Annotated in this window: 53 protein-coding genes (1 of these 53 running past the window's edge); 30 read left to right on the forward strand and 23 right to left on the reverse strand. The window is 73.7% G+C overall.

Annotated elements, in window-relative coordinates:
* Window positions 1-195 precede the first annotated feature (195 nt).
* The 3 genes from ABT160_RS15635 to ABT160_RS15645 all read right to left on the reverse strand — a co-directional run bounded on the left by ABT160_RS15635 (window position 196) and on the right by ABT160_RS15645 (window position 3664).
* Complete coding sequence (locus ABT160_RS15635) at window positions 196-1509, reverse strand: amidohydrolase (protein ID WP_351647751.1); 1314 nt, start codon at window positions 1507-1509, stop codon at window positions 196-198.
* A 47-nt stretch (window positions 1510-1556) separates the two neighbouring features.
* Window positions 1557-2828 carry an amidohydrolase family protein gene (locus ABT160_RS15640; protein ID WP_351647752.1) on the reverse strand — a complete coding sequence of 424 codons (1272 nt, stop codon included), beginning with the start codon at window positions 2826-2828 and terminating at the stop codon, window positions 1557-1559.
* Between the two features lie 122 nt (window positions 2829-2950).
* A complete protein-coding gene (locus ABT160_RS15645) occupies window positions 2951-3664 on the reverse strand; it encodes a GntR family transcriptional regulator (RefSeq protein WP_351647753.1) in 714 nt (237 codons plus the stop codon).
* 162 nt (window positions 3665-3826) lie between these two features.
* Here ABT160_RS15645 and ABT160_RS15650 point away from each other — a divergent pair, with 162 nt between their 5' ends.
* From ABT160_RS15650 to ABT160_RS15660, 3 genes are read left to right on the forward strand one after another with little or no spacing between them, the layout of a single operon-like run.
* Entirely contained in the window at window positions 3827-4687 is an 861-nt protein-coding gene (locus ABT160_RS15650) for an ABC transporter ATP-binding protein (protein ID WP_351647755.1), read from the forward strand.
* Window positions 4684-5667: an ABC transporter substrate-binding protein gene (locus ABT160_RS15655; RefSeq protein ID WP_351647757.1), complete on the forward strand. Its 984-nt coding sequence runs from the start codon at window positions 4684-4686 to the stop codon at window positions 5665-5667. Before ABT160_RS15650 ends, ABT160_RS15655 begins: the two co-directional genes overlap by 4 nt.
* A gap of 3 nt (window positions 5668-5670) precedes the next feature.
* Window positions 5671-7734, forward strand: coding sequence for an iron ABC transporter permease (locus ABT160_RS15660; RefSeq protein ID WP_351647758.1), 2064 nt, complete (start codon window positions 5671-5673; stop codon window positions 7732-7734).
* A 67-nt stretch (window positions 7735-7801) separates the two neighbouring features.
* Here ABT160_RS15660 and ABT160_RS15665 read toward each other — a convergent pair whose 3' ends face one another.
* The 4 genes from ABT160_RS15665 to ABT160_RS15680 form a co-directional block, all read right to left on the reverse strand.
* On the reverse strand, window positions 7802-11122 hold the full coding sequence (locus tag ABT160_RS15665; RefSeq protein WP_351647760.1) for a S8 family serine peptidase: 3321 nt from the start codon (window positions 11120-11122) through the stop codon (window positions 7802-7804).
* Between the two features lie 83 nt (window positions 11123-11205).
* Window positions 11206-12444 carry a PqqD family protein gene (locus tag ABT160_RS15670; protein WP_351647762.1) on the reverse strand — a complete coding sequence of 413 codons (1239 nt, stop codon included), beginning with the start codon at window positions 12442-12444 and terminating at the stop codon, window positions 11206-11208.
* Window positions 12441-13550 carry a HesA/MoeB/ThiF family protein gene (locus tag ABT160_RS15675; protein WP_351647764.1) on the reverse strand — a complete coding sequence of 370 codons (1110 nt, stop codon included), beginning with the start codon at window positions 13548-13550 and terminating at the stop codon, window positions 12441-12443. Before ABT160_RS15675 ends, ABT160_RS15670 begins: the two co-directional genes overlap by 4 nt.
* Before the next feature lie 414 nt (window positions 13551-13964).
* Entirely contained in the window at window positions 13965-14732 is a 768-nt protein-coding gene (locus tag ABT160_RS15680; protein WP_351647766.1) for an AfsR/SARP family transcriptional regulator, read from the reverse strand.
* A 541-nt stretch (window positions 14733-15273) separates the two neighbouring features.
* Here ABT160_RS15680 and ABT160_RS15685 point away from each other — a divergent pair.
* The 4 genes from ABT160_RS15685 (at window position 15274) to ABT160_RS15700 (ending at window position 18282) form a co-directional block, all read left to right on the forward strand.
* Window positions 15274-15528, forward strand: coding sequence for a hypothetical protein (locus ABT160_RS15685; RefSeq protein ID WP_351647768.1), 255 nt, complete (start codon window positions 15274-15276; stop codon window positions 15526-15528).
* Window positions 15518-16063: an RNA polymerase sigma factor gene (locus ABT160_RS15690; RefSeq protein WP_351647770.1), complete on the forward strand. Its 546-nt coding sequence runs from the start codon at window positions 15518-15520 to the stop codon at window positions 16061-16063. The genes ABT160_RS15685 and ABT160_RS15690 overlap by 11 nt, the downstream gene beginning before the upstream one ends.
* Window positions 16063-17547, forward strand: coding sequence for a PP2C family protein-serine/threonine phosphatase (locus ABT160_RS15695; RefSeq protein ID WP_351647772.1), 1485 nt, complete (start codon window positions 16063-16065; stop codon window positions 17545-17547). The genes ABT160_RS15690 and ABT160_RS15695 overlap by 1 nt, the downstream gene beginning before the upstream one ends.
* A gap of 120 nt (window positions 17548-17667) precedes the next feature.
* On the forward strand, window positions 17668-18282 hold the full coding sequence (locus ABT160_RS15700; protein WP_351647774.1) for a hypothetical protein: 615 nt from the start codon (window positions 17668-17670) through the stop codon (window positions 18280-18282).
* A 38-nt stretch (window positions 18283-18320) separates the two neighbouring features.
* On the opposite strand, the gene ABT160_RS15705 is transcribed toward ABT160_RS15700, so the two are convergent.
* Window positions 18321-19139, reverse strand: coding sequence for an MBL fold metallo-hydrolase (locus tag ABT160_RS15705; protein WP_351647776.1), 819 nt, complete (start codon window positions 19137-19139; stop codon window positions 18321-18323).
* Between the two features lie 358 nt (window positions 19140-19497).
* On the opposite strand from ABT160_RS15705, the gene ABT160_RS15710 reads away from it, so the two are divergent.
* Both ABT160_RS15710 and ABT160_RS15715 read left to right on the forward strand, forming a co-directional pair.
* Complete coding sequence (locus ABT160_RS15710) at window positions 19498-20373, forward strand: helix-turn-helix domain-containing protein (protein ID WP_351647778.1); 876 nt, start codon at window positions 19498-19500, stop codon at window positions 20371-20373.
* A gap of 112 nt (window positions 20374-20485) precedes the next feature.
* Complete coding sequence (locus tag ABT160_RS15715) at window positions 20486-21556, forward strand: tyrosine-protein phosphatase (protein ID WP_351647780.1); 1071 nt, start codon at window positions 20486-20488, stop codon at window positions 21554-21556.
* Window positions 21557-21654: 98 nt separating this feature from the next.
* Here ABT160_RS15715 and gyrB read toward each other — a convergent pair whose 3' ends face one another.
* The 3 genes from gyrB to ABT160_RS15730 all read right to left on the reverse strand — a co-directional run bounded on the left by gyrB (window position 21655) and on the right by ABT160_RS15730 (window position 25273).
* Window positions 21655-23754, reverse strand: a complete 2100-nt coding sequence (gyrB, locus tag ABT160_RS15720; RefSeq protein ID WP_502984233.1) for a DNA topoisomerase (ATP-hydrolyzing) subunit B — start codon at window positions 23752-23754, stop codon at window positions 21655-21657.
* 489 nt (window positions 23755-24243) lie between these two features.
* Window positions 24244-24705 (reverse strand): iron chaperone, encoded by a 462-nt coding sequence (locus tag ABT160_RS15725; protein ID WP_351647782.1) that lies wholly within the window; start codon window positions 24703-24705, stop codon window positions 24244-24246.
* A 112-nt stretch (window positions 24706-24817) separates the two neighbouring features.
* Window positions 24818-25273 (reverse strand): carboxymuconolactone decarboxylase family protein, encoded by a 456-nt coding sequence (locus tag ABT160_RS15730; RefSeq protein WP_351647784.1) that lies wholly within the window; start codon window positions 25271-25273, stop codon window positions 24818-24820.
* Window positions 25274-25509: 236 nt separating this feature from the next.
* Here ABT160_RS15730 and ABT160_RS15735 point away from each other — a divergent pair, with 236 nt between their 5' ends.
* The 4 genes from ABT160_RS15735 to ABT160_RS15750 all read left to right on the forward strand — a co-directional run bounded on the left by ABT160_RS15735 (window position 25510) and on the right by ABT160_RS15750 (window position 30974).
* Window positions 25510-27957 (forward strand): ATP-binding protein, encoded by a 2448-nt coding sequence (locus tag ABT160_RS15735; protein ID WP_351647786.1) that lies wholly within the window; start codon window positions 25510-25512, stop codon window positions 27955-27957.
* A gap of 32 nt (window positions 27958-27989) precedes the next feature.
* On the forward strand, window positions 27990-28910 hold the full coding sequence (locus ABT160_RS15740) for a YobF C-terminal domain-containing protein (RefSeq protein ID WP_351647788.1): 921 nt from the start codon (window positions 27990-27992) through the stop codon (window positions 28908-28910).
* Between the two features lie 132 nt (window positions 28911-29042).
* The gene (locus ABT160_RS15745; RefSeq protein ID WP_351647790.1) at window positions 29043-29642 is read left to right on the forward strand and encodes a winged helix-turn-helix domain-containing protein; all 600 of its coding nucleotides are present in this window, start codon (window positions 29043-29045) and stop codon (window positions 29640-29642) included.
* A 51-nt stretch (window positions 29643-29693) separates the two neighbouring features.
* Complete coding sequence (locus ABT160_RS15750; protein ID WP_502984234.1) at window positions 29694-30974, forward strand: MFS transporter; 1281 nt, start codon at window positions 29694-29696, stop codon at window positions 30972-30974.
* 24 nt (window positions 30975-30998) lie between these two features.
* Here ABT160_RS15750 and cynR read toward each other — a convergent pair whose 3' ends face one another.
* Window positions 30999-31904, reverse strand: coding sequence for a transcriptional regulator CynR (gene cynR, locus ABT160_RS15755; RefSeq protein WP_351647792.1), 906 nt, complete (start codon window positions 31902-31904; stop codon window positions 30999-31001).
* 124 nt (window positions 31905-32028) lie between these two features.
* Here cynR and ABT160_RS15760 point away from each other — a divergent pair, with 124 nt between their 5' ends.
* The 5 genes from ABT160_RS15760 to ABT160_RS15780 all read left to right on the forward strand — a co-directional run bounded on the left by ABT160_RS15760 (window position 32029) and on the right by ABT160_RS15780 (window position 35633).
* Complete coding sequence (locus ABT160_RS15760) at window positions 32029-32619, forward strand: carbonic anhydrase (protein WP_351647793.1); 591 nt, start codon at window positions 32029-32031, stop codon at window positions 32617-32619.
* Between the two features lie 132 nt (window positions 32620-32751).
* Window positions 32752-33222, forward strand: a complete 471-nt coding sequence (cynS, locus tag ABT160_RS15765; RefSeq protein WP_351647794.1) for a cyanase — start codon at window positions 32752-32754, stop codon at window positions 33220-33222.
* 182 nt (window positions 33223-33404) lie between these two features.
* Complete coding sequence (locus tag ABT160_RS15770) at window positions 33405-33905, forward strand: nucleoside deaminase (RefSeq protein WP_351647796.1); 501 nt, start codon at window positions 33405-33407, stop codon at window positions 33903-33905.
* Between the two features lie 46 nt (window positions 33906-33951).
* Window positions 33952-34614 carry a class I SAM-dependent methyltransferase gene (locus ABT160_RS15775; protein ID WP_351647798.1) on the forward strand — a complete coding sequence of 221 codons (663 nt, stop codon included), beginning with the start codon at window positions 33952-33954 and terminating at the stop codon, window positions 34612-34614.
* Window positions 34611-35633 (forward strand): HNH endonuclease, encoded by a 1023-nt coding sequence (locus ABT160_RS15780; protein WP_351647800.1) that lies wholly within the window; start codon window positions 34611-34613, stop codon window positions 35631-35633. The genes ABT160_RS15775 and ABT160_RS15780 overlap by 4 nt, the downstream gene beginning before the upstream one ends.
* An 85-nt stretch (window positions 35634-35718) precedes the next feature.
* Here ABT160_RS15780 and ABT160_RS15785 read toward each other — a convergent pair whose 3' ends face one another.
* The 4 genes from ABT160_RS15785 to ABT160_RS15800 form a co-directional block, all read right to left on the reverse strand.
* Window positions 35719-36396 carry a hypothetical protein gene (locus ABT160_RS15785; RefSeq protein WP_351647802.1) on the reverse strand — a complete coding sequence of 226 codons (678 nt, stop codon included), beginning with the start codon at window positions 36394-36396 and terminating at the stop codon, window positions 35719-35721.
* Entirely contained in the window at window positions 36380-36814 is a 435-nt protein-coding gene (locus ABT160_RS15790) for a hypothetical protein (RefSeq protein ID WP_351647804.1), read from the reverse strand. The genes ABT160_RS15785 and ABT160_RS15790 overlap by 17 nt, the downstream gene beginning before the upstream one ends.
* A gap of 97 nt (window positions 36815-36911) precedes the next feature.
* On the reverse strand, window positions 36912-39329 hold the full coding sequence (locus ABT160_RS15795) for a glycoside hydrolase domain-containing protein (protein WP_351647806.1): 2418 nt from the start codon (window positions 39327-39329) through the stop codon (window positions 36912-36914).
* 266 nt (window positions 39330-39595) lie between these two features.
* Window positions 39596-40180, reverse strand: a complete 585-nt coding sequence (locus ABT160_RS15800) for a TetR/AcrR family transcriptional regulator (protein ID WP_351647808.1) — start codon at window positions 40178-40180, stop codon at window positions 39596-39598.
* 144 nt (window positions 40181-40324) lie between these two features.
* Between ABT160_RS15800 and ABT160_RS15805 the strand changes: the two genes are divergently transcribed.
* The 4 genes from ABT160_RS15805 to ABT160_RS15820 all read left to right on the forward strand — a co-directional run bounded on the left by ABT160_RS15805 (window position 40325) and on the right by ABT160_RS15820 (window position 42884).
* Window positions 40325-41203: an SCO6745 family protein gene (locus ABT160_RS15805; RefSeq protein ID WP_351647810.1), complete on the forward strand. Its 879-nt coding sequence runs from the start codon at window positions 40325-40327 to the stop codon at window positions 41201-41203.
* A gap of 243 nt (window positions 41204-41446) precedes the next feature.
* Window positions 41447-42133 carry a DUF6232 family protein gene (locus ABT160_RS15810; protein ID WP_351647812.1) on the forward strand — a complete coding sequence of 229 codons (687 nt, stop codon included), beginning with the start codon at window positions 41447-41449 and terminating at the stop codon, window positions 42131-42133.
* Window positions 42130-42444: a hypothetical protein gene (locus ABT160_RS15815; protein ID WP_351647814.1), complete on the forward strand. Its 315-nt coding sequence runs from the start codon at window positions 42130-42132 to the stop codon at window positions 42442-42444. The genes ABT160_RS15810 and ABT160_RS15815 overlap by 4 nt, the downstream gene beginning before the upstream one ends.
* A gap of 200 nt (window positions 42445-42644) precedes the next feature.
* Window positions 42645-42884 (forward strand): hypothetical protein, encoded by a 240-nt coding sequence (locus tag ABT160_RS15820; protein WP_351647815.1) that lies wholly within the window; start codon window positions 42645-42647, stop codon window positions 42882-42884.
* 82 nt (window positions 42885-42966) lie between these two features.
* On the opposite strand, the gene ABT160_RS15825 is transcribed toward ABT160_RS15820, so the two are convergent.
* Window positions 42967-43734, reverse strand: coding sequence for a rhomboid family intramembrane serine protease (locus ABT160_RS15825; protein ID WP_351647817.1), 768 nt, complete (start codon window positions 43732-43734; stop codon window positions 42967-42969).
* Window positions 43735-43867: 133 nt separating this feature from the next.
* Window positions 43868-44440: a hypothetical protein gene (locus ABT160_RS15830; protein ID WP_351647819.1), complete on the reverse strand. Its 573-nt coding sequence runs from the start codon at window positions 44438-44440 to the stop codon at window positions 43868-43870.
* A 326-nt stretch (window positions 44441-44766) separates the two neighbouring features.
* Between ABT160_RS15830 and ABT160_RS15835 the strand changes: the two genes are divergently transcribed.
* On the forward strand, window positions 44767-45219 hold the full coding sequence (locus tag ABT160_RS15835) for an SRPBCC family protein (protein ID WP_351647821.1): 453 nt from the start codon (window positions 44767-44769) through the stop codon (window positions 45217-45219).
* A gap of 60 nt (window positions 45220-45279) precedes the next feature.
* A complete protein-coding gene (locus tag ABT160_RS15840; protein ID WP_351647823.1) occupies window positions 45280-45879 on the forward strand; it encodes an HD domain-containing protein in 600 nt (199 codons plus the stop codon).
* 62 nt (window positions 45880-45941) lie between these two features.
* On the opposite strand, the gene ABT160_RS15845 is transcribed toward ABT160_RS15840, so the two are convergent.
* Both ABT160_RS15845 and ABT160_RS15850 read right to left on the reverse strand, forming a co-directional pair.
* The gene (locus ABT160_RS15845; RefSeq protein ID WP_351647825.1) at window positions 45942-46649 is read right to left on the reverse strand and encodes a helix-turn-helix domain-containing protein; all 708 of its coding nucleotides are present in this window, start codon (window positions 46647-46649) and stop codon (window positions 45942-45944) included.
* Between the two features lie 206 nt (window positions 46650-46855).
* Window positions 46856-46984 carry a hypothetical protein gene (locus ABT160_RS15850; RefSeq protein WP_351647827.1) on the reverse strand — a complete coding sequence of 43 codons (129 nt, stop codon included), beginning with the start codon at window positions 46982-46984 and terminating at the stop codon, window positions 46856-46858.
* A 465-nt stretch (window positions 46985-47449) separates the two neighbouring features.
* Between ABT160_RS15850 and ABT160_RS15855 the strand changes: the two genes are divergently transcribed.
* Window positions 47450-48793, forward strand: a complete 1344-nt coding sequence (locus ABT160_RS15855; RefSeq protein ID WP_351647829.1) for an amidase — start codon at window positions 47450-47452, stop codon at window positions 48791-48793.
* A gap of 3 nt (window positions 48794-48796) precedes the next feature.
* Here ABT160_RS15855 and ABT160_RS15860 read toward each other — a convergent pair whose 3' ends face one another.
* Window positions 48797-48994, reverse strand: coding sequence for a DUF397 domain-containing protein (locus ABT160_RS15860; protein WP_351647831.1), 198 nt, complete (start codon window positions 48992-48994; stop codon window positions 48797-48799).
* Window positions 48991-49806 (reverse strand): helix-turn-helix domain-containing protein, encoded by an 816-nt coding sequence (locus ABT160_RS15865; RefSeq protein WP_351647832.1) that lies wholly within the window; start codon window positions 49804-49806, stop codon window positions 48991-48993. Before ABT160_RS15865 ends, ABT160_RS15860 begins: the two co-directional genes overlap by 4 nt.
* A 116-nt stretch (window positions 49807-49922) precedes the next feature.
* Between ABT160_RS15865 and ABT160_RS15870 the strand changes: the two genes are divergently transcribed.
* The 4 genes from ABT160_RS15870 to ABT160_RS15885 all read left to right on the forward strand — a co-directional run bounded on the left by ABT160_RS15870 (window position 49923) and on the right by ABT160_RS15885 (window position 55203).
* The gene (locus tag ABT160_RS15870; protein WP_351647834.1) at window positions 49923-50198 is read left to right on the forward strand and encodes a hypothetical protein; all 276 of its coding nucleotides are present in this window, start codon (window positions 49923-49925) and stop codon (window positions 50196-50198) included.
* Window positions 50199-50286: 88 nt separating this feature from the next.
* A complete protein-coding gene (locus ABT160_RS15875; RefSeq protein ID WP_351647836.1) occupies window positions 50287-51147 on the forward strand; it encodes an AraC family transcriptional regulator in 861 nt (286 codons plus the stop codon).
* A gap of 115 nt (window positions 51148-51262) precedes the next feature.
* Entirely contained in the window at window positions 51263-53425 is a 2163-nt protein-coding gene (locus tag ABT160_RS15880; protein ID WP_351647838.1) for a tetratricopeptide repeat protein, read from the forward strand.
* A 302-nt stretch (window positions 53426-53727) separates the two neighbouring features.
* Complete coding sequence (locus tag ABT160_RS15885; protein ID WP_351647841.1) at window positions 53728-55203, forward strand: N,N-dimethylformamidase beta subunit family domain-containing protein; 1476 nt, start codon at window positions 53728-53730, stop codon at window positions 55201-55203.
* 60 nt (window positions 55204-55263) lie between these two features.
* On the opposite strand, the gene ABT160_RS15890 is transcribed toward ABT160_RS15885, so the two are convergent.
* A complete protein-coding gene (locus ABT160_RS15890) occupies window positions 55264-56046 on the reverse strand; it encodes an ABC transporter ATP-binding protein (protein WP_351647843.1) in 783 nt (260 codons plus the stop codon).
* Window positions 56047-56170: 124 nt separating this feature from the next.
* Between ABT160_RS15890 and ABT160_RS15895 the strand changes: the two genes are divergently transcribed.
* Window positions 56171-56501, forward strand: partial view of an ABC transporter substrate-binding protein gene (locus ABT160_RS15895; RefSeq protein WP_351647845.1) — the start only. Its footprint extends 671 nt past the window's final position; the window shows 331 of its 1002 coding nt (coding positions 1-331); it begins with the start codon at window positions 56171-56173; the stop codon falls past the right edge of the window.

Below are 56501 nucleotides of genomic sequence, written 5' to 3' on the forward strand. Positions count from 1 at the left end.
CCCCGCGCCTAAAACCTCGTTGGCGTGCAACCCCCCGCCCGCGCGTTTGTCGCCGGCCCCGGGGCCCGCCCCCCCCCCGGGCCCCCCCGGGCCCGTATCCGTACGAACGGTCCTGTCCGCTGGTCCGGGGCCGTTCCCGTACGAACGCCCTGCCCGCTGGACGGGCGCCCGTTCTCGTACGAACGCCCTTGCCCGTCAGACCAGTTCGCCGTTGCGGGCCACGACCTGCCCGCCGTGGACGACCAGGTCGCGCTGCGGCATGTCGACCAGGACCTGGGGCACGTTCTCGCCGCGCACCAGGATGAAGTCGGCCGGGGAACCCGGCTCGAAGTCGGCGCGGGGCAGGCCCATCACGTCGGCGCCGCCGTGCGTGCCGACCGTGTAGCAGGCCGCCAGCTCCTCGTCGAGGCGCACGTCGGTGACCCAGCCCAGGATGTGCGCCCGGTGCAGCATGTCCGCGTTGCCGAACGGGCTCCAGGAGTCCCGCACCCCGTCCGAGCCCAGGCCCACCCGCACCCCGTGCTTCTTCAGCTCGGCGATCGGCAGCACCAGCGACTCGTTGGGGGCGACCGTGGTCAGCGCGATGTCCAGGTCCGCCAGGTCGGCCGCCGTGGCGGCCAGGTCCTTCGGGGACAGGAACGGCAGGCAGAAGACGTGACTGATCGTCACCTTGCCGCGCAGGGAAAGGGCCTTGGTGCGCTCGATGATGCCGCGCAGCACCCGGGTCCCCTTCTCGTCGCGGTCGTGCAGGTGGATGTCCACGCCCACGCCGTAGCGGTCCGCGAGCCGGAACACCAGGTCCAGCTGCTCGTCCAGCGCGTGGTCGAAGCTGATCGGGTCGATGCCGCCGACCATGTCGACCAGACCCGCGCGCGCCGCGTCCTCCAGGAGCTTGGCCGTGCCCGGCGTACGGATCACGCCGTGCTGCGGGAAGCCCACGATCTGCACGTCCAGCGCGTCCGCGAGCCGCTCGCGCGCCTCGGCGATGCCCTCGACACCGGCCAGGCCGTAGGCCGGGGCGACGTCGGCGTGGGCGCGCATCGCCCGGGTGCCGCGCGTCACCGCGTGCGCCATCAGTCCGTACGCGCGCTCGCCGACCGGGCGGCGCTGGGAGTGGAACAGCTCCACGTCCTGCGCGCAGTAGTCGGCGATGCCACTGGCCGGCTTGCGCGACACCCAGTCGCCGCCCCAACTGGTCTTGTCGGGGTGGATGTGCGCGTCCACCAGCGCGGGCAGCGCGACGCGCCCGCCGCCCTCCACGACCTTGGCGCCCTTGGGAGCGGGCCCGTCGTGGACCTTGCCGTCCACGACGACGAGGTCCACCGGCCGCTTGGCGCCCAGCGGGCGCACGTCGCGGAAGACCACGGCCTTCTTCGGGCGGTGGGCCGCGCCGGTCGCCCCGGCCTCGGCGGCCTCGGCGCTCTGGGCGGCGGTGGGGGCGAGGGCGGCCCCGCCGAGCGAGGCGGCACCGGCGAGGACGCCGCGGCGGGACAGGGGAGGGGGAGTCATGGCGGTTCTCCTGGGACGGGGAAGGGGGGTGGGGGGAGTGCGCGGCGTCAGAGCGCGATGCCCGAACGCACCACGCGGGAGGGGGACTTCAGTACGGAGACGTCGGCGAGCGGGTCCGAGGCGAGCAGCACCACGTCACCGGCGTGCCCGCGGGTGAGGCGGCCCGCCGTGCCGTCGAGGCCGAGCAGGCGCGCGGCGCCGGTGGTCGCGGTGCGGATCGCGTCCAGGGCGGAGAGGCCGGCGGCGCGCATCAGCTCCACCTCGCGCCCGATCGGCTTGACCGTGCCGCCGGAGGAGTCGGTGCCCGCGGCCAGCGGCACGCCCATGGAGTGGGCGGCCAGCACGGCGCGCTTGAGGACCGGGAGGTAGGCGCGCCCGCGCTCGGCGAGCACCGGGTCGGAGGACTCGGCGAGACCTGCGATGGCGGTGAGCGTGGGCGTGAAGTACGTACCCCTGCGGCGCATCTCGTGCAGGGTGCGCTCGGCGACGAACACCCCGTGCTCCAGGGAGCGGATGCCCGCGGTGACCGCGTCGTGGCAGCCGCGCTCGCTGTAGCTGTGGCAGAGCACGCCCTTGCCGCCGCGCCGGGCCGCGGCCACCACCTCGGAGAGCTGGTCGTACGAGTAGACCTGGGCGAGCGGGTCCTGCTCGGGCAGGCCCGCGCGCTCGTTGACCCGGGTCTTGACGACGTCGGCGCCGCGCGCCAGGTTCACCGCGACCGCGTGCCGCAGCGCCTGCGCCGAGCGCACGCCGTCCTTGAGCCGGGCGAGGGCGGTGAGGTCGGGGTCGGCCAGGACGGTGTCGCCGAGGTCGGGGGTGACGAAGATCCCGGCGGCCCGCAGGCGCGGGGCGAGTTCGGGGGCCTGGCGGGCCAACTCCCGTACCGCGATGTCCTGGTAGAAGTTCGTCGAGCCGCTGCGGGCGCTGGTGGCGCCCCGGCGCACCGCGTCGCGGGCCTCGGCGGCGGTGTTGAGGTGGATGTGCGCGTCGATCAGGCCGGGCAGCACCCACTGGCCGTGCGCGTCCAGGCGCGGCAGGTCCGCGGGGACCCGGACCCGTGGGCGGGGACCGGCGGCGGCGACCACCCCGTCCCGGATGACGACCACCGCGTCCTCGGTGACCTCGCCGGTCGCCGGGTCGAGCAGGGTGCCGCCCTCGACCACCAGGTCGCCGGTCCGGGCCGGACGGGGCCCGGACGCGGCGGCCGGTGCGGCGCCGGACGCGAGGACGATCGCGGTGCCGGCGAGTGCGGCGGAGGCGGCGAGCACACCGCGCCTGGTCAGCCGGGCGGACGGGGGCGGAGCGGGCTCGACGCACATGGAGACTCCTGGGGGAGGAGGGCCGGGTTCTCCATTTTGTATACCAAGCGCAAGTGCGAGGCAATGTTCCGCGAAGGAAGTGCCGAGAAGATTCTGCTATGTCAGGTATTCCGGCAGGATGCTCAGTCCGTGTTGGTATACAAACCCGAATCGCCGAACAGGGAGCGCAGCGCCACCGCCCGGCTGTCCCGCACGTGCAGCAGCGTGCAGGCCGCCGCGGCCTCCTCGTCGCCCGAGGCGATGTGCCGGTAGATGTCGGCGTGCTGCGCCCGCATGTGCTCCGGCTCCTCGCGCAGCCCGAACAGCAGCTGGAGCTGCCAGCTCAGCTGCTCCATCGTGCGCGCGAGCAGCGGGTTCCCGCCCAGCGCCACCACCTGCTCGTGGAAGGCGGTGTGCTCGGCCACCTCCCGCTCGCCCTCGTCCGCGGCGGCCGCCTGCTCGGCCCGCTCCAGCGAGGCGCGCAGCGCGGCGAGGCCCGGCGCGCTCGCCCCGCCGTCCGCCGCGACCGCGCGCGCCGCGAGCCGGGACGCCTGTACGGTCAGCGGCTCCCACACCTCGTACAAGTGGCGTACGTCGGCGCGCTCCAGGCTCCGTACGCGCACCCCGCTGTGCGGCAGCAGTTCGAGCAGGCCCTCGGCGACCAGTGAGCGCAGCGCCTCGCGCACCGGCACCCGCGACATCCGCAGTTCCTCGGCCACTTCGCGCTCGACCAGGCGCGAGCCCATCGGGTAGCGGCGGTCGACGATGCGCGTGCGCACCGCCTCGCGCGCCTGTGCGCTGAGCGAGGTGCGCGCGCCCCCCGGCCGTTCCGACGCCGCTCCGCCGCTGCCCGCCATCCGGTCCGCCCTTCGCTCGTGGTGCTCCGGGCGAGGATACGTGTGCGCGCGGTGAAGCCTCCGACGTGCGGGAGTACGCCTTTTCGTGGCCGGATCCCGTCATCCGCCGCTGCGCGGGCCCCGCCTTTTGTAACGTCGTAAGGTTAGGCTAACCTTCGCAACGTGCAGCCAGGAGAAGAGACCGGCGCGGCCACGCGTCCCCAGGGTCATGAACTGTCGGCCACGGACGTCACCGTGGCGTACGACGGCGTCGACGTCGTCCACGACGCCCGGATGACGCTGCGGCCCGGCGAGGTCACCGTCCTCGTCGGACCCAACGGCAGCGGCAAGTCCACGCTCCTGCGCACCCTCGCGCGCCTGCAGAAGCCCAGGACCGCCACCCTCCTCATCGGCGGCGACACCGACGGCCTGGCCCTGAGCCCGCGTCAGTTCTCCCGCCGGGTCGCCCTGCTGACCCAGGGCCGGCCCACCCCCAGCGGCCTGACCGTGCGCGACGTCGTCGAGTTCGGCCGCTACCCCTACCGGGGACGCTGGGGCAAGGCCGACCCCGAGGGCCCCGCCGCCGTCGACCGCGCCATGGCGATGACCGGGGTGTCCGACCTCGCCGACCGCGGCGCCGAGCACCTGTCCGGCGGCCAGCTCCAGCGCGTCTGGCTGGCCGGCTGCCTGGCCCAGGAGACCGGCGTGCTGCTCCTCGACGAGCCCACCAACCACCTGGACCTGCGCTACCAGGTCGAACTCCTCGACCTGGTGCGCGACCTGGCCGACGACCACGGCATCGCCGTGGGCGCCGTCCTGCACGACCTCGACCAGGCCGCCGCCGTCGCCGACCGCGTCGTCCTGCTGCACGAAGGACGCGTCGTCGCCGAGGGCACGCCCGAGGACGTCCTCACGTCCCGGCGGCTCACCGACGCCTACGGCATCCGCATCGAGGTCGACACCGACCCCCTCACCGGACGGCTGCGCACCCGCGCGATCGGCCGTCACCACTCGCGAAGCGAAAGGCTCAGTACTTCCCGATGAGACGCCTCGTCCTGACCGCGGCGGCCGCCACCGCCGCGGCGCTCGCCCTGTCCGCCTGCGGGACCACCGAGCCCGCCGCCGACGCCACCAAGAAGGCCGCCGAGCCGATCACCCTGACCGACGTCTCCGGCGCCAAGGTCACCCTCGACGGACCCGCGAAGAAGGTCGTCGCCACCGAGTGGAACGTCGTCGAGCACCTCGTCTCCCTCGGCGTCGAGCCGGCCGGCGTCGCCGACGTCAAGGGCTACACCGACTGGGACAAGGCCGCCCCGCTCACCAAGTCCCCCAAGGACATCGGCACCCGCGGCGAGCCCAGCATGGACACCGTCGCCGCCATCAAGCCCGACCTCGTCGTGGCCACCACCGACCTGCCCGCCGCCGCGATCGCGCAGCTGAAGAAGGTCGCCCCGGTCGTCACCCTGCGCGCCGCCGACGCCGCCGACCCGATCGGCCAGATGACCAAGGACCTCGACGTCCTCGCCAAGGCCACCGGCACCGAGAAGCGCGCCGACGAGCTCAAGAAGGGCTTCGAGGCGAAGCTCGCCGAGGGCAGGAAGGCCCTGGCCGACGCCGGTCACGCGGGCGCCCCGTACGCCTTCGCCGACGGCTACGTCGTCTCCAACCAGGTCTCCGTGCGCCCCTACACCAGCGGCTCCCTCATCGGCGCCGTCAGCGAGAAGCTCGGCCTGAAGAACGCCTGGACCGTCAAGGGCGACAAGGACTACGGCCTGGGCGCCACCGACGTCGAGGGCCTCACCAAGCTCCCCGCCGACACCCGGTTCGCGTACATCGCCAACGACCAGGACAAGGCCAGCTCCCCGTACAACACCGTCCTGACCAAGGACAAGGTGTGGACGAACCTGCCGTTCGTCAAGAAGGGCGCCGTGCACCGGCTGCCCGACGGCATCTGGATGTTCGGCGGCACCGCCTCCATGAACCAGTACGTCGACTCCGTCGTCACCGCGCTGAAGAAGAAGTAGCCGATGGCCGTCACCGCGACCACCTCCGCGCCCCGTTCGGCGGCCACGTCCCGGACCGGCGCGGCCGCGGTGACGGCCGTCCTGGTGCTCCTGGTCGCCGGGCTCGCGCTCGTCGACCTCACCCAGGGCACCGCCGCCGTCGGCGCCGCCGAGGTCTGGAAGGCCCTCACCGGGCAGGCCGACCCCGGCGACGCCTCCGTCGTCATCGCCTCCCGGCTGCCCCGGATGTGCGCCGGACTCCTCATCGGCACCGCCCTCGGCATCGCCGGCTTCGCCCTGCAAGCCGTCAGCCGCAACGTCCTGGCCGCACCCGACACCCTCGCCGTCAACGCCGGTGCCTACCTGGCGCTCGGCACGGCGGCCGCCTTCGGGATCTCGCTGCCCTTCCTCGCCTCCTCCGGCATCGCCTTCCTCGGCGGACTCGCCGCGGCGGCCGTCGTCCTCGGCCTGTCCGGCATGGGCGCGGGCACCGTACGGCTCGTCCTCGCGGGCAGCGCCCTCATGCTCGGCCTCACCGCCGTCACCGAAGGGCTCCTGCTGCTCTTCCCGCACGAGACCGAGGGCCTCTACAAGTGGAACCAGGGCAGCATCGCCCAGAGCGGCTTCGACGGCGTCGTGCAGATGCTGCCGTTCGCCGTCGTCGCCGTCACCGGACTGCTGCTCCTCTCCCGCCGCGTGGACGCCCTCGCACTCGGTGACGACGCGGCCCGCGGCCTCGGCGTGCCCGTGCGCTCCACCCGGATCACCGCCGTCGTGCTGGCCGCCCTGCTCTCCACCGCGGCCGTCACCCTGTCCGGGCCGATCGGCTTCATCGGCCTGTGCGCCCCCGCCCTGGTGCGCCCGCTGGCCCGCCGCTTCCGCGGCTTCACCAAGTCCCGCACCAGCCTGCCCGCCGCCGGACTCGTCGGCTCCGCGCTCGTCCTCGGCTCCGACGTCCTGCTGCGCGCCGTCATCCCCGCCGACACCGCCGTCATGGTGCCCACCGGCGTGGTGACCAGCCTCGTCGGCGCGGTCTTCCTGGTCGTCCTGGCGACCCGGGTGCGCGACACGGCCGGAGCGGCCGCCAACGACCGGCTGCGCATCCGCAGCCGCGCGGTGTTCCTCACCACCACGGCCGTCCTCGTCGTCGCGCTGATCGGCGTGGTCGTCGCGGCCGTCCTCGTCGGCGACGCCAAGCTGCTCCTCGGCGACGTCGCCAACTGGGCCCAGGGCAACGCCGGACGGACCATCACCTTCGTCCTCGACACCCGCGTCCCCCGGGTCACCGCCGCGCTCCTCGCGGGCGGCGCGCTCGCCCTCGCGGGCACCGTCGTCCAGGCCGTCACCCGCAACCCGCTCGCCGAACCCGGCGTGCTCGGCGTGTCCGGCGGCGCCGCCCTCGGCGCGGTCGTCCTGGTCACCTCCGTGCCCACGATCGGCTCCTGGGGCATCGCGGGCGGCGCGTTCGCCGGCGCCGCGGTCAGCTCGCTGCTCGTCTTCGGCCTCGCCGCGCGCGGCGGCTTCCAGCAGAACCGGCTCGTCCTCGTCGGCTTCGGCGTCGCCACCGCGACCACCGCCCTGATCAGCCTGCTGATCGTGCTCACCGACCCGTTCAACGCCGCCAAGGCCCTCACCTGGCTCTCCGGCTCCACCTACGGCCGCACCTTCGGCGACTCGCTGCCCCTGGCGATCGTGCTCGCCCTCGGCCTCGCGGTCGCCGTCGCCCGGCGCGCCGACCTGGACCTGGTCTCCCTCGACGAGGACACCCCGCGCCTGCTCGGCCTGGACCTCGGCCGGGGCCGCCTGGCCTTCCTGGTCCTGGGCGTCCTGCTCAGCGCCACCGCCGTGGCCGCCGCGGGCACCATCGGCTTCGTCGGCCTGGTCGCCCCGCACGCCGCCCGCGCCCTGGTCGGCCGGCGCCACGTGCGCGTCGTGCCCGTCGCGGTGCTCCTCGGCGCGCTCCTGGTGTGCGCGGCCGACCTGGTGGGCCGCACCGTCATCGCCCCCGCCCAGCTGGGCGCTGGCCTGATGACCGCCGTCATCGGCACGCCGTACTTCCTCTACCTGCTGGTGCGCGCCCGCCGCTGAGGCACCCGCGACGAGGAGCGGACACGAGGAGGGGCGGGACCCGCGCAGGTCCCGCCCCTCCCGTTCCTCACCGCACGGTGTACGCGTACGGCACCTGGCCGAGCCGCATCGCGAACCCCGTGCGGGGGTTCCAGGTACCCAGCCCCACGTAACCGCTCACGCGGGAACCCGGACGGGCGCCCGGAGTCAGCGTCACCGTCACCGAAGCCGTCGCCCCCGGCGCGACGGTGACCGGGCGGAACGTGCTCCCGGTGCGCCACGGGTCCCCGGTGGAGGACGCGGCCGCCGGGTCGAACGCCCGGGTCAGCGCGCTCGCCGCGCACGCCACCGACGCCTCGGTGCCCGTCCCGTCGAACGGTCCCGCCAGGTTCGCGTCGCACACCCACGTCGTCGGCGCGAGCACCGGCGCCGCCACGACCGTGCGCGCGGTGGTGCCCACCGTCCCCGGCACGTCCGGGTCGCCCACGTAGAAGCCGTTGACGTACGGCTGCGTGTCGAGCACCAGCGGCTGCGACGAGGTCGCGGTGACCGCGAGGCGCGTGGAGTCGGCGGGCACCAGGAACTGCGGGTAGCGGTCCGGCGTCGTCCCGGGCAGCCGGTACTCCACCGGCACCGTGCTGCGCAGCGCCACCTCCTGGAGCCGGTCGAGCCGCGCGTCGGCGAACACCTCCAGCGGCACGGGACCGTTGTTGGTCACCGCCACGGTCGCGGTCACCGGACGCCCCGCGGGCAGCCGCGTCGCCGCGGACACCGGCAGCCCCTTGGCCCGTACCGGAACGGGCTCGAAGCCGATCGTCCCGGACAGCAGCGCCCGCGTCCGCCCCGACATGACCTTCCCGTTCACCACCACGAGGAGCGTCCAACGACCGCTCACCGGAGGCCCGTTGACGACCCGGACCGTACCGTCACCGCCCGGCGCGTCCTGGAGCGTGACCGGCATCCCGTCGGGGGAGACCAGGACCGCCCGCAGGTCGTAGCCGGGCGCGGAGGTGCGCAGCGTCGCGGTGAGCGCGGGCCTGCCGGGCGCCACGTCGAACTGGTAGGCCAGGGTCTGGCCGCCCAGCAGCGCGTTCACCAGCAGGCCGTTGCCGCCCGCGAGGACCCCGGTGAAGGAGCCGCCGCGCGGGGTCAGCGGGACGAGCGCGCGCAGTCCGACCGGCACGGCCGCGCGCACCGACCCGCCCGCCGACAGCAGCAGCGACGCGTCACCGTCTCCCGCGCGCTCCGGCAGCCGCAGCACCGCCCCGACGTCCGCCGACTGCCCGGGGCGCAGGGTCAGGGCCGGACCGGCGGAGTGGGTGACGGACGTCGAGGCCGAGACGGCGTAGCGCACCGGCTCCCGCGGCAGCGCGTCCTCGCGCGCCCACGCGTACGCCGTCCACGCCCCGGCGAGCGGGCGGCTGACGGTCGCCCGGCCGTAGCCGGAGGAGCCGAACGGCAGCGAGTAGGCGGCGAACCTCCCCCGGGGGTCGACCAGGGTGAGCGCCGTGACCGCGCCCGCACCGGGCCGCCAGGCCACGTCCGCCACCAGCCGGTCGGTGCCGGGCGCCACGGAGAACGGCACGGCGACCGCCCGGGCCGGGGAGCCGTCCGCGTCGGTGAACACCCGGCCCGCGGCCAGTGACGCCTCGCCGTCCGCCAGGGCGCGCGCCACGCCGGGCGTGCGGACGGCGGGGCTGACGGTGACCGGCGCGGCGCCGGTGTTGGTCACGCGCACGGAGGTGCGGCGCTGCTCGCCGGGACGGCCGGTCAGATCGAGGCCGTCGCTGTGCACGAGCAGCGAAGGGGCGCCCGCCTCCTTCGCGCCGCCGTACGCCCGCGCCAGCCGGACCGCCGCGTACGCGTCGAGCAGCCCGGCGCCCTGGTCGGCCGCCGGGGCGCCCAGGTCACGTGCCGTGCTCATCAGGATGTGCTTGACCGACTCCGGTGCGGGCGTGCGGCCCTGGTGGGTGTCGCGGTACGCCTGGATGACCAGCGCCGCCGCGCCCGAGACGAACGGCGCCGCCTCGCTGGTGCCGTTGAACAGCACGAACGGGCTGGGCTCGAAACCCCGGTAGGGCGTACGGCAGCTGAGGAAGCGCGTGACGTCCGGCGAGCACACGGTCCAGCCCGTGTCGCCCGGCGCCACCAGGTCCACCGTGCGAGGCCGCTCCTGCGCGGTGCCGCCCGAACTCAGCGCCGACACCTGGTCGTTGGCCCAGCCCCCGGCGGCCAGCGGATAGCCGCCCGCGCCCGTCTGGGCGTACGTACGGCCCTGGGTCGAGGCCCCGACGCCGATCACCTCGGGGTCGGTGGCGGGGGAGGAGAACGTGCCGTGCGGGCCCGCGTTCCCGGACGCCACCACGACCGTGACCCCGGCCCGTACCGCCGCCGCGTTGAACGTCCGGATCGCGTCGGCGGCCGTGTCGGGCAGCGTGTAGGCGGCCAGCGACTCGTTCAGCACGTCCACGCGGTCGTGGACCACGGACCAGTCGATGGCCGCCAGGATCGTGGAGACGGGCGCGGCCACGCTGCTGAACACCTTCTGCACGGCCAGGTCCGCGCCCGGCGCGACGCCCTCGATCCGCACGGTGCAGCCCGGCGGCAGCGGGCGGGACGGGCTGACGAAGCCGGACAGGTCGTGGGCGGTCGTGCCCTGCGCCGCGATGGTGCCCGCGTTGCCGAACGCCTCGATGATGAAGCCGGGCGCGTCGGTGCCCTCGCCCGTGAAGTCCTTGTAGCGGGTCACCACCGAGGCGCCCCCGCGCATCAGGTCGGGGGTGGTGCGGTCGATCGAGCCGCCGAGGACGCCGACGGTGACGCCGCGCCCGTCCGCCAGGTCGCGTGCGTCGGGGGCTCCGGTGGGCGAGAGCGTACGGGTCAGCTCCAGGCCCTCCGGCTCGACCAGCGGCCGCCGCGGATCGGCCGGGCACACCCGGGCGGGCGTGCGCGCGGCGGCGGGGCCGGGGCGCGGCCCGGAGGTCCGTGCGGGAGGCGCCAGCGACACCAGGGCGTCGGGCACCACGGCGGCCACGCGCGGGTCGGACCGCAGCCGGGACAGCTGCGCGGGCGTCACGGTGGTGGCCACCGCGTCGACCAGGCTCAGCGAGCGCGTGCCGGTGGCGTCACCGCTCCTGAGGTCGGCCAGGAGGGAGGCGTGCTCCGCCGACTGCCGCCGCGCGGGCGCCACTTCGGGCGCGGCGCGCAGGTCGGCCGAGGTGCGCCGGGCCGCCGACTGGTCGCGCAGCAGCAGGACGACCTTCTCGCTCGCGCCGCCGGGGTCCGGGGCGGCGGGCCGGGCGGGGGCCGCCGCCACGGTGAGGGCCAGGGTCAGCCCCACGGCGAGCGCGGCGCCCCCGGCGGCTCTGAGGCGTCCGGGCGGCACGTCACGCGGTAACGGTCCGGGCAAGGCGACCATCTCCTCTGTCTCGACGAGTCGTACGGGAGGCGGCATGCGGGCGGCGGAAGGCGGGAGGCGCGCAACGCAGCGTGTCAGTTCGGCGCGGCCGGGACCACCGGGGCACCGGCCGTCCCCGCGCGCCCGCCGCGCGCCCGGTCGCGCAGCACCACGTGCCCGAGCGCCCCGAACTGGAGCACCACCAGCACCAGGAAGCCCGCCCCGTCCCAGAACCCCGCCGCACCGGGCCCCGCCGACATCCCGTCGAGGGCGAGGCGCACCATGTCGACCACGGCCGGAACGCTCAGCAGCAGGAACCCGCCGAGCACCGTCGTGGAGCCCAGCAGGTAGTACACGCTGTACCAGCGCACCACCCGCAGCTCGCGCTCCGGCACCCCGGACAGGTCGTGCAGCGGCGCGCGGCGCACCGCGCGGCGCGCCAGGTCGGAGACGTACCGTTGGGTGTCGCCCATCAGGTTCCCCAGCCGCAGCCGGTTCACGATCACGTAGTAGACGTCGGTGCGCATGAACACCGAGAACTGGTAGACGAACGTCAGCGCGATCGTGTACGCGACGGTGCGCGGCAACTGGCCGCCCCACCCGGCCCGTTCGCATCCGAAGCAGACCAGCACCACCACCAGGTCCCAGGTCATCCCGGCCAGGTACGGCGCGTACCGCTCGCGGCGCGGCAGCGTCCGTACGTCACTGATGTCGGTCTGGCCCACCAGGAACACCAGCCGCCGCCCGACCGAGAAGCGGCCCGTGCAGCCGCGCGCCCGGGCCGCCAGCGCGTGCGCGAACTCGTGCAGCATCACCAGCGTGGACGCGATCACCGCCACGAGCAGGGCGTTGGGCAACACCCGGTGGTAGAGCAGCGCGTCCGAAGGGCGCGGCAGCAGCACCGGCCAGGCGACCAGGAGCGCGGGCACCGCCAGCCACACCGCCGCGTACACCACGGCCATCGGCCGCGACAGCAGCCAGCGCAGCCGCTCCGGGCGCAGCCCCGAAAGCAGCGGCACCCCGGGCGCCCCGGCCCCCGCCGCCGGCCCCGGCGCCGCCTCCGCGGGCGCCGCGCGCACGAAGCCGCACTCCTGGAGCGCCGCCAGGAAGTCCGCCACGTCCGGTGGCTCCCCGAAGCGCTCCGCGAACCTCCGGCGCACCTCCCCGACCGGCAGCCCCGCGCCGAGCAGCCGCACCAGCTCCACGCCCTCCGGCGGCAGGGCCACGAACACCCCCGTGTCCGTGCGCCCCACCTCCGCCGCGCCGTCCTCCACCGCCCCGATGTGCAGCGGGTGCAGCGCGACGACGCTGTCGTCGGTCAGCGGGCCGCTCATGCCGCCGCGCCGCCGCAGTCCGGGCAGTCGTCCAGCCGCTCGCACTCGGCGAACGCGGTGTCCAGGTGCAGCAGGTCGATCGCGAGCTTGCGGCCCCGGATCACCGGATCCGCCATGCCCGTGAGGAACTTGACCGCCTCCAGGCCCGCCAGGTTGCCGATCATCCCGGCCACCGGTGCGGTGCACGGGTTGATCGTGCGGTCCCCGATGACCTCCAGGACGTGCTGCTGCATCGGCCGGTACCAGGAGTGGGTGCGCTCGGCGTCCACCTCCACGCAGGTGAAGCAGGCCGTCTCGCGCGGCACGTGCAGGAACAGGTTCACCGTCAGGCCGTCGTTGGCGCCACGCATCCACGGCACCCCGGTCGCCAGGCCCGCCTTGTTCAGCCACTGGTAGAGCAGGATGCGCGGCCGGTCGGCGGCGCAGATGAGCAGCGACTGGCCCGTCATGAACCGGGCCGCGTCCTCGGGCCCGTCCACCCGGGTGCAGTGCTCCTCCACGGTGATGTGCGGGTTGATCGCCCGCACCCGCTCGGCGGCGGCCTCGCTCTTGGCCCGGCCGATGTCCGCGTCCCCGTACAGGAGCTGGCGGTTGAGGTTCATCAGCTCGACCTTGTCGTGGTCGACCAGCGTGAGGTGGCCGACGCCGATCGCGGCCAGGCTCATCGCCACGTTCGCGCCGAGCCCGCCGAGTCCCAGGACGGTCACCCGCGCCTGCTTGAGGCGGAGCTGGAGCTCGGCGCTGGTCAGCGGCGGGCGGTGGAAGTACTCGAAGAACTCCAGGTTGCGCCGGTAGCGCTCCAGCTCGGCGCTGCTGAAGCGGTCCACCGGCCCCCGCTCGGCCGCGTCCTCGACGAACCCGGACTCGACCAGCGCCCCGACGGCCGCCTCGACGTCCCCGGGTGCCACGGACGGGTCGAACTCCCGCATGGCGTCCGTCACTTCGGCCATGCCGCGGGTGCCGTCCAGCAGGTCGAGCAGGTACCAGGTGTGGCCCTGCTCGTCGTCCTGCAGCTCCGACGCGATGCCGAAGTCGCTGCCGATCCTGATCCTGCCCTCCCCGGCCGGGAGCGGCGGGAAGACGCTCTTGACGCGCGGTCGCTGCACGGTGGTGTCCCCGTTCGTCGGTGGTGATGGTGGTGACGGTGTTCTTCGGTGCTGATGGTGTTCTTCGGTGTGAGGGTGCTCTTCGGTGGCGACGGTGGTGGCACTGGTCGGTCGGGCGCCTCCGCTGCCGTGCCGCGCGCATTCGGGCGCGGGCCGCGTGGGCCGGGACCGGGGCGGGCTCTGACGGCGTCCGCCCCGGTCCCGTATGCGGGTGTCAGCAGTCGGAGCAGCTGCCACAGGCGCAGATCACGGTGGTCTCGATGCGCTCCAGCTTGCGGATCTGGATCTTCATGGGAAGCCCCTTCGACGTGTCGCGCACGGGAGTCCCGTACGCCGTTGAGTACGGCACTGCGTACGGCCGCTCCGGGTGGACCGGCCTGTGCCCAGTGAAGACGGGGCCGCGTGACCGCGGCGTTACCGGTGCGTCAGCGAGCGGCCGGGTTCGGGTCGCGCCCCCGAGCCCGACAGCACCGCGCGCCCGTCGAGCAGCTCGTCCATCAACCTGCTCGGATCGGCGCCGAGTTCGGTGTGCAGCAGCGCACGGAAGCTCTCGTACTGGCGCAGCGCCTCGGTCACGTTGCCCTCGGCGAGGTGGATGCGGATGACGGCCCGGTGCGCGCTCTCGCGCAGCGGCGAGACGCGGACGGCACCGTGCGCCGCGTACAGCGCCTCGCCGAACCGCCCGGACGCGGCGAGCCGGTCCGACCAGGCCTCCAGGGCGTGCATCCGCAGCTGGTGGAACTGCTCGCGCTCCAGCAGCACCCACTCGTCGTACCAGCCGGGCAGCAGCTCACCGCGGTAGAAGCCGTCCAGCACCCGGGCCGGCGGCTCGGTCGGTCCACGGCCGCCGGTGCCCGGGAGCACGGCCAGCGCCCATGAGGTGATCCGGTGGAAGTCGACCCGTACGGAAGGGTCGAGCGCCAGGGTGTCGCGGCAGACGCGCACGACGTCGGGGCAGGCGGACTGCAGACGGTGCAGCACCGTGCGCAGGCTGCCCAGCGCGTGCTTGTCACTGACCTCGGGCCACAGATGGCCGGCGACGCAGCCCCTGCTGGGGTTCCCGTTGAGCGCCAGGAACGCCAGTACCCGCCGTGCGTTCAGCGGGAGGTCGTAGGACTCGCCGTCTCCGTGCAGCCGGAAGCCGTCCACCAGGTCGAGGTGGAGAGGTGGTTCTCGGTCCATGGGTCGGAACGCCTCAGGGGCGCTTCCGGGGGACCGCGTCCACCGCCCGGAGGGGTGGAGAGGAGCGTAAGGACGGTCGGTCGGGTGCGGGGCGGGGACCGGAATCCGGTCCCGACGGACAGCACCAGCGGATGGTCGTGTTTCCAGTCATGGCATTCCCCCAAGCCATTCGGTCCCCCGACAGGGTCGGCGCGCTGTGCTTCGCGCGTCAACAACGAGCGGTGAAGCTACGCCATATGGGGTTGGCCGCCACTGCCCGGATCGCACCCGGCATCGGCTGACCGGCCGTGATCCACCGCCCGGGGACCGGTTCGCCCTGCGCCCGTTGACGCTGGTGGAGCGCCCCGGGACAACCCCTGGGGGTTACTCCGACGGCCGTAGTGCGCCGCACGCGGGGCCGGGGTCGTACGGCGCCGTGCGCGACCGGGGCGGGACCGTGCGCGGGGCGGTCACGGCGCGCGTGTAAGCGTTCCGCCGCCGCCCTTCCTCCCTGGAGCGGCCGGACGGTTCCGGCCGGTCGACGAAGGAGGACGAGCGCACCGTGCACACTGGGTTGATCTGGGTCACCGCGGCGGCGGCCGGCGCGGGCATGGGGTCGGTGGTGCGTGCGTACGCCTACCGGCTGCGCGAGCACGGCAGGCGGGAGACCATGACCGCGCTCGCCCGGCAGTTCGGCGCCGGGGGCGGATCGGCGCACTCCGTGGACGAGGACGGACAGGCGTGGACCGTTCGGGTCGCCCCCGCGCGAGCTGATGGTCCGTCACAGAGGGTGAGCGGCACGGGGAATGGCGAGTGATGAGGGCGAACCGCCCTTCGAGCGGCTGTACCGGGAGACGTGCCGGCGGATGCTCGCCAAGGGGATCGTCGTGTGCGGCGGGGACGTGGCCCTGGCCCAGGACGCGGTGCAGGAGGCGTACGTCATCTGCTGGCGGAGGATGAACAGCGGTCAGCGCGTGGAGAACTGGAAGGCCTGGCTGGCCGTCGTGGTCGTGCGCGAGTGCCTGCGGGCCCTGCGGGGCGCCCCCGGCACCTATCCGCTCGCCGATCTCGAAGTGGCCGCCAGGGAACCGGAGTTCGCCGAGCACCTCGATCTGAAGGACGCGTACCGTCGCGTGTGCGGGGCGATCGTGGAGCTCAGCGACCGGCAGCGGTCCGCGGTGGCCCTGTGCTGCCTGGCCGACCTCGGCGCCCGGGAGGCGGGCCGGATCATGGGCATCGAGGCGCCGACCGTACGGGTGCACCTGACCCGGGCGCGGCAGGCCCTGCGGCCCCTGTGGGAGGAACTGCGGGAGCTGGGCGTCCTGGAGGACCGGTGGGGAGGCGAGGCGTGATGAGCGAGAGCGATCTCCCGTGCGGCCCGGCCGCCGTCACGGCGGGTCCGGAGCGGGGCGCGGGGGAGGTGCTGCGCGCCACGGAGGAGGCCGTGTACCAGGCACTCGGTCCGGTCGTGGACGTCGAGCGGTCGCTCGCGGCCCTGCGCCGACGGCTGGCGGCGGAACCCGCCGCGCCCGCGCCGCCCGACCCTCCCGCGTCCTCCGACCCGGCCGTACGCTCCGACCCACCCGCGTCCTCCGACGCGCCCGTGCCTTCCGCCCCGCCCGTGCGCTCCGGCCTCCCCGTGCCCTCCGATCCGTACGGGCTCTCCGGCCTTCCCGTACCTTCCGACCTGCTGATGCCCTCCGGTCTCCCCGGCCTCCCTGGTCTCCTCGGGCTGCCGGCCCCGGCCCCCGCCCCGGCGCGGGACCGCGATCCGGTGGCGTCCGGCCTGGTCCGGGTCCTCGGCGGGATCCCGGCGCCGGTGGCCCTGGTGGCGGGAGCCGACCACCGGGTGCTCTACCTCAACCCCGCCTACCGCGCCGCGTTCGGCGACGCGGACCCCGTGGCACCGGCCGCCGCACCGCTGCCCGAACCCGTCCACGCGGGCGGGCCCCCCAGCCCCGGCGAGGCCCCGCGCGCTCCCCGGCGGCGCACGACCTTCCGGCGCGAGGCCGTCGACGGCCGGTCCTTCGACGTCAGCTGCGTGGGCGTGGCCGACGGCACCCTGCTGTTCTTCGCCACCGACGTCACCGGGGCCGCGCGGGCCCACGGCCGGGCGCGGGAGGACGCACTGTCCCTGCGGCGCGCGCTGCTGCCCCGGACGACCGTCCAGCCCGACGGGCTCCTGGTCGCGACCGCCGACCGCACCGGCGACCTGGCCCACGCCTCGCAGGGCGACTGGTACGCCGTGCTGCCGCAGGGCGCAGGCCGCGCGGCCCTCGTCATCGGCCACGCGGGCGGGCGGGGGCCGGGGCCGGTCGCCCGCATGGCCCGGCTGCGCACCGCCGTCCACGCGTACTCCCGGCTCGGACTCCCGCCCGACGACGTCCTGCGCCACCTGCACGCACTCGTCGAGGACGAACCGGACCGGTACGCCACCTGCGCGTACGTCGTGCACGACCCGGCGGCGGGCACCCTCACGTACTCCAGCGCGGGGCACCTGCCGCCGCTGCTGCGCACCCCCGACGGCGCCGTCCGGCGGCTCGACGACGCCCTCGGCCCGCCGCTCGGCGCCGCCCCCTGCGACCACGCCCCGGCGACGGCCCCGTTCCCGCCCGGCTCCACGCTCGTGCTGTGCACGCCGGGCGCGGTCAACGGATGGGCGCGGGACCCGTACGCGGGCGTCGACGCGCTGGGCGCGGCCCTGCGCGCGGCGGCCGGGTCCCCGCAGGAGACCGCCGAGGCCCTAGCGGACCGGGTGCGGGCGCCGGTGGACCCGGGGGCCGTGCTGGTGGCGCGGCGGACCGGGCGGGCACCGGCAGGAGGTGACGCTCCGTGAGCTGGCGGCCCGTCGCCGCGACGCACCGTCAGGAGCGGCTGCCGGTCTGGCCCGTACATGCCCAGTCGGGTGACGCGGACGCCCGCACCGTGATCGGCGCTGCTCCCCGAGGAAGCCTCGATGAGGGCCGAACGGGTCCCGGCGACGGAGGTGGACATGGACCGGTGGCGATGGACCAGCGCGGTCGCGCTGGCCGCGGGCGTGGTGGGCGTGATGATGGTCGGCGACAGCATGCACATGGCGGGCAGCGCGCCGGGCACCGACGACGAGCCCGCCCGCGCCGGATCGATCAGCGCGGTCACCCCGCCGCGCGCGGGAGAACCCGCCGCCGACGCGGGCGGGGGCGAAGACACCAAGTGGGTACGGGTGCGCCAGGCCCGGGTCGTCGCCGAGGGGCTCGCCCCCATCTGCGGCACCGCGACGGGCGGGACCGTCACCTTCCCGCTCTTCGACGACACCGTGGTGAAGGCCGTGGAGGAGAGCCGCTCCGAGGTGGACGGCCAGCTCGTGTGGAGCGGCAAGGTGCCGGGGACCGTCGACGAGGACGTGGTCGTCACCCTGCACGGCGGCTGCGACCGGCCGCGCGGCGACGAGGAGTTCAGCGCCCAGTTCACGCTCGGCGGTGACACCTACGCCATCGAGCCCGGTGAGCCGGGCGTCGTCACGATCGGCCAGCTCACGCCGTTCTCCGACGAGGACGGGACCGCGCCCGGAGAACCGGCCGCCGGGGCCTGACCCCCGGGGCCCGGGGGCTTCCCGGACCGGCCCGGGGGTCAGTCCAGCGGCACGAACGGCCGGTCGAGGTGCGCGGTCGCCAGGAGCGCGCCCCCGGCCCGCGCCTCGCGCAGCAGCCACGAACGGCTGCGGCGGGCGGCGGGCTTGTCGCCCTCGAAGACGTACGCCACCGAGGGGTCGGCCAGCTGCACCGCGTGCACCAGCGCGTCACCGGTCACCACGATCCGCCGGTCCCCGCCGTCCACCAGCACCGACTGGTGGCCCGGGGTGTGCCCGGGCGTGGGGACGACCGTGACCGCGCCGCCCCGCCCGCGCCCGCCGCCGAACAGCCGCACCCGGCCCGCGACCGGCTCCAGGAGCCCCGCCCGCCGCAGCGGCTCCACCACCCAGCCGACCGCGCCGTCCGCCGGGTCCAGGCCGTCCAGCTCCGCGCGCTGCACCAGGTGCCGCGCCCCGGGGAACAGCGGGGTGCCGTCCGGGCCCACCGCCCAGCCGTAGTGGTCCTCGTGCAGATGGGTCAGCACCACCACGTCCACGTCGGCCGGGGCGATCCCCGCGGCCCCCAGCACCTCGGGCAGGTGCCCCGGCACCGGCGCCCACGGAGTCGCCGGGCTGCCCACCGGCCCGATCCCGCTGTCGACCAGGGCCACCCGCCCGCCCGGCCGCCTGACCGCGTAGCAGCGGAAGTCCAGCGCCCAGCGGCCCGGCACCGCGAACGCCCCCGGGTCGATCTGCTCCGCCCGCCGCCACGCCCCCGGCGACGCGCCCTCGAAGTACGCGTCGCGCTCACCGGGCATCAGACCGTGCGCGTCGAGCAGGGCCAGTACCTCGAAGGGCCCCGCCCGACGCACGACCACGGCACGCGCGGGCCCTCCCGGCGCTCCGGCCGCGTCCCGGCCTCCGTCGCCCACCGCCCGTGCCGTCCCCCCGCTCGCAGCCCAGGCCGCCGCGGCCCCCTCTCCCGCACCGACCGCACCGCGCAGGACTCCCCGCCGGCCGGGCCCCTCCGTACGACGGCTCATGTGCCGCCTCCCCCCGGGCCCCGGGGGCGGACCCCACGCGCGTACGGGGCTGCCGGCGCCCCGACCCCCGTACGGAGCGCCGGTGTCCATGCTCGCGCCGGGTGGGACACGGGCTCTTGGAGTTTCTTGCGCGTTTCGCCGAGGGGCCCTCAACCCCTCTCCAGGGAAAACCTGTTCGTTCTACCCTGCCCCCATGGCGTTCGAGCGGCAGACCCACCTGAGCACGGACCACGTCCTGCTCGCCGACGTCCAGTGCGCGAGCCCGCCCCCGGGCTGGACCGATCTGCGGCCCGCCGGCGTCTTCGGCCTGGTGATGGTGCGGCGCGGACTGTTCCGGGGCCGGGTCGACGGGGTGGACCGGGTGGTGGACCCGGCCAGCGTGTACGTCGAACGCCCGGGGGCCGACCAGCAGTTCTCCCACCCCTGCGGCGGCGACGCCTACACCGAGATCGTCCTCTCCGAGCCCCAGGTCGCCGCGATGCTCGGCGGCGACCCGCGCGTCCCGGAGGGCCTGGCCTTCACCACCCCCGAACTCACCGTCCAGCACCGCCTGTTGCTCACCAGGGCGCGCGAGGACGCCGACGCGTTCGAGCTGGCCGAGCGTACGGTGATGCTGGCGGCCTGCGTCCTGGAGGGCCTGGCCCCCGCGCGCGCCGCCGGGGGACGCCCCTCCACCGCACACGCCCGGCGCCGCCTGGTCGACGACGCCCGCGCCGCCCTGGACGCCGACCTCCGCCTGGGCCTGGACGAGCTGGGCCGCGCGGTGGGCTGCTCCCCGCACCACCTGAGCCGCGTCTTCACGACCACCACCGGCACCACCCTCACCCGCTACCGCAACCGCCTCCGCCTGGCCCGCGCCCTGGAACGCCTGGGCGAGGGCGAACGGGACCTGGGCCGCCTGGCGGACGAACTGGGCTTCAGCGACCAGGCCCACATGACCCACGTGGTCCGCGAGACGACGGGCATGCCACCGGGGCGCTTGCGGAGCCTGCTCGCGCCCGCGCCCGCGCCCGCCGGGGCCCGCGGCGGGTCGGCCTGGCGGCCCCGCGCGACACCGCCCCCCACCTGACCCCCCGTCGGGCCCCGCACCCGTACGCCGTCCGTCGTCATTCCAAGGCGGTTCCGCTCCCGTTCACCATGGCTTTCCGGCCGGTTCGCGACCGGCTCGAAAGATGCGGGGCATGAAGACCCCGACACGTGTCACTTCCGTAGCCCTCGCCGCCGCCGTGCTGGCGGGGCTCGCCGCCCCCGCCGCCGTCGCCCACGGCGCGCACGGGCACCACGGCCGCCCGGCCGTCCCCTTCACCCAGGCGGTCGTCACCGCCGCCGACGACGGTTCGTACACCGTCTCCTGGGCCGCCCCGGGTGTCCGGAAAGTGACCGTGAAGGCCAACGGCCGCGTCGTCGCGCGCGGTGACGGCCACGCCAGTGTCACCGTGCGCGGGCTGCCCGCCGCCGACCGCCAGTGGTTCGACCTCGTCCCCGAGCGCGGCGAGGGGCTGCGCCTTGCCGACCGCCTCGTCAAGCTCCAGGGCACCACCAACTTCCGTGACGCGGGCGGCTACCGCACCGCCGACGGCCGCTGGGTCAAGATGGGCGAGGTCTACCGCTCGGACGCCCTGGACAAGCTCACCCCCGCCGACCTCGCCAAGCTGGAGCGCCTGCACATCCGCACGGTCTTCGACCTGCGCACCGCCTCCGAGCGCGGCCAGGCCCCCGACCGCGTCCCGGCCCGCGCCCGCTACGAGGTCGCCGACGTCCTCGCCGGCTCGCCCGCCTTCACGCAGCTGCCGCGCACCGAGGCGGAGGCCGTCGCCGCGATGGTCGAGGCCGAGAAGTTCATGGTGCGGGGCGACTCCGCCAAGGACGCCTACACCCGGGTGTTCGACGGCATCGCCCGCGCCGACGAGCACCACGCCGTGCTCTTCCACTGCACCGCGGGCAAGGACCGCACGGGCTGGGCCGGCGCCACCCTGCTGAACGCGCTCGGCGTCCCCTCCGACACCGTCCTCGACGACTACCTCGCCAGCAACACCTACCGCGCCGCCGCCAACAAGGCGGTCCTGGACCACCTGCCCGCCGAGCAGGCCAAGGTCTACAAGCCGATGCTGGACGTCCGCGAGGAGTACCTCAACGCCGGTTACGCGCAGCTGTCCTCTGACTTCGGCTCCTTCGGCGCCTACCTGCGCAAGGGCATCGCCGTCGACGCCCGCCAGCGCGCCGAGCTCCGCGAGGAACTGCTCACCCGCTGAGGCGCGGCGGGCACGGCGACGGGCCGGTACCGGGACGCCCCCGGTACCGGCCCGCCGCCGCCCTCTGCTCAGACTCCCCGCACTCACATGGCCCCGGCTCAGATGTCGAGGAACCGCACGTCCTTCGCGTTGCGCTGGATGAAGGAGCGCCGCGCCTCCACGTCCTCGCCCATCAGCACCGAGAACAGCTCGTCCGCCACGGCCGCGTCGGCCAGCGTCACCTGGCCCAGCACCCGGTGCTCCACGTCCATGGTGGTGACCCGCAGCTCCTCGGCGTTCATCTCGCCCAGGCCCTTGAAGCGCTGGATGGAGTCGTCCCGCAGTCGGCGGCCCTCGGCGCGGCCCCGCTCGACCAGCAGGTCGCGCTCGCGGTCGGAGTACGCGTACTCGACGTGCTCGCGGCTCCACTTGAGCTTGTAGAGCGGCGGGCGCGAGAGGTAGACGTGCCCGTGGTCGATCAGCGGCCGCATGAAGCGGAACAGGAAGGTCAGCAGCAGGGTGTTGATGTGCTGGCCGTCGACATCGGCGTCCGCCATCAGGATGATCTTGCGGTAGCGGAGCCTGCCCAGGTCGAAGTCCTCGTGCACACCGGTGCCGAAGGCGGAGATCAGCGCCTGGACCTCCTGGTTGTGCAGGATCTTGTCGATGCGGGCCTTCTCGACGTTCAGGATCTTGCCCCGGATCGGCAGGATCGCCTGGAAGCGAGGATCGCGCCCCGACTTGGCCGAGCCGCCGGCCGAGTCGCCCTCGACGATGAAGATCTCGCTGCGCTCGGGGTCCCTGGACTGGCAGTCGGCCAGCTTGCCCGGCAGCGCCGAGGTCTCCAGGAGGCCCTTCCTGCGGGTCAGGTCGCGGGCCTTGCGCGCGGCCACGCGCGCGGTGGCGGCCTGGATCGCCTTGCGCACGACCTCGGTCGCGTCCTGCGGGTTGCGGTCGAACCAGTCGCCGAGCTGTTCGTGCACCACCCGCTGCACGAACGCCTTCGCCTCGGTCGTGCCGAGCTTGGTCTTGGTCTGCCCCTCGAACTGCGGCTCGCCCAGCTTCACCGACACGATCGCGGTCAGGCCCTCGCGCACGTCCTCGCCGGACAGGTTCGCGTCCTTCTCGCGCAGCAGCCGCTTCTCGCGCGCGTACCGGTTGACTATCGAGGTGAGGGCGGTGCGGAAGCCCTCCTCATGGGTGCCGCCGTCGTGCGTGCGGATGCCGTTGGCGTACGAGTAGACGCGCTCGGCGAACTGCTCGTTCCACTGGAGCGCCACCTCCGCCGACAGCACCCGCTCCGGGTCCTCGGCGGTCAGGGACACGACCGCGACGTGGACCGGCTCGCCCTTGCGGGCATTCAGGTGGGCTACGAAGTCGGCGATGCCGCCGTCGTAGCGGTAGCTGACGGCCCGCGGCGCCGCGCCTTCCCCGGTCACGCCCTCCGCCTCCGTGCCCTCCGCCGTGCCCTCCGCCTCCGTGCGCTCGTCGGTGAGCGTGAGGGTGAGCCCCTTGTTGAGGAAGGCCATCTCCTGCAGGCGCCGGGAGAGCGTGTCGAAGGAGTACGCCGTCGTCTCGAAGATCTCCCCGTCGGCCCAGAAGGTGATCGACGTCCCGGTGGCGTCCGTGGCCTCGTGCCGGGCGAGCGGCGCGACCGGCGCACCGCGCCCGTACTCCTGGCTCCAGCGGTGGCCGTCCGTACGGATCTCCACCGCGAGCCGCGTGGACAGGGCGTTGACCACGGAGAGGCCGACGCCGTGCAGACCTCCGGAGACGGTGTAGCCGCCGCTGCCGAACTTGCCGCCCGCGTGCAGCGTCGTCAGGACCAGCTCGACGGCGGGCCTGCCCTTCACCGGGTGGATCCCGACGGGGATGCCGCGCCCGTTGTCGTCCACGCGGACGCCGCCGTCGCGCAGCAGGGTGACGTCGATCCGGTCGGCGACCCCGGCCAGCGCCTCGTCGACGGAGTTGTCGACGATCTCCTGCACCAGGTGGTGCAGGCCGTTCGCACCGGTCGACCCGATGTACATGCCCGGTCGTACGCGCACGGCGTCGAGGCCGTCCAGGACGGTGATCTCCCCGGCGCCGTACGAGGAGGAGGGGTGGGGCACGGTGGTGCGGGGTGCGGTGGTGTCGGGCGCGGCGGTGCGGGTGCCGCTGGTGCCGTCCAGGGTGGCGGAGATGCCGGAATCAGTCACAGATGCTCTCTTTTCGGGCATGGCGAGCCGCACTCACGCATGGCTGTGCGGGAGCGGTCAGGTCGGGTGGAGCCGGGGCGTCGGGTGGCCGGGGTGGTCGCGGTGTCGGGGCAGCACGAAGAAGACCCTTTGGGCCGCGTGTCCCGACGCCGACCAGGGGGTCGGGACGTGTTCCAGGATACCCAATGTGGGTGACCTGGTGATGCCTGGAAGGTGCCTGGATGCCCGCAGGAGGCCTGAACGGGGTTTGAGTCGATCCCCCCTGAGTGAGGATCGCGCTAGGCGCTCAGGAGGCCGTTCAGGGCCTTTCTCGCCCCATTGCCGCGCGGAGCTCTGGCAGGTTTCCGAAGAGCGTGCGAGAGCCCTCCGCGCGGGGCTCGTGCGCGGAGGGCTCTGTGGTCATTTGTGCAGGTCAGCGAAGATGGGGGCGCGGTACGCAGGTCCGCGGTCCGGATGTGTGCGGTGCGGTACGGGCAGGATCGCGCCGGGGCCGGGCCCCGCCCCCTGGGTTCAGGCGGCGGCCCGCGTCACCATCTCGCCGATCGCCGCCTCGACGGCCTCGGTCACCTCCGTCAGCGCGTACGAGACGGGCCACATGCTGTCGTCGTCGAGCGCGGCCCGGTCGTTGAAGCCGAACGTCGCGTACCGGGCGCCGAACTTCTGCGCGCTCTGGAAGAAGCAGAGCACCTTGCCGTCCAGGGCGTAGGCCGGCATCCCGTACCAGAGCCTGGGCGCCAGGTGCGGCGCGCTGGCGCGCACGACCGCGTGCACCCGCTCGGCCATGACCCGGTCCTCGTCCCGCATCTCCGCGATCTTGGCGAGCACGTCCGCCTCCTCCGCCGCGGCCTTCTCGGCGCGCGAGGTGCGGCGCGAGGAGGCCTTCAGCTCCCGGGCGCGCTGCTTCATCGCGTCGCGCTCCTCCTCGGTGAAACCTTCGTACGACGTGGTGGCGGAGGTGGTCCTGGTGGCCATCGGAGTGTTCCTCTCGGTCGGGGTGATCGGGCGTGCCGTGTCGTGCGGTGGTCGTCGCGGGCGGGTCCTCGCCGCCCCGGGCTCGGGTCCCGGGCAGCGCCGGGGGGCGGGCTCAGCCCCAGGCGCCCGCGATCTGCCGGGTCGTCGCGTTCAGCCGGTTGAAGAGGTTCGTGACGCCGATCATCAGGATCAGCGCGGCGAGCTGCTTCTCGTCGAAGTACGTCGCCGCCCGGTCCCACACCTCGTCACCCACCGCGTCGGGCCGGTCGGCCAGGCGCGTGGCGGCCTCGGCCAGTTCGAGCGCGGTGCGCTCCTCGTCGGTGAAGTACGGGGCCTCGCGCCAGGCGGCGACCGTGGCCAGCCGCTCGTCGCTCATCCCGGCCTTGCGGGCGGTCTTCGCCCCGCCGTCGACGCAGGCGCTGCACCCGTTGATCTGGCTGACCCGCAGGTGCACCAGCTCCAGGGTCTGCGCCTCGACGCCGGCCGACTGCGTGGCCTTGAGGAGTTCCTGGATCGGGCCCATGGCGGCGGGCAGGACGACGGCGGGGTTCTTCATGCGGGACTGCATCGGAATGTTCTCCTCGGGGTCTCTGTGTCTCGGTGTCTCGGGGTCATCCGGGTCGTGAGGTCCTCGTCGTGAGGTCCTCGACCTGGCCGCCCCTCGCGGTGTGACTCCATGACAGCCGGGACGCGCCGGGACGACGAGCGCGGTGGGACACCCTGGGACAGGGGCAACTGACTTGACCTGCGCAGACCTTGCGCCGAGTATTTCTGCGCGGGTGGGACGGCGAGACGGGGGAACGCATGGACGCGTACGAATCGACGGGCAAGGGTGAGCCCGCGGAGCAACTGGCCGCACGCCTCAGGCTCGTTCACGAGCTTTCCGGCCTCGGGGTGCGGGCACTGGCCCGCGAGGCCGACCTCAGCTCCTCCTCCCTGTCGCGCTACCTGAGCGGCCAGACCGTGCCGCCCTGGCCGGCCGTGGTCGCGCTGTGCCGCATCGTGAAGCGCGACCCGCGCCCGCTGCGCCCGCTGTGGGAGCGCACCTCCAACCCGCTGCCCGCGCCGCCGAAGAGCAGCCGCCAGCTCCAGCCCCGGCCGCGCAACGACCTGCCGCGCGACGTCGCGGACTTCACCGGCCGCGACGCCGAACTCGCTTCTGTGCTGCATGCCCTGACGACCCATCGGGTGGTCGCCCTGGACGGCATGGCGGGCGTCGGCAAGTCCACGCTGGCCGTCCACGCCGCGCACCGGATCACCGCCGACTACCCGGACGCGCAGCTCTACGTGGACCTGCACGGCTTCACCGAGGGCCGCGAACCGCTCGACGCCGACTCCGCCCTGCGCATGCTCCTCGGCGCGCTGGAGGTCCCCTCCGAGCGGGTGCCGTGCGAGGGCGGCGAGCCGCTGGCCGCCTGCTGGCGCTCCGAACTCGCCCGCCGCAAGGCCCTGGTGGTCATCGACAACGCCGTCGACGCCGACCAGGTGCGCCCGCTGCTGCCCGGCGCGGGGGAGTCCGTCGCCCTGGTCACCAGCCGCAACCGGCTCCTCGGCCTCGACGAGGTCCCCCCGGTGTCGCTGGACGTCCTCAGCCCCGCGGAGAGCGCCGCCCTCCTCGCGCGGGCCAGCGGCGACCCGTCCGGCCCCGAAGGCCGCTTCGCCCGTGAACCGGACTCCGTGGCCAAGGTGCTGGAGCTGTGCGGCCACCTGCCGCTCGCCCTGCGGCTCGCGGCGGCCCGGCTGAGACACCGGCCCGGCTGGACGATGGGCATCCTTGCGGAGCGGCTGTCCCAGGGCTCCAGCGAGTTCGACGCCGCGCTCGCCATGTCCGTACGGCAGTTGGCGCACGGCCACGCGCGCCTCTTCCGGCTGCTGGGCGCGCTGCCCGGCTCGACGTTCGACGAGTACGCCGCCGCCGCGCTCGCCGACGTGCCGCTGCACACCGCGCAGGACGTCCTGGAGGACCTGCTCGACGCCCACCTGGTGCAGCAGCCCACGCCGGGCCGCTACCGGCTGCACGACCTCGTGCACCAGCACGCCCGGCGCGCCGGCGAGGAGCAGGACGCCCCGGCCGACCGGCAGCGGGCCCTGGGGCGGATGCTCGACTACTACGTGCACGCGGTCGCCGCCGCCGACGCGGCCATGCCGCTCGTGCCGTCCCGGCCGCCCACGGCGGGGCGGGCCCCCGCGGCGCTGCCGCGCCACTCGGGCAAGGACGACGCGTTCCGCTGGATGACCGCGGAGTACGAGAACCTGATCGCCGTCTTCGAGATCGCGAGCGCTATCGGCGCCGACGCGCACGTGTGCGAACTCCCGCGCTTCATGCGGGCGTACTTCGCGCGCCGCTGCGGCACGACGCACCTCAACTTCCTCTTCGAGCGCTCCCTGGAGGCCGCGGGCCGCCTCGCGGACCCGCTCCTCCTCGCGCTGGTCCACAGTGACCTCGGCTTCGCCCGGTACAACGCGGGCCGTACGGAGGAGGCCCGCGCGGCGTACGAGGAGGCGGACCGCCTGCTCGCCGGCACGGGAGACCTCGCGGCGGAAGCCGAACTGGCGCTCCGCCGGGCCTACTTGAGCTGGGACCAGGGGCGCGTGGACGAGCCCCTGGACCTGTTCGGGGTGGCGCGCAAGCTGTACGAGGAGGCCGGCTCCGCCACCGGGGCGGCGCACGCGGTCGCCGCCGAGGCCTGGGCCCTGGTCCAGCTCGGCCGGCGCGAGGACGCAGCCCGGCTGGCCCGCGAGGTGCTGGCCCTCCCGCACCAGGAGGCGGCCTGGCCGCCCGCGCTGACGGCCCGCGTGGCGCTCGCGGTGGCGGTGGCGCGGGACGAGCCGGAGACGGCCGCCGGCCATCTGGACGACGCCCTCGCCCTGGCCCGCGCGGACGGGCACGTGCACAACGAGGCCTGGTTCCTCAACTGCCGGGGCGTCGCGCTGCGGCAGATGGGCCGCCATGAGGAGGCGCTGGCCAGCCACCGGGAGGCGTTCGCGCTCCTGGACGAGCTGTTCGAGGCCCACTGGAAGATCCACTACCTCAACGGCTACGCCGAGACCTGCCGCCTCGCGGGCCTGCCCGAGGAGGCGCTGCGCCTGCACCGCGAGGCCCTGGAGCTGGCTCCGGCGCTCGGCTACCGGCACGAGGAGGTCCTGGCCCACGAGGGCATCGCCGCGCTCCTCGACGCCACGGACCCCGACGGGGCCGCGCGGCACCGGGCGGCGGGCGAGGCCGTCCTGCGGGAACTGGAAGCCGCGTAGGCGGGCGCGTCGGCGCGGGCGGGGGCCTGGGAATGGTGGACTTCGTCGGCTCGGGCAGGGCGTGCCACACGGACGCCCTCCTGATGCTCCTGGGCGCACAGGCGCCGTCGGCCGGACTCGCCGAGACCCTCACCGGCTCGCCGTTCGGCGTCCATCTGCTCGGCGGCGCGCGGCCGTTCTTCGACCCGTACGGCTGGAGCCCGGAGCACGGGCTCGACGCCGCCGCGCGGCTGCTGGGCTGGCGGTGCGAGCGCGGCGGGGGCGGGCGGGAGAAGGAGGCGCTGGAGCGCCTGCGGGCGGTGTGCGCGCGGGGGCCGGTGCTCGTGGGGCCGGTGGACGCGGGCGGGCTGGAGTACCTGCCGCAGGGGCAGGGCCTGTACTGCGACCACTACGTGGTGGTCCTCGCGGTGGAGGGCGACCGCGTGCTGCTGCACGACCCGCACGGCCACCCGTACGCGACCGTGCCCGTCGGCCCGTTCATGGCGGCCTGGCGGGCCAGGGAAGCGGCCGTCTCCCCGGAGCCGTACGTACTGCGCTGGGGCTTCGTCCGGTACGGCGCGCCGGACCCGGCAGAGGCGGTGCGGACGGCGCTGCCCGAGTGGGTGAGCTGGCTGGGGGTGCGCGCGGACCTGCCGATGCCCGAGGGCACGCTGGCGAACCGGGCCGCCGTGGAGCGCCTCGCGGCGATGGCGGACGACGGGCTGACGCCGCTGCTGCGGAAGTCGCTGACGCACTACTGGATCGGGGTCGCGGCGCGGCGCCTCGCGGGCGCCGCCGGGTGCCTGCGCGCGGCGGGGCTGCGGGAGGCGGCGGCCGTCGCGGCGGGGCAGGCGTGGACGCTCGGCGCGCTGCAGCACCCGCTGGTGAGGGGTGACGACCGGACGGCCGCGGAACTGCTGCGCCGCCTGGCGCCGACGTACGAGCGCATGCACGAGGTGCTGTCGGCGGGCTGACCAGGCTCTGACGGCTGCCGGGGGGCTCCTGGAACCCCCTGGAGCGAAAGGGGAGTTGCGCAAACCCTCTTGCGAAAACTTCATTGCGCAATTTCCATTGCGAAAATGTTCTTTCCTATCTAAGGTCGAGGCATGTCAGACGACTCGACCGGCGAAGAGACCCGGCGCATCACGGACGTCAAGGCGCTCAAGGTCTTCACGCACCCCCTGCGCATCCGCCTCTACCGGGCCCTGTACGCCAGTCGCGCGGCGACCGCGTCCCAGCTCGCCGACCAGGTGGACGAGGTGGTCTCGCTGGTCAGCTACCACCTGCGGAAGCTGGCCGAGGGCGGCTTCATCGAGGACGCGCCCGGGCACAGCGGCGACGGGCGCGAGCGCTGGTGGCGGGTGAGCTCGGAGCAGGGGTTCTCGTACCGCACGTCCGACTTCACCGGTCCCGAGGGCGCGGCCGTCGCCGGATCGGTCACCCGGCAGTTGCTGCAGGCCCGTCAGGAGCGCTACTCCGCCTACCTGGACGAGCTGGCGGCCTGGCCGCGCGAGTGGACGGACGGGGCCTTCAGCTCCGAGTACCTGCCCCGGCTCACCGCCGCCGAGACCGCGGAAATGGGCCAGGAGCTGGGCGAGTTGATCCGCCGCTGGACCGAGCGGGGGCGCGCCGCCGAGGAGGCCGGTGAGACCGAGGGGCGCGAGCACGTCGCGGTGCACCTGTACGGCTTCCCGTCCCGGCCGTGACCCCCGGGCAGGTTCCGCCGCCCCGCACGCCCCGTCCGTGAGGAGCTCCCAGTGACCGTCATCGACAGTGCCGCCGCGCCCACGGCCGCCGCAACCGCCGCCGCGCCGCCCTCCCGCCCGGCCCACCGCGACGCCAACGTCCTGCGCTGGCTGGCCGCGTACGCCGCCTCCCTGGTCGGCGACTCGGTCTACTTCCTCGCCCTGGGCTGGGCGGCCGCCCAGACGGGGGACGCGGGGCAGGTCGGCCTGGTCCTGGCCGCCGGAGCCGTACCGCGCGCGATCCTGATGCTCGGCGGGGGAGTGGTCGCCGACCGGCTCGGGCCGCGCCGGATCGTCATCGCCTCGGACGCGGTGCGATGCGCGGTGGTCCTCGCCCTCGCGGCCGTCCTCGCGCTGGCGGCCCCGGGCCTCTGGCCGCTCGTGGCGGTGGCCCTGGTCTTCGGGGTGGTCGACGCGCTGTTCATGCCCGCCGTGGGGGCCCTGCCGCCGCGCATCACCGGCCCTGACCAGCTGGTCAGGGTGCAGGGCATGCGGATGCTCGCGGCGCGGGTGGGCACGGTCGGTGGCCCGCCGCTGGCCGGCTTCGCGATGGGCGCGGGCGGCACGGCGACGGCGTTCGGCCTCGCCGGGGGCCTCTTCGCGGTGTCGCTGGTGCTGCTGGTCGCGGTGCGCGTGGCACCGCTGCCGACCGACGGCGCCACCACCGGGAGCGGGCCCGCCGAGTCGCCGTGGGGCCAGCTCCGCGACGGCCTGCGGCACATCCGCAGGCACCCCCGCACCGGCCCGCTGGTCCTCTCGCTCGCCCTGACCGAACTGGGTGGCATCCCGCTCCTCAACGTCGGCCTGGTCCTGCTCGCCGCCGAACGCGGCTGGGGCCCCTCCGGCATCGGCTGGATCGTCAGCGCCTTCGGCGCGGGCGCGGCGGCGGGGGCCCTGCTGCTCACCCTGGTCCGCCACGTGCCCAGGGCCGGGGCGGTCCAGATCGCGGCGACGGCCGTGCAGGCGGCCGGACTCGGCGCCCTGGGCCTGGCCCCCGGCCTCGGCGCGGCGGTGGCGCTCGCGGGTGCGGTCGGGCTGGTCTGCGGGGTGTGCGGGGCGGTGGCGACGGGCCTGGTCCAGACGGCCACCGAGCCGGCCTACCTGGGCCGCGTCAGCTCGGTCCTGGCCCTCACCAGCGTGGGCCTGGCCCCGCTGGCGTACCCCCTGTTCGGCTACGCGATCCAGCTCTGGGGCGCGGCGCCGGTGTTCGTGGCGGGCGCGGCGGTCAGTGCGTGCGGCGCGGTCGTCGGCCTGCTGGCGCCGGGGGTGCGCCGGGCGGAACTGGTGCGCTGACGGCGCCCGTGGCCGCGCGTACCCTCACCGCCCCACGGGCACGTACCCCCGCTCCTCCACCACCGCGCGCAGCACCCGCGCGAACGCCCCCGCCGCCGCGCTGCGGTAGGCGTCCGCGCGGCTCAGCAGGGACACCGTGCGCGTCGGCAGCGGCGGCTCCAGGGGGACCGGGGTCAGGTGCGGGTGGTCGTGCGTGATGGCGTCGGGCAGCACCGTGGCGAGCGGGGTGCGGCGGACGATCTCGCTGAGGGCCTGGATCGAGTTGGCCTCCACGGTGATGCGCGGGCTGACGCGGTGCTCGGTGAAGTACGCGTCGATGTGGCCGCGCGTCGCGAAGTCCCCGCTCAGCAGGGCGAGCTGGCGCTCCGCCACCTCGGCGACCGACCAGGGGCGGGGAGCGGTCGCCCCGCCGCCCGTGACGAGGCTCAGGGTCTCGGTGAACAGGGGTTCCGCCTCGACCCCGGGCAGGTGCCCGTCGGCGAAGGCGATCCCCAGGTCCAGTTCGTCCGCGAGCAGGTCGGCCTCGATCCGGTCCTGCGCCGCCTCGCGGACGGTGAGCGTGAGCCCCGGGTGGCGTGCGTGCAGTGCCGCGACCAGCGGTCCGACCAGGTACGCGGTGAAGGTCGGGGTCACCGCGAGGCGCAGGTGCCCGCGCGAGAGGTCCCGGACGTCGTGCAGGGCCCGCTCGGCGGCCGACAGGTCGCGCAGGGCGCGCCGCGCGTGCAGGGCGTACGTCTCGCCCGCGTCGGTCAGCCGCACCGCCCGCCCCGTCCGGTCGAGCAGCTGCACCCCGAGCGTCCGCTCCAGCTGCTTGACCTGCTGGGACAGCGTCGGCTGCGAGATGTGCAGCTCCTCGGCGGCGCGGGTGAAGCTGCCGTGGTCGGCGACGGCGAGCAGATAGCGCAGGTGGCGCAGTTCCAGGGAGGCCATGGGAGGAAGTATAGATGAAGTCTATAGAAGCTATGGATAGTAGGTCTTGGACTCTATAGGTCCAGCTCGTGCATGGTGGATCCCGTCGCCCCCACCGGGTGGCAGCGATCGAAGGGAAGTGACCATGCGAGACCTCGCCGACGGCGTCACGCGGTTCCAGCGGGAGGTCTTCCCGGCCCGGGCGGATCTCTTCGCCCACCTGGCCGCGCACCACGCCCCCCACACGCTGTTCATCGGCTGCTCCGACGCCCGGGTCGTGCCCGAGCTGATCACCGGCAGCGAGCCGGGCGAGCTGTTCGTCGTCCGCACGGCCGGCAACCTCGTGCCCGCGTACACCCCCGGCGCCGACGGCGTCGCCGCGAGCATCGAGTACGCCGTCGCGGTCCTCGGCGTCCGCGAGATCGTCGTGTGCGGCCACTCCGCCTGCGGCGCCATGACGGCCCTCGCCGAGGGCCACGACCTCGGCACGGCCCCCGCCGTCGCGGGCTGGCTGCGGTACGCCGACGCCTCGCTGGCCCGGACCGCCCCCGGCACGGACGTGTCCGCGCTGGTCCGCGAGAACGTACGCGCCCAGCTCGCCAACCTGGCCACCCACCCCTCGGTCGCCCGCGCCCTCGCGGACGGCTCGGTGCGGCTGCACGGCTGGGTCTTCGACATCGCCACGGGGCGGGTCGAGGAGCTGGCGGCCACGGACCGCACCCCGTCCCACGCCTGAGGGCTGACCTCGGCACCCGTACGAAGACCCCGTACGAAACACCGCAGGGCGTACGAAGCACGGCACTGCGTCCACCCCCCCCGTACGACCCGTACGACCCGTTAACCCGTACGAAGAGAGAAGGAACCCCTCATGGTCCACGCACAGTTCGACCCCACCGCCCGCGAGCTGCTCGCAGCCCGTGCCGTCGAGGCGAAGATCCGCAAGGACCTCACCTGGGAGCGGATCGCGGAGGCCTCCGGCTTCTCGGTGGCCTTCACCACCGCGGCCGTCCTCGGCCAGCACGCCCTGCCGGAGCAGGCCGCCAAGGCGGTCGGCGCGCTCCTCGACCTGGACGAGGACGCGGTACTGCTGCTGCAGACCATCCCGACCCGCGGCTCGATCCCCGGCGCGGTCCCCACGGACCCGACGATCTACCGCTTCTACGAGATGCTCCAGGTCTACGGCACCACCCTCAAGGCGCTGGTCCACGAGCAGTTCGGCGACGGGATCATCTCCGCGATCAACTTCAAGCTGGACGTGAAGAAGGTCGCCGACCCCGAGGGCGGCGAGCGTGCGGTGATCACGCTGGACGGCAAGTACCTGCCGACCAAGCCCTTCTGAGACCGCACCCTTCACCACACCCCTCGGCGCACCCCCTTCCGCACCCCATCCGCGCCTCTCTGACCCCTGTCGGACGAGTCCACGGGCAAGCCCCTTCCGCCCGGACCCCGGCAGGCCAGGGGCGGGCCGCTCCCCGCATAACGGCCCGCCCCACCCCTTCCACGACCCTGGAGGAACACGTCATGGACTTCGCACAGCGCACCATCGACCTCGCCCGGCAGAACGTCGCCGAGGGCGGCCGTCCCTTCGCCACCGTCATCGTCAAGGACGGCGAGATCCTCGCCGAGAGCCCCAACCAGGTCGCCCAGACCAACGACCCCACCGCCCACGCCGAGATCCTCGCCATCCGCGAGGCGTGCCGGAAGCTGGGCACCGAGCACCTGACCGGCGCCACGATCTACATCCTGGCGCTGCCCTGCCCGATGTGCCTGGGCGCCCTCTACTACTGCTCGCCGGACGAGGTCGTCTTCCTGACCACCCGCGACGCCTACGAGCCGCACTACGTGGACGACCGCAAGTACTTCGAACTGGACAACTTCTACGCAGAGTTCGCCAAGGACTGGGACGAGCGCCGACTGCCGATGCGCCACGAGCCGCGCGAAGCCGCCGTGGACGTGTACCGGGCCTGGCAGGAGCGCAACGGCGGCAGCCGCCGCGTCCCGGGAGCGCCGACCGGGGCCTGACCCCGGGCCCCGGGGCGTTGTCAGTGGCGCCCCGTACCGTGTCCTCATGATCGGTACCAGCGAGGACACCGCGCCCGGCGAAGGGCCGCGCGCCGCCGGAGTACAGGAGTACTACGCGCGGAACGCGGCCCTGCTGGGCGAGCGGTACGGCAGCGTGACGTTCGAGGACGTGCACGGGGAGGTCGAGGACCTGCTGCCGCCGCCCCCGGCGCGCGTCCTCGACGTGGGCGCGGGCACGGGCCGGGACGCCGCGGCCCTGGCCCGCCGCGGCTACCGGGTGCTCGCCGCCGAGCCGGTGGCCGAACTGCGCGCGGAGGCACGTCGGCTGCACCCGGACCCCGCCATCGAATGGGCCGCCTCCGCGCTGCCCGACCTGCGGGGCATTCCCCGCCCCGAGGGCGGCTTCGACCTGGTGCTGCTCTCGGCGGTGTGGATGCACCTGCCGCCCGAGGAGCGCGCCCCGGCGATGACCCGCCTGGCCGCACTCCTCGCCCCGACGGGCCTCCTGGTCATCTCACTGCGCCGAGGAACCCCGCCGGAGGGCCGGGTCATGTACGACGTCCCGGCCGAGGAGACCGCCGCGCACGCGGCCCGCGCGGGCCTGCGGGTGGAACGCCTCTTCTCGGACGGCGACGACCACCTGGGCCGCGCGGACGTCTGGTGGCAGAGCCTGTCCCTGCGGCACGCGAAGGGTGCGGAGGGGACGTGAGCGACGCGCGCGAACGGGCGCTCCACGAGCGGTACTTCTACGAGCGGGACGCCTCGCCCCGGGCCTCCTGGCGCCTCGCCGTGCTGATGGGCAGGAACTCGCGCACGTACAAGTTCGGCCTGGGACGGACGCTGCTCGACTTCGGGCGCGAGGGGCGCGACGCCGTGCCGCTGACCGAGTTCGCCGCCGCCTACGCCTTGAACATGGCCCACCACATGGGCCAGGATCCCCAGGCCCCGCGCGGCCCCGAGCCCGGACCGCGCGACTTCCTCACGGTCGCCGCCGACGAGCGGGCCGCCACCGTCGTCGCAGGGCGGGCCACCGAGCGCCTGGTGGACGCGGCGGTGCGCTCGATCCCGGGGATGGTCATGAAGAAGTTCCACAACCTGGCCGACGACACGGTCGTGCCCCACACCTTCTACGCGCTGGTGGGCCGGGGGCGGCACCGGACGGTGACGCTCAGCCCGGACCTGGTCGAGATCGCCGGGTCCGAGCAGGCGCCGGGCCTGGCCGGGGAGCTGGAGGCGCGCTGGCGGATCGTGGAGAGCTCCTTCGCCGCCGAGGTGGGCCGCAGTCTGATCGCCGGCGGCGTCGAGGTCGACCTGGCGCACGGGGTGATCAGGGACAAGCTGCGCCGGCGCGCGGTGACCGGCGTCGTCGAGGCGACGATCGGCTTCCAGCACGGCCGGTGCCTGATCTGCGACGAGGTGATCGCGCCGGGGGACGCCGTGGCCGTCGACCACGTCTTCCCGTTCGCCCTCATGAAGCGCTACGGGAGCATCGGCGGGTGGAGCGGGCCCGACCTGGACGCCCTGTGGAACCTGGCGCCCGCGCACCAGGGGTGCAACAGCCTCAAGAGCGACCGGCCGCCGACCCGGGCGGAGCTGATACGGCTCGCCGCGCGCAACGAGGCGATCGCCGGCTCGCCGCACCCACTGCGCCGCACCCTCGAACTGAGCCTGGGCGGGGCCGCCTCCTGGGAGGCGTACCTGGCGGCCGTGGAGCGGGCCGCGGGGTGACGCGTACCGCTCCCGCCGCCCCCTCGGTGAGCGCGGAAGCCCCGGACCGCGTTGAGCAGGGTCCGGGGTTCCCGTCGCGCCGTTCCTACACGGTGCGGGCGAACGTGCGGGAGCGGGTGAGGCGGGACGGGGCGAAGGCGTCGACGGTGCCCGCGCCCTCGTTGCCCGGGCCGGCCAGCCAGCCGCGGATCTTGCGGGCCACGCCCTTCACCTTCGGGTGGCCCGGCTTGTACGCGAGCTGGAAGTGCGACTCCTTCGGGACGGTGAAGTCGCCGCCCCAGGACACTGCCCCGTCCAGCTCCGCCAGGATGTCCCGCACCACGACCAGCTCCTGCGGGTACAGGCCGCCCTTGACGCCCAGCGGGTAGGCGTGCGGACGGATCGTCAGGGCCGAGCCCGACAGGTGGTTGGACTCGAAGGGCTGAGCGACCCCGCGGTCCGTGGTGTGGCCGGTGACGTCCCCCGGGCGCAGGGCGTCGATCTCGTAGTGGAACCGGCGGGCCACGTGCAGCAGGATCACCGCCGCGTCGCCCCCGGCCAGCCGCACCGACTGGCCGGAGCCCTCGATGTGGTACGACGTGGCCTCTTCCAGGACCGGCCAGCCGTTGGCCGTGGTGTCGCCGTTCCAGCCGGTCCGCGCCGGTGCGGCGGGAGCGGCCGGGACGGCTGCCTGGGCGGTGCCGGGCAGGACGGTGAGGGCGCTGGTGGCGCCGAGTGCGGCACCCGCCGCCAGGACGGTGCGCCGGTCAAGCTGTGGTGTCACTCTTCTTCCTTCCGAGGACCGCCGCCACGGCCGCGACGGCACAGCCGACCAGCAGCACGGCGACGGCGACGAGCGTGGGGTTCACGTAGGCGGGGACCAGGTCGTGGGCGGCGTCGCACTTGTTGTGCAGCGGGAACCACCGCGACGCCTCCCGCCAGTGCGCCGCCCGGTAGGCGTTGTCCAGCGGCGTGCCCTGAGCGGCGCACGCCTCCCCGACGTCGAGGCCGCCCGACCAGGCTCCGAAGAACCAGATGACGGCGCCCGCGACCAGCAGGACGAAGGCCGGGTTGGGCCACCAGCCCGGCCGGGTCCAGGAGCGGTCGGCCACCCCGCGCACGGTGCGCCACGCGCAGACGACGAGGGCGACGGCCGCGAGGACGGGCAGGGCGATCGTGGCCAGGACGGAGACGGCGTTCACTGACGGGGTGGTCCCTTCGATCACGTACGGTGGTTCAGGTTCTTCAGGTGGTTCACGGTTTCACGCGCGGGCGTTCAGGCCCTGGCGAGCCGGTCGTTCACTTGCGGGCGGCCCGGGTCCTGGCGGCCGCCAGGTACTTCTGGTGGTTCTTCTCGTACGTGGCGCGCAGCCGCCGCTCGCTGCCGGTGCGGGCGAGCAGGACGTCCACGAACCCCTGCTCGAACGGCTCCAGTTCGTCGTAGCCGAGCATCGCCGGGAGCGTCTTGATGCCGCCACGGACGGTGACGAGCCCGATCTGCGCGGCCACGACCTCCTTGTCGTCGGCGGCGGTGAGGATGTTGTGCGCCAGGAACTTGGCGTTCTCGGTGCTGCCGGTGAACCGGCCGTTCCAGTAGTTGTTGAAGCGGTTCAGGCCCCCGCCGCCGTTGTAGTGGTCGGTCACCGCCTGGACGATCGTCTTGCCGTCCCGTACCGCCTTGGCCAGCAGCCAGGCGTCGGCGTCCTCGATCAGGTCGTTGTAGCCGAAGCTGGAGGCCACGCCGACCTTCGCCATCTTCAGCTGCACGAAGTTGCGGCCGTTGGGGTACTGGTCGTTCGCCCGCCGCCAGTCGACGTAGAGCGTCAGCAGGTCACCGCCCCAGCCCGCCACGTCGCCCTCGTTGACGGACTTCGGGTTGGACGGCATCCAGGCCGTGAAGTGCCCGTTGGCCGAGGCCATCAGGTGCTCCGCGCCCAGCTCGTACGCGGTGTACGGATCGACGAAGTCGGTCATCACCGACATGCCCGCCGCGTTGCAGTAGTCGACGAACTTGCCGTCCACGCCGCCGATCAGGAAGTCCCAGTCGCTGCCGCCGTACTTCTGGTGCCGGACGTACTCCATCACCAGCTGCGACTTGTTGCGGTTGCTCCCGGTGTAGGAGAGCGCCAGGTCGTACAGCCGCTGGACGTACGCGATGAAGCCGTCCGCCGGTCCCGAGGGCTTGTTGACGCTGTTCTGCCCGAGGTCGGCCCCGGACACCACGTCGCGGTCGAGGTCGAACTTGTCGGCCCCGTTGACGACCTGGAACTCCTTGATCTGGTTGAAGGACCAGTTCGCCGGGATCGGGAAGCCGAGGTTTCCGGAGAAGCCCCAGGACATGCCGGAGACGAAGGAGAAGCGGGCGCCGGTCTGGCGGCTGACGACGGTGCACACGTTGCGCGAGCCGTACACGCCGTGCACGTACCGCTTGCCGTTGTACGCGAGTCCCGCCGCGACCCCGTAGAAGTACGGCACGATCGCCGCGTCGATCTCCTCGCGGGTCGCGTCGTAGTCCACCGCGAAGTAGATGACGGTGCCGCGGTTGAAGCCGTAGTCCGACGCCAGCTTGTGGGCGTTGAGCGCGTGCTGGTAGCCCGCGGTGTAGGTGAAGTCGGAGAGCTGGCGGGCGTTGTCCTGGTAGATCGGGAAGACCCGCAGCCCGTTGGTGAAGATGGTCTGCAGCTCGCCCGGCTTGATCTCCTTGTCCAGGGTGGAGCCCGGCGGGTCGTAGATGTAGCGCCCCACCACCTGGTAGCCGTTGTTGCGCAGCCACACCGCGCGCGAGGCGGTGATCTCGAAGCGGGTGTCGGAGCCGGTGGCCGGCCGGTCCGCGTCGCCCATCGAGACCAGGAGCTGCGCCCAGGTCTGGTAGTCGGCGCGCCCGGTGGCGGACAGCTTGCAGAACCGCTGGAAGATCTCCACCCACTCGCGCAGCTTGCCGTCGTAGCTGGAGCGCCAGGTGGTGGGCGTGCCGGTGTCGCTGGTGCCGGTCGGCACCGGGGAGTTGAAGACGCAGGCCGCCGAGAAGAACTGCACCCACAGTCCGGAGTCGCCCTCGCCGAGGTTCTTGGTCCGCAGCCCGTCCTGGGTGGCGGGGCCGAAGTTCCCGTTGGGCGCGGCGATGCCGAGCTCGTACTGGATCGCGATGACGAGGGCCTTCTGCACGTCGCGGGAGTAGATCCCGTCGCAGGGGCCGATGCTGTACGCGTCGCGCGTCCAGTAGCGGCCGTTGAGCCAGCGCTGGATGGAGCGGACCTCGTCGGTGCCGCCGGTGATCCTGATGTAGGCGTCCATGTTGAGGATGCACTTGAAGATCTTCGGCGTGGTGATGCCACCGGCGGTGCCGGTGCCACCGTCGGGCAGCCCCATGTCGACCCGGAGGGCCTTGACGGCCTCGGTGGTGACGGCGCCGTACTCGCCGTAGCCGTTGGCCCCCCAGTAGCCCTTGCAGAACAGGCCGTGCTGGATGATCCGTACGATGTTGCCGTTCTTGTTCCAGCCGAACCCGATGTCGCCCAGGGCCTGGAGCTTGGCCATGGTGCCGGGACCGAAGCTGGCGACCACGGGGCTGATCCCCAGCTCGTGCTGGAGGCCCATGGTCAGGGCCAGCATGGTGGACCAGCCGGTGCGGCCGTCCTCGGGACAGCGCTGGTACCCGGTCACGCTGCCGTAGGTTGCGTTCACCCATTTCTGGGCGTCGAGGACCTTCTCGTCCAACGTCGTTCCTTTCCTTGAAACTGACGCGGCATCGGGCCCTCGTGAAGGGAGCGGTCGTGCCGTGGCCGCCCGGGCCGGTGAAGACGTGCTGCCGCGCTCCGCGATCCTAGGAAACGGAAGTCTCCGTTCCGTCTTTTTCCCGTGTCGAGGGGCGACTCGTGAGGCCGACGACGCCCCACGGGCACTCAGCCGCGCCGTGCTTCGGTGTCGGCGACCACGCCGGCGGCGGCTTCGGTCCGCGACCGGCGGTGGGGCGTGCCGGGACCCTACGGTGCGCCGAGTCCCGGCTGGCGGTCGACGAGGGTGCGGAATGTCGCGGCGGGGTCGTCGTCCAGGGTCGGCAGGCTGGTGCTCAGCTGGAGCGTCGCGAACCCGTGGGCCAGTGACCAGGCGGCCAGGCCGGTGCGCCGGGCCTCGGCGCCGTCCGGCGAGTCGGGCAGGCTGTCGACGCCCGCGCGCAGGGCGGCGGCCGACCGGTCCCTGGCCGCGACGAGCTCCGGATCGGCCTCGTGCAACAGCCCGGGCTGGAACATCACGGCGAAGTGGGACGGGTGGCCCAGGGCGAACTCCACGTACCGCACGCCCATTTCGCGCAGCCGGTGCGCGGTGTCGTCCGGCACCTCGTCCAGGGCGGCGGCCAGCAGGTCGAAGCCTTCGGCGGCGATCGCGGTCAGCAGTCCGGCCTTGTCCCCGAAGTGGTGGGCGGGCGCGGCGTGCGAGACCCCGGCGCGGCGGGCGAGGTCGCGCAGGCTGATCGCGGCGACGCCGTCGTCGCGGATGGCGTCGAGCGCGGCGGCGAGCACGGAGCGACGGAGGTCTCCGTGGTGGTAGGCGCGAGGTGAGGGTGTCATCGGGAACAGGATACCGAGAATCTAGGCAGTGAAAAGTAGTCACTGGAAAGTAGTCATTGACAAGATGGCGTGAGGGGGAGGAATCTTGGGTGAAGACGAAAGGCACGACAGCAGCACGACAGACACGAGGGGGAGGTCCGTGCCATGCCGCACGCACTTCGCACGATCCGTCAGATGTGGCAGCTCCTGGAGCCGGTCCACGCCACGGTCTACTACGCCCAGGAGTCCTTCGAGGAGGCGGCGGCGCTCGGCTACGCCACCGACGAGCGCTGGCCCGGCTACTTCGCGTACCGCGCCGCACCCCTCGGCCCCGTCGGACCCCCGCTGGTGAACGCGCTGTTCTACAGCTTCAGCCCGGGCATGGTCGAGCGGTACGTCGCACCCGCCTGGCACACCGCGACCCCCGGGCGCGTCCTGGAGGCCCGCGCCACCGCGGTCGACCGCGCCCTGCGCCGGCTGCTCGCCGACCGGCTCGACTCCCCGGAGCTGCGGGAGGCCGCGTCCCTGACCCGGCGCGCCGCCGAGGCCGCCGACACCTCCGCCCGCCCGCTGGCCGCCGCCAACGCGGCCCTGCCCTGGCCGGACGCCCCGCACGCGGTGCTGTGGCACGCCGCCACGATCCTGCGCGAGCACCGGGGCGACGGCCACCTCGTGGCGCTGCGCAGGCACGGCCTGGACCCGGCCGAGTCACTGGTCTCGCACGCGGCGGTGGGCGCGGCGCCCGAGGAGGTGTTCGCCAGCAGGCAGTGGGCGGAGGCGGAGTGGTCCGCGGCGCGTGAACGCCTGCTCGTGAGGGGCCTGGTGGACGAGTCCGGCAAGGCGACGGAGGAGGGGCACCGGGTGCGCACGTCGGTGGAACGGCTCACCGACGAGCTGGCCGCCGCCCCGTGGGAGGCCCTCGCCCCGGACGAGACGGCCCGCCTGGCGGACCTGTTGGTGCCGCCGGTGCTCGACATCGTGGGTACGGGACTGCTGCCGATGCAGAGCACGCTGGGGATAGGGATGGTGTACGACGAGGAGTGAGGGGGCGGGACGCGGGGGAGGGGAGCGCGCGGGCGTACGGGAATGCCGGTCATACCGGTCATGCGGCGAGGCGGACCGCCACCCACCGGTAGCCTCCGGCCATCGCCGCCGGTGAAACGGCTGAATCACGCGTCCTGATCGTCTCGCCAACAACGTTGCTGCCAGGCATTCTTGACCGAACGTCAGGAGAAGCGCCCCGGCTCGTCCCGCTGGGCCGCGCGATCCGCTGGCCTCGGGGGAGTCATGACATCCAGCGAACCGCCGCACACCGCACAGCCCGTACCGCCCGTACCGCCTCGTCCGAGTGGTCCGCCCACCCGGCCCGGAGTGATCGCGTCGACGGGGAGCGCCCCGGACGAGGTACCGAACAAGCACCAACTGGTCGTGCGGCAACATCTGCTGTGGGTGGCCGGCGCCGCGTTCCCGCTGAACAACATCGCCCGGGTGCACACGTACGTCCTGCACCCCCGGCGCGGGGCCGCGGCCGGGCGCTTCTTCCGGCGGCTGCTCCTCACCGGCGTGGTGATGCTGGTGCTGGTCTTCCTCTCGGAAGCCACCCGGTCGTCGTTCAGCAGCGACGACACCGAGGCCTGGATCACGCTCGCGTGGATGGGTGCGGCCGGCTTCGTGATCTGGGAAGCCGTCCACCTCCTCACGGTCCTGACGGCGCCGTCACGCCACGTCCTCGGCGTCGACACCAGCGGTGCGGCGGCGGCCCTCGTCTCCTTCGACGACCCCGAGCGCCTGCAGCACCTGCTGGCGGAGCTCACCTACGCGCTGGAGCACCCGGGGACCGAGTTCACGGCCCGCATCGAGACGCTGAACGTGGACCTGCGCTACTACCAGGGCTCCGGCAACAACTACCAGTTCCACTCCGGAACCGGCGACAACAGCGTGGTCAGCGGCAACCAGGCTCTGGGGGGTCGATGAGTAACAACTACCAGTTCCACTCGGGGACCGGCGACAACAACATCACCTACCACAACGACGCGGCGGGCACGGCCGAGCGCGAGCTGCTCGCCCGCCTCCTGACCGAGATCGACGCCCTGCGCACCCGGGACCCGTTGCCGGACACCACCGCGGCCTCCCTCGCCGACTCGCGCGCCCTGCTCGCCCCGGACAGCGACGCCTCCCCGCGCGAGCGCCGCAGCGCGCTGAACTCGGTGGCGGCCATCGCCACGGCACTGGGCGCGATCGGGACGCCGGTGCTGGGGCTGGTGCAGCAGATACTGGGCGCCTGAGGGGGCGGGGGGCGAGGGATCCGCTCGGGCGGCCCCGGCATCGGTTCCTTGAGTCGCCCGCGCGGGGGGCGTGTTCAGTGACGGGTCCGAGATGTCCGGGTGGTGGGTGGATGCCTGACCGTTCTTGACATGGCGTCTACATGGAATGCATGCTTCCCCGGCGCCAGATAGTTGGCGCATGAAACGGGAGAATGCACATCATGCGCAAGGTTTTCGCTGCGGTCTTGACCGGACTGTTCAGCTTCACGCTCTTCACCGCCCTGCCGTCCAACCACCAGGCGGCCGAGGCCCTGACCTTCGACCCCAACGCGTGCCTCGACCTGAGCCAGGTCAAGCAGTGCGAGAAGGGTTACATCTACAAGTTCGTTCCGCTCCAGGGTCCCTACCCGAAGGGCACGTGCCGCCCCTACGCGAAGGTGAAGACCAGCACCAAGTGCTGACTCTGCGGTAGCGGTACAAGCAGTAATAGCGAAATGCCGCTGGGGCGCGAACTCGTCGCGCCCCAGCGGCATTTCCGCATCGCTACAGCAGCCCGAGGTCCTTCAGCTCCTTGTGCAGGTCCTCGCGGCCGGATCCCGAATCGCCGGTTCCCGAGCGACCCTTCCCCAGGGCCGGGCGTCCCGGGCCGTCGCCAGGGCCTACGGCGCCCGGTCCCGGCGCTCCGGCCGGTGTCGCCGCCCGTGCGCTCCGGTCCCGCAGCAGGTACGCGCCCGCCATGCCGCCCACCAGGCCGCCCAGGTGGGCCAGCCAGCTGACGCCCGGGGTGCCCGGGACCGCGACCGTCACCAGGTACGCGAACGACGCCGCCATCACGATGCCGATCAGGGTGTCGATCAGCCGGCGGTCGAACAGGCCGCGCAGCACCACGTAGCCGAAGTACCCGAAGACCAGCCCGCTCGCGCCGACGCCGAGCGTATTGCTGCCCTGGAACAGCCACACCGCGAGCCCGCTGCTCACCGCGACGAGCAGCGTCAGCCACAGGAAGCGGACCACGCCCCGGTAGGCCGCGAGGAACCCGAAGACGAAGAGCGGCCCCGAGTTCGCCTCGATGTGGTCCCAGCCGAAGTGCAGGAACGGCGCGGTCAGGATCGCGGGGAGGCGGCTCGGGTCGTTCGGGATCAGGCCGAACTCCCGGTCGAGGTCGTAGCCCGACGCCCAGTTCACGATCTGCAGCGCCCAGACGACCACCATGAATCCGAACATCACGAAGAACGCCTTGCGCGCCTCCGCGATGATCTCCTCGGCCGTCTGCGGCCCCGTCCGGTTCCAGCCTCTCGTCCACCCGCCCATCGGTGTGCCCCTCTGCCCCTCGTCGGCCGCCCGCGCGGCACGCCACACCTCCACTGTAAACGGGGGTGAAAGCACCGCCGGTCAGAAGGAGATTCCAGGGCAGGGGGACAGGGCGGGGTGACGGAAGCGCAGGTCAGAACTTCGGGCAGAGGATCTTATGGGTCGCGTCCAGGATCGCCCTCGCCTTGGGCTCGCCGAAGCCGTCCGGGTGCTTGGGCGAGGTGAAGCGCTTGTTCGTGAGGGTGACCAGCGCCGCCTTGTCCTTGGCGCTCTTGCCGCCGTCGCTGTCCTTGATCGACGTGCACTGGTTGCGCCCCCGGATCACGGCCGTGTCCGGCTTCCCGTGGACGATGTCCGAGTCGATCGCGGTGAGCGAGGCGATGTACGTCGCCTCCGTGCCCTTGTCCGGCTTGGGCGGCGCACCCTTGCGCACGGTGGTCGAGTCGCCCTTCGGCAGCGCGGCGGCGGCCCCGGCCCCGCCGTCCCCCGCCTTCGCGGACGGCGCCGCGGCGGTCGCCCCGCCACCCGCCTTCCCGGAGCCGGCCCCCGCGGCGGCGGGCGCGGGGGAACCCGGCGCGGTGGAGCCGGGCGTGGCACCGGTAGTACGGGACGAGGAGACCGGCGACGACTCCTTCGAGCAGGCCGTGAGCGTCGAGAAGGCGGCGAGCAGGACCGCGCTCAGCGCGGCGGTGGTGCGGAGGTGCATGTTCTCCCCTGGAACAACGGAACAGACGGAACAGTGGGACATCGGAACGGCGACGGAACACCGGGGGCGGCCGAGCCGCCCGGAAGTGGGAAGCCTGGCGCGTCCCCGTACCCCCTGTCCCGGATTCTCCGGTTTCCGGGACAGGGGGCACCCGCGTGCGCTTCACGTCCCCCAGGCCCGCCCGTCACCTGGAGGAACCACCAGCACCAGCCGTCTGAGCTGGTCGGATGGCGCAGAACCAGCCGGTGGACCTGTTCGCCGGGCGATCCGCGCTGCTCTAATGGCGCGACCCCCCGCACCCCGTCACGTACCGAAGGCAGAACGCAGTGCAGACGATCTCCACGACGGTCGACATCGACGCCACCCCGCAGACGGTGTGGGAGGTCCTTTCCGACCTGAGCGGCTACCAGGACTGGAACCCCTTCATCCGCGAGGCGCAGGGCACGGTCGCGCCGGGCGAGCGGCTCCGGCTCAAGCTCTTCCCCGCCGCCGGCCGCCCCATCGCCATGAGCCCCAAGGTCCTCGTCGCCGACGCGGGCCGTGAACTGCGCTGGATCGGGCACCTGTTGATCCCCGGCGTCTTCGACGGCGAGCACCACTTCCGGCTCGCCCCCGGCCCCTCGGGCGGCACCCGCGTGGAGCACGGCGAGCGCTTCTCCGGCATCCTCGTGCCCTTCACCGGAAAGATCATCGCCAACACCGAGCACGACTTCGCCCGGCTCAACGCCGCGCTGAAGGAGCGGGCCGAGAGCCGACGGCCCGAGCCGACCGCTGGCTGATCGCCACGGGGGCGTGGCGCCGGTTCGGAGCCGTCGCGATCCGGCCGTTAAGCTGCGGCGATGAGCATCCCGTCCGTGGCCCAGATCCGCGAGCTCCACCGCGCCCACGCCCCCAGCCAGGAGGCGTACGACTCCGTCCACACGCACTGCGAGATCGTGTGGCGCGTCGCCGAGGGCCTCCTGGACCGGCTCGGGGACACCACCGTCGACCGCGACCTGGTCCGCGCCGGGTGCCTGCTGCACGACATCGGCGTCTACCGCCTCTACCGCGCCGACGGCACCTTCGACGGCGCCCACTACATCCGGCACGGGATCCTCGGCCACGAGATCCTGCGGGAGGCCGGGCTGCCGGAGTACCTGTGCCGCTTCTGCTCCTGCCACACCGGCGTCGGGCTCACCAAGGACGACATCGTGCGCCAGGACCTGCCGCTGCCGCCCGGTGACTACCTGGCCGAGACGGCCGAGGAGCGCCTGGTGATGTACGCGGACAAGTTCCACAGCAAGTCCCGCCCGCCGCGCTTCAACGCGCCCGCCACCTACTCGGCGTACGTACGCCGCTTCGGCGCCGACAAGACGGCGGCGTTCGAGGCGATGCGCGACGCCTTCGGCGACCCCGAACTGGACGCGCTGTCGGTCGAGTTCGGCAATCCCATCGTCTGACTGAATTCTCTGACGGGCTCGTCTGTCCGGCGGATCGTCTGACGGACGGGCTGCCGACGGGATCACCCGGCGTCCCTGCCCCGCGTCTGCCGCGCCCACAGCGCACGGAACGGCCGGGGGTCCCCGCCGCACGCCAGGACGAAGTCCTCGACCAGGTGCCACCGGGGGACCCTGCGTCCGCTGAGCATGCGTGACACGTGCGAGGGGGAGACGGACATGCGCCGGGCCAACTCGCCCTGGCTCAGGCGGGATGCGTCCCGGAGGGCGCTGAGGGCCGAAGCGAGGCTGTCCGCGTCCGCCACGGCCGCCTCGGGCGGGGCGCCGCGCGGTGGCGGCACGGGCCGGGGCTCCCGCACGCCGGGCGCGTACGTCTTGCGGGCCCGCTCCGGGCTGATGCCGAGTGCGCTGCCGATGGCGTCCCAGGGGATCCGGCCGTCCCGCGCCCTGTGTACGGAAGCGGCGGTCAGCGCGTCGAGTGCGCGCCGGACGCGCGACGCCGAGGTGAGGGGGGCGGTGCCGACCGCGTCGGGGGACGAGAAGAGCCGGACGAACCGCCGCACCTCCTCCTGCATGTCCAGGGCCAGGTCGAGCAGTTCCTCGTCCGGGGCGGGGGGCCGCTCGGGCGCGCTCTGGCGGCGCCGGTGGGCCCCCTGGCGGCAGCTCGGGGAGCAGTACACGCGGGGCCTGCCCAGGGTGGCCGGGGCAACGAACGGATGGAGGCAGTACGGGCAGACCCGTACCCCGGTCTCCTCCTCGGTCTCCTCGTCCACGGTGCCTCCCGTTCCGCCGAGCGGTATTGGTACGTCGCCATGTCGGTACGTCGTCACGCCGTTACGTAATGAATTTCGTCTACGGGGAAACGTTGCCCGCGTTGGTTCCCCGGATCCGCCGACGGCCGGTCCGCGCGCCGTCCTGCGAACCCGTGTGCCCACCGGGAGCCGGAATGGGGGCTACCGGTGGGCACGACGGTCCTCGGCTAGGTCAAGTGCACCCCGTACTTGGCCACTTCGATGGCGACCGCGCAGGTCAGCGCGATCACCCAGTCCCGTGGTGACGGAACCGCGGACCGCTTGCGCGGCGCGCCGGCCGGCGTGAGGACCAGCACGACGGGGCCGTGCGGATGGGCGAGGAACGCCGCCCAGGAGGGACGGCCCTGTCGGGGTGCGGCGGTGGAACCGAGGCCCGGCCGCCCTGTTGCCTGGGCTGAACTGGGCTTACGGTGAAGAAGACGGGTGCGGGCGCTCCTGGCGCGCCCCGCCCGTCGGCGACTGAAGGTGTTCACGTGTTTCCTTCTGGTTGTCCTTGATGGCGCAGGTCCCCGCCCGGTGTTGCAGCACCGGGCTTCCCGGGGGCCTGCGCCCATTCAACTCCCACTTCACAGAAGGTCGTTCACGCATCCGGAGGATCCCGGATACTGACTCCGGACGGACCTCGGCCGTGGGACAATCCGCGCCGCCGGAACGGCTCGTTGTCGCCCTCAAGATCAACCGACTCTCGACACGCACCCCTCGTCGTGTACACAGTGGCCTCCTCACCCGCCGCCCACGACCACCAGCGATGAGGAGCCACCGTGACCACGTGGACAGGCCGTTCCGCCGTCGAGATAGCCGAGGCGGTCCGCCGCAAGGAGGTCTCGCCCCGCGAGGTCGTCGCCGACCACCTGGCCAGGATCGGCGCGCTGAACGGCCGCGTCGGCGCGTTCCGCGTCGTCCGCGACGCCGCCGCCCTCGCCGAGGCCGACGAGGTCGCGGACCGGCCCGACCTCGCCGAACTGCCCCTCGCGGGCGTGCCGGTCGCGATCAAGGACAACGTCCCGGTGCGCGGCGAGTCCCTGCGCATCGGCTCCGCCGCCACCCCGGACGCGCCCGCCACCGAGGACCACGTCATGGTCGCCCGCCTGCGCGCCGCGGGCGCCGTCGTCGTCGGCCTCACCCACGTGCCCGAACTCTGCGTATTCGGCACCACCGACGGCGTGCACGGCATCGCCCGCAACCCCTGGGACCCCACCCGCACCGCAGGCGGCTCCTCCGGCGGCAGCGCCGCCGCGGTCGCCGCCGGACTGGTCCCGATCGCCCTCGGCAACGACGGCATGGGCTCCCTGCGCATCCCCGCCGCCCACTGCGGCCTCATCGGCCTCAAGCCCGGCACCGGCCGCGTCCCTGCCGACCTCGGCGGCGCGTGGTTCGGCATGTCCGAGAACGGCCCCCTGGCCACCACCACCGCCGACGCCCGCCTGATGTTCCGGGTCCTCGCGGGCGAGCCGGAGGCCCCGGCCCGTACCGAGGGACCGCTGCGGATCGCGTTCTCGGCGCGCAGCCCGATCGCCGGGGTGCCGGTGAGCAGGCCGTACGTGACGTTCGCCCGTCAGGCCGCCCGCGCGCTCGGCGAGGCCGGACACCGGGTGAAGGTCGCCAACCCGCCGTACCCGCTCTCCTTCTCCACCACGATCCTCGCCCGCTGGACCGGCGGCACCGCCGAGGACGCCAAGGGTCTCGACCCGCGCCTGCTCGCCCCGCGCACCCGCCGCCACGCCGCGGTCGGCCGCGCCGCCGGGCGCCTGGGCCTGCTCCGCCCCGACCACCGCGCGCAGTTGAACGAGCGCCTCGCGCCGTTCTTCGAGGAGTACGACGTGCTGGTCACCCCGGCCCTCGCGCGCAGGGGCCCGCGCGCGGCGGCCTGGCACGAGCGCGGCTGGTGGTCCAACGTCCTCGTCAACACGTTCTGTTCACCGATGACCCCGCCCTGGAACCTGTCCGGGCGCCCCGCCCTCGCGGTCCCCTTCGGCACCCTCCCGTCGGGCGCCCCCGGCTCGGTCCAGCTCGTCGGCCGTCCAGGATCGGAGCACCAACTCCTGGACCTGGTAGCCCAGTTGGAGTCGTCGAACCCGTGGACCCGTACGGCTCCGCTGGCCTGACCGTCAGGCCCCGGCGCCACCGACGTACGCGACGAACACGCCCCAGACCACCGCCGCGACCCGCACCTCGGGGAGGGCGGTGTCCTTGCTGTCGCGGGCGCGGACGGTGCCGGGGAGGGTGGGGTCGTGGAGCTTGACCTGCACGCAGTTGTCGTTGTCGCCGCTGTAGGTGCTTATGTGCCAAGCGGACTGACGTGTCATGGCTGATGCTTCCTTCGTGCGTCCCTCATGGCCTGCGCCGACGCGTCGATGTCCAACGCGCCCGCCTGGATGCGATCGTAGATCCTCTGGAACCTATCCACATCGACGGGCTCCTGGTAGTACGTGCCCGTGCTCCAGCCTTCGGCGTAAGCGGTGTGCGTCCCGTCCGCGCGGGTCAGCAGACTGATCGAGCCGGGTACGGCGGGCTTGTCCCCGGGAAGCACCTGGATGTTGACGCAGGAACGTGCGCCCATCTCCAACAGGTGGTCGATCTGGCGGGCCATGATTTCGCGACTGCCGTGCACTTGGTGGAGAGCGGCCTCCGAGATGACGACCCAGAGCCAGGGGACGCGGTCGCGCTCGAACACGTCCTGCCTCTCCGTTCGTCGTACCACGGAGTCCTCCAGGTCGGCGGGGTCGTCCTTGAAGCCGAGTCCCATCAACGCCCGCGAGTACTCCGGGATCTGCAACAGCCCCGGAATGCCCACCGAGAACTCCCGAATGGCGGTCGCCTCCGCCTGATCCCTCAAGAACCTCTTCGCATAGTCCTTGAACGCCTCGATCCGGATCAGCGGCCACAACTCGAGCAGCGCGCCGCGCGCGTCCAGTACCTCGTCGAGGTTTTTGGTGAGTTCCTTTCCCGGAGGATCGTTCGCGGTCTCGATGGAGCTGATGCGGCCGGGGGAGACGAACACCTTCGCGGCGAGTTCGGTGACCTCCCAGCCGTGGGCGATGCGGAGCTTGCGGACCTTGGCGCCGAGGAGGTCCTCGACGCTCTTGTCCGGAGTGAGCTCCTTGGGGGGTCTGGCCATGGCTCGGTTCCGTTCTCCCAGGTTCCCGACGCGAATTTATTACCCCTGGTGAGCGTACGGCTACGCATTCAACCTGGTGTGCGGAAAAGGCAGTTCACCGTCACAGGAGAGAGCGCATGCCCCTTCACCCCGATCGCCCGTGGCAGCCCGGGTCGCCGGATGCCTGGCCGACGCCACCGCCCGGCACACAGCCGCTGTTGTGCCATCCGGACCACGTGCGCGTGGGCGACTTCCTGCTGGTGGACCGGCGCTACCTGCGGATCGAGGACCTGCGGGGGAGGGGCGGGTACACCGGGCGCGTACTGATGCTGGGCGGGTACGGGCCGTGGGTGATGACGACGTCGCGGCAGGTGCACAGGCCGGTGACGTCGGACGACACGGACGTACGGTGACCCGACAGGAGCGGGCACGGGATGTCGGGTCCGGCAGGGTGAGGGCTGCCTAGCGTGGTGACCACGGAAAAGAGGAAGGTGACGGCGAGTGCTCGATCGGCTCAACGAGACCCTGGAGTACGTCGAGCGGCGGCTGGACGGGACGGTCGACGTGGCGGAGATGGCGCGCATCGCGACGACGTCGGAGTACCACCTGCGGCGGATGTTCTCGGCGCTGGCCGGGATGCCGCTGTCGGAGTACGTGCGGCGGCGCCGGCTGACGGTGGCCGGGGCGGACGTGCTGGCGGGGGAGGAGCCGTTGCTCGACATCGCGGTGCGGTACGGGTACGGGTCGGGCGAGGCGTTCGCCCGGGCGTTCCGTGCGGTGCACGGGGTCGGGCCGGGGGAGGCGCGGCGCGAGGGCGCCGCGCTGGTCTCGCAGCCGAAGCTGGCCTTCCGCCTCACCATCGAAGGGAGCAGCAGCATGCGGTACCGCGTCGTGGACAGGGAGGCGTTCACCCTGGTCGGTTTCAAGGGGAGGGTGCCCCTGGTGTACGAGGGGCCGAACCAGGCGATCATCGACTTCGCCCGGGGCATCGGCCAGGAGGCGAAGGAGGAGCTGGCGGGACTGGCGGACGGGGAGCCCAAGGGGATCCTGTCGGTCTGCGACGACCTGGACCCGAACCGGACGGAGGGCAGCGAGCTGGACTACTACCTGGCGGTGGTGACCTCGGCGCCGGCGCCGGAGGGCACGGCGGTGCTGGAGGTCCCGGCCGGGACGTGGGCGGTGTTCACGGCGTCGGGGCCGGTGCCGGAGACGATCCAGTACCTCTGGCGGGACGTGTACGGGGAGTGGTTCCCGGCGAACCCGTACCGCACGAGGCCGGGCCCGGAGATCCTGCTCACGGTCCCGACGGCGGACGGCACGGAGGCGGACGCGGAACTCTGGCTGCCGGTGGAGCGGGACTGAGCGGCGCCCGGCCCGGGGCGTCCCGCTCCCAGGGCCGGGCGCCCGGACCTGTCGGCGGAGGCTGTGGCCGTGGGACCGTTGGCCGTCGGAGTGGTCGGACGGCGGCGGGGGTCGGGTGGCACGAGGAGCGTGGAAGCACGCAGGCGCGTGGCTGCTGCTCGCCCTGTGTGGAGCGCTGGGAGTGGGAAGCGGCCTGCTCGCCGGAGTGCGGCTGCCCGCCGTGTGGGCCGTGCCCATCGGCGGGGCGGTCAGCGCGTGCGCGGTGCTCGTCGGCGGGCGCGCGCAGACCTGGCTGGACGGAGTGGGGGCGCGCCGCGAGCGGGTGTCGGCGGCCAGCGCACTGAGTGGGGGCGCGGGGGCGCTGCCCAGGGTCGCCGACGTGCGGGACGCCGTGCGCCTGGGGGTGCACCCGGCGCGTGTCGCGGAGGCCGGGGCCGCGCGGGGGACGTCACCCGGTCCGGCGGGAGGACTGCCGCCGTACGTACCGCGTGCTCTCGACGGCGACGTGCGTGACGCGCTCGTCCGCGAACGGTTCGTCCTGATCGTGGGGGAGTCGACGGCGGGCAAGTCGCGCGCGGCCTTCGAGGCGATGCGCGCGGTGCTGCCGGCGCACCTGTTGGCCGCCCCGGTCGACCGTGCGGCCTTGTCCCCGCTCGTGGAGCACCTCCGGGAGCACCGGGAGCCGGTCGTCGTCTGGCTGGACGACCTGGAGCGGTTCCTGGGGCCCGGCGGGCTCTCGCCCGCCCTGCTCGACGAGCTCACGGCCCGTGAGGGGACCGTGGTGCTCGGCACGATCCGCGCACGGGAGCTCGGGCGGCTCGGGCCGCGTGCGACGACCGATCCGGACTCCGACGAGGGAGCCGCGTCCCGGGCGGTCCGGCGCGTGCTGGCCAACGCCCGTACGATCCCCCTCGACCGCGTCTGGACCCCCGGTGAACTGGCCGCCGCCGAGGCGTTCACCGACGACGCGCGGATCGCCCAGGCGCTGGGACGCGTCGGTGCGTTCGGACTGGCCGAGGTGCTGACCGCGGGGCCGGAGCTGCTGCGCGACTGGCGTGCGGCGTGGGAGCCGGGAACACACCCTCGGGCCGCCGCGCTGGTCGCGGCGGCCGTGGACTGCCGTCGGATCGGCTTGGACGAGCCGGTGGGGCGCCACCTCCTGGAAGCGCTCCACCGGCACTACCTGACGGAGCGCGGCGGACACGCGCTCCGGCCGGAGCCGCTGGAGGAGGCGTGGGCGTGGGCGCTCCAGCCCGTGCACGGGGCGAGCAGCCTGATCGTTCCCCTGGGCGGTGACGACGAGGAGCCGGAGTACCTGGCCTTCGACTACCTGGTGGACCAGCCCGGGCTCCCTCCGGTACCGGCGGAGACCTGGGCCGCGGCGCTGGCTCACGCGAGCGAGGAGCAGCGGGCCGTGATCACCGACCGGTCGTACGCGCACCATAGGCGGACGTTTCACCGGGCTGTCGACTCCGGGCTCGTCACGAACGTCTTCTCCCGGGCCTCGGCGCTCGCGGACAAGGAGCGCTACGGAGAGGCGATCGCCCTGCTCACCCGGGAACTGGGTGACCAGGCGGCGGAGCCGGGCGGGCGCGGTGTTTCGGTGCGTCACCAGATCGCCTTCTACACGATGCGCGACGGTCGCTACGCGGAGGCGGAGACCGCCTTCGGCGCGCTGCTGGCCGAGCAACGGGCGCTGCCGGACGCGGACGAGGAGTGGTCGCACGTGATCCGCCACAACCTCGCCTCCTGCGCGCGCCGCCGGGGCGACCGCACGGGTGCGCTCGCGCAGTTCCGCGGCCTGCTCGCCGACCGGGAGCGGCTCCTCGGTCCCACCGCGTTGAACACCTTGGACACGCGCCGTCGCATCGCCGAGCTCGTAGCGGACCTCGGCGACCCGGCGGAGGCGCTGAGGCAGGCCCGGGAGGTGTACGAGGCCGAGGAGGCCCACCTGGGCCCGGATCACGTGAACACCCTGGAGACCCGTTGCCGCATCGCCGACTTCCTCGCGCGCACCGGTGACCCCGCGGCCGCGCTCGACGCCCTCGACGCCTGCCTCCCGGACCTCGCGCGGACCTCGGGCGAGGAGCACCCGGACGTCCTGGCGGCCCGGCAGCGGCGCGCCGAGTACGCCGCCGCGTGCGGACGGTGGGCCGAGGCGTTGTCCGATCTGGAGGGCGTCGTCTCCGTACAGGAGAGGACGCGAGGGGCCGATCATCCGGCGGCCGGGAGGGCGCGGGAAGCGCTGGACGAACTCCGCGCCAGGCGGCCCGTGTAGCCGGGGCCCGTCCAGCCGGGGGAGTGACGGGGGTGCGGCGGGGGTGCGGCGAGTCGTGGGTTTGAATTGTGATGAGCGTATGTGCCAATGAGCCCACGAGTCGGGCTGTTCGGTGGTAGGCACGCTCCAGTGCCCGGTGTCACGGGTGCGCCGCGCCCGGGACCACGGGCGCCGGGGGAGCTCGGAGCAGGAGGAAGGCGATGCCGGGGACGCCGCGTCGGGCTGCGCTCGGTCTGTTGGGGCTGGGGGCGGTGGGGGCCGTCTTGGCGAGGATCCGGGCGGGCGGGGGAGGTGCGCCGGACGTGCCCAGGGGCGCGGTGGGGTTCCCGCCGCTCCCGACTGTGGCGCCCGGGGCGGGTCCCGAGGTCGTGCGGGCCGCCGTCGTGCCGCCCGGGCCGCCCGCCGTGGTCGCCGAGAATGCGCGGGCCGGGCACGCGGGGTGGCTGCGCGAGGACTCCGACCGGGTCACCGGCGACCGTACCGGGCAGATCGCCGGGTACGTCTCCGCGACCTCCGTCGGGCACGGCGGCACCCTCGACTTCCACGTCAGCGTGCACACTTCGCAGACGTTCGTGGTGGAGGTGTTCCGGCTCGGGGACTACGCGGGGCGCGGCGCCCGGCTGATGACCGCCAGCCCGTCGCTCCAGGGACACCGCCGGGCGGTTCCGGAGGCCGACGGGGACAGTGGTCTGATCTCCTGCGACTGGCCCGTCTCCTGGCGGCTGACCGTGCCCCCGGACTGGGTGTCGGGGATCTACCAGGCGGTGTTCACGGCGAGGGACGGCCACCGCAGCAGCACGCCGTTCGTCGTCCGGGAGCCGGGGCGCGCCGCCAGGGCCCTGGTCGTGGTCCCGTTCACCACCTACCAGGCGTACAACATGTGGCCCAAGGACGGCACCCGCGGCAAGAACCTGTACCGCGGGTACGGCGAGCGCGACGAGGTCCGTACCGACAAGCGGGCCTTCAAGGTCTCCTTCGACCGGCCCTACAGCGGCGCGGGCACGCCCCGCTGGTTCGAGATGGACACCGCCTTCGCGCGGTGGGCGGAGCGCCAGGGGCTGGACGTGACGTACGCGAGCAGCGTGGACGTGCACGACGGGACCGTGGACCTGCGGGCGTACCGCGCGGTGTTCTTCCCCGGGCACGACGAGTACTGGTCGACGCCCATGCGCGAGCAGGCGCACCGTGCGATCGCCCGGGGCACCCACCTGGCCTTCTTCGGCGCCAACAACGTCTACTTCCGGATCCGTACGGAGGCGTCGGCGGCCGGGCGCCCCGACCGGACCGTGGTCTGCTACAAGAACGAGCCCGACCCCGAGGGCCTGGCCGTCGAGGCCACCGCGCGCTGGCGCGACCTCGCGCAGGACCAGGGCCAGGCCGAACAGGCGCTGCTCGGCGTCCAGTTCGCAGGCATAGTGCTGCGGCCCGCGCCCCTGGTGGTGCGGGAGAGCGGGCACTGGGTGTGGGCGGGCACGGGGCTCGCCGAGGGCGCCCGGCTGCCGGACCTGGTGGGGGTGGAGGCGGACCGGTTCACCGCGTCCGCACCCAGTCCGCCGGGCGCCCGGCGGACCCTGCTCGCGGCCTCCCCCTACACGAAGACGGCCCCGGGCGGCGGCCGCCGCAACGTGCAGCACACCGCGCTCACCGAGTACCCGAACGGCGCGATGGTGTTCGCGGCCGGCACGTTCCACTGGGCCCTGGCCCTGGACGAACGGGACCACGTCAACGAGCACGTACGGACCGCGACCGCCAACCTGGCCTTCCGGATGATGAGTTGAGGAGGGGGAGGTGAGGGGTGAGGGGTGAGGGGTGAGGTGGCGGGCTGGTTGGCGGGGCTGTCAGTGGTGCGGCGTCGCGGTCGGGACGACCACCGGGGCGCCGTCCGAGGGCGCGCTGAGGATGTCCGCGTCGATCCCGTACAGCTCCTTCACCAGCGCGGCGTCGATGACCGAGCGCGGCGGACCCGCGGCGACCACCCGGCCGTCGCGCATCGCCACGACGGTGTCGGCGTAGCGCGCGGCGGCGGCCAGGTCGTGGACGACCATCACGATGGTGCGGCCCTCGGCGGCTATGTCCCGCACCAGGTCCAGGACTTCGACGGCGTGGCCGATGTCCAGGGCGCTGGTCGGCTCGTCGAGCAGCACGATCGGCGTCTCCTGGGCCAGTGCCATAGCGAGCCAGCAGCGCTGGCGCTGGCCGCCGGAGAGCTCGTCGAGGCGGCGCTGGGCGAGGGCGGTGGTGCCGGTGGCCTCCAGGGCCTGCTCCACGGCCCGTTCGTCGTCGCGCGACCACTGGCGGAACAGGCCCTGGTGCGGATGGCGGCCGTAGCGCACCAGGCCCGCCACGGTGACCGCCTCGGGGGCCTGCGGGGCCTGGGGGAGCAGGGCGATGCGGTGGGCCGTCTCGCGCTGGCGCAGCCGCCACACGTCGGCGTCGCCCGCCAGGACCCGGCCCTCGGTGGGCTCGTGCAGGCGCGCGACGCAGCGCAGCAGCGTGGACTTGCCGCAGCCGTTGGGTCCGACGATGGCGGCCACCTGGCCCGAGGGGACGGTGAGGTCGACTCCGTGGACGGCGGTTCGGCCGGGGTACCCGGCGGTGAGCTGCTGGACGCGGAGTTCCACGGGACCGGCCTTCCGAAGTGAGACGGCGCACCCGCCTCTTGGTTGTAAGGTAAGCCTTACCTTAACCTCTTCGGCGGGTCCGTACGCCGTCCCGCCCCATGTCCCGTTGAGTCCGGAGCATTTGATGACCACTTTCCGCTCGTCCGCCCTCGCCCCGCGCCGCGTCGCGCGGGCCGTCGCCGCCCTCGGCGCGGCAGCGCTCCTGCTGACGGGGTGCGGCAACGACTCCGGCTCCGGCAAGAGCGGCGACCAGGAGTCCGCCGCGCCCGGCAAGGACACCGGCACCACCCGTACCGTCAAGGACGCCACGGGCAAGGCCGTCCAGGTCCCGGCCAACCCGCAGCGCATCGTGACGCTGACCCAGGAGGACCTGGACGCCGTCCTGGCCCTCGGCCTCAAGCCGGTCGGCATCACCAACGGGCAGGGCCTGGACAAGCCCCCGGCCTACCTGGCCG

Origin of the sequence: Streptomyces sp. NPDC001941, from assembly GCF_040296945.1 — a bacterium.
Classification (GTDB): domain Bacteria; phylum Actinomycetota; class Actinomycetes; order Streptomycetales; family Streptomycetaceae; genus Streptomyces.

Bases quoted from the DNA above. Each gene is read 5' to 3' on its own strand.
- ABT160_RS15635 (WP_351647751.1), bottom strand. From the start codon at position 1,509: ATGACTCCCCCTCCCCTGTCCCGCCGCGGCGTCCTCGCCGGTGCCGCC.
- ABT160_RS15640 (WP_351647752.1), bottom strand. From the start codon at position 2,828: ATGTGCGTCGAGCCCGCTCCGCCCCCGTCCGCCCGGCTGACCAGGCGC.
- ABT160_RS15645 (WP_351647753.1), bottom strand. From the start codon at position 3,664: ATGGCGGGCAGCGGCGGAGCGGCGTCGGAACGGCCGGGGGGCGCGCGC.
- ABT160_RS15655 (WP_351647757.1), top strand. From the start codon at position 4,684: ATGAGACGCCTCGTCCTGACCGCGGCGGCCGCCACCGCCGCGGCGCTC.
- ABT160_RS15660 (WP_351647758.1), top strand. From the start codon at position 5,671: ATGGCCGTCACCGCGACCACCTCCGCGCCCCGTTCGGCGGCCACGTCC.
- ABT160_RS15670 (WP_351647762.1), bottom strand. From the start codon at position 12,444: ATGAGCGGCCCGCTGACCGACGACAGCGTCGTCGCGCTGCACCCGCTG.
- ABT160_RS15680 (WP_351647766.1), bottom strand. From the start codon at position 14,732: ATGGACCGAGAACCACCTCTCCACCTCGACCTGGTGGACGGCTTCCGG.
- ABT160_RS15690 (WP_351647770.1), top strand. From the start codon at position 15,518: ATGGCGAGTGATGAGGGCGAACCGCCCTTCGAGCGGCTGTACCGGGAG.
- ABT160_RS15695 (WP_351647772.1), top strand. From the start codon at position 16,063: ATGAGCGAGAGCGATCTCCCGTGCGGCCCGGCCGCCGTCACGGCGGGT.
- ABT160_RS15700 (WP_351647774.1), top strand. From the start codon at position 17,668: ATGAGGGCCGAACGGGTCCCGGCGACGGAGGTGGACATGGACCGGTGG.
- ABT160_RS15710 (WP_351647778.1), top strand. From the start codon at position 19,498: ATGGCGTTCGAGCGGCAGACCCACCTGAGCACGGACCACGTCCTGCTC.
- ABT160_RS15715 (WP_351647780.1), top strand. From the start codon at position 20,486: ATGAAGACCCCGACACGTGTCACTTCCGTAGCCCTCGCCGCCGCCGTG.
- gyrB (WP_502984233.1), bottom strand. From the start codon at position 23,754: ATGCCCGAAAAGAGAGCATCTGTGACTGATTCCGGCATCTCCGCCACC.
- ABT160_RS15725 (WP_351647782.1), bottom strand. From the start codon at position 24,705: ATGGCCACCAGGACCACCTCCGCCACCACGTCGTACGAAGGTTTCACC.
- ABT160_RS15730 (WP_351647784.1), bottom strand. From the start codon at position 25,273: ATGCAGTCCCGCATGAAGAACCCCGCCGTCGTCCTGCCCGCCGCCATG.
- ABT160_RS15735 (WP_351647786.1), top strand. From the start codon at position 25,510: ATGGACGCGTACGAATCGACGGGCAAGGGTGAGCCCGCGGAGCAACTG.
- ABT160_RS15740 (WP_351647788.1), top strand. From the start codon at position 27,990: ATGGTGGACTTCGTCGGCTCGGGCAGGGCGTGCCACACGGACGCCCTC.
- ABT160_RS15745 (WP_351647790.1), top strand. From the start codon at position 29,043: ATGTCAGACGACTCGACCGGCGAAGAGACCCGGCGCATCACGGACGTC.
- cynR (WP_351647792.1), bottom strand. From the start codon at position 31,904: ATGGCCTCCCTGGAACTGCGCCACCTGCGCTATCTGCTCGCCGTCGCC.
- ABT160_RS15760 (WP_351647793.1), top strand. From the start codon at position 32,029: ATGCGAGACCTCGCCGACGGCGTCACGCGGTTCCAGCGGGAGGTCTTC.
- cynS (WP_351647794.1), top strand. From the start codon at position 32,752: ATGGTCCACGCACAGTTCGACCCCACCGCCCGCGAGCTGCTCGCAGCC.
- ABT160_RS15770 (WP_351647796.1), top strand. From the start codon at position 33,405: ATGGACTTCGCACAGCGCACCATCGACCTCGCCCGGCAGAACGTCGCC.
- ABT160_RS15775 (WP_351647798.1), top strand. From the start codon at position 33,952: ATGATCGGTACCAGCGAGGACACCGCGCCCGGCGAAGGGCCGCGCGCC.
- ABT160_RS15800 (WP_351647808.1), bottom strand. From the start codon at position 40,180: ATGACACCCTCACCTCGCGCCTACCACCACGGAGACCTCCGTCGCTCC.
- ABT160_RS15805 (WP_351647810.1), top strand. From the start codon at position 40,325: ATGCCGCACGCACTTCGCACGATCCGTCAGATGTGGCAGCTCCTGGAG.
- ABT160_RS15810 (WP_351647812.1), top strand. From the start codon at position 41,447: ATGACATCCAGCGAACCGCCGCACACCGCACAGCCCGTACCGCCCGTA.
- ABT160_RS15815 (WP_351647814.1), top strand. From the start codon at position 42,130: ATGAGTAACAACTACCAGTTCCACTCGGGGACCGGCGACAACAACATC.
- ABT160_RS15820 (WP_351647815.1), top strand. From the start codon at position 42,645: ATGCGCAAGGTTTTCGCTGCGGTCTTGACCGGACTGTTCAGCTTCACG.
- ABT160_RS15825 (WP_351647817.1), bottom strand. From the start codon at position 43,734: ATGGGCGGGTGGACGAGAGGCTGGAACCGGACGGGGCCGCAGACGGCC.
- ABT160_RS15830 (WP_351647819.1), bottom strand. From the start codon at position 44,440: ATGCACCTCCGCACCACCGCCGCGCTGAGCGCGGTCCTGCTCGCCGCC.
- ABT160_RS15840 (WP_351647823.1), top strand. From the start codon at position 45,280: ATGAGCATCCCGTCCGTGGCCCAGATCCGCGAGCTCCACCGCGCCCAC.
- ABT160_RS15860 (WP_351647831.1), bottom strand. From the start codon at position 48,994: ATGACACGTCAGTCCGCTTGGCACATAAGCACCTACAGCGGCGACAAC.
- ABT160_RS15865 (WP_351647832.1), bottom strand. From the start codon at position 49,806: ATGGCCAGACCCCCCAAGGAGCTCACTCCGGACAAGAGCGTCGAGGAC.
- ABT160_RS15870 (WP_351647834.1), top strand. From the start codon at position 49,923: ATGCCCCTTCACCCCGATCGCCCGTGGCAGCCCGGGTCGCCGGATGCC.